Genomic DNA, 55,653 nt, shown 5'->3' with positions numbered 1-55,653 from the left:
CGGCGTCGGTCATGGGGGTCTTGCCCAGCGGCTTGATCGCGTTCACCGCGGTTGCGATCTGCGCGGCGGTGCCGGGCGCGGGGGCGACGACCGTTTCGATGTCGGTGCATTCGCCGCGTTCGCGGTGGCCGTACACCGTCAGGCCAAGCCCTTGTTCTGCCGGGAAATCGGACAGAAGGTTACCCACGACATCTTGCGCAATGGTGATCTTGGCCACGCCATCCACCTGACCCCACATGGAGCCGGACCCATCCATCACAAGAACCGTGTTCGGCTGGTCCTGCGCGCTGGTCATCGTGGCAAAAGCGGTCAGGGAAAGCGCAAGCACTCGTCGCATCTGTTCATCCTTAAATCTTGTCGTTGAATGGAAGAAAGAAAACCACGTTGCCGACGCGCTGCCCAGCATTTCGTGACACAGGAGCAAAGAAATTTTCTGCTTGGTAATGATCCCGTTATTGCCTATTTGTTGCGCAACTGAGACAAAAAAGAGCAATAGCGCTGCGCTGCTGCACAGAAGCTGCGCAAACAACACGGTTGGCATTCCGTTTACGCCAGTGGTGACGCAGCGTGGCGCGGACGAAATGAGGATACTCACATGCTGAAAAAGACTCTCGTGGCTGTTGCCGCAACACTGGGCCTGACAGGGGCTGCCTTTGCTCAAGCGGATTTTCCGTTCGCGCTCGACTGGAAATTCGAAGGACCGGCGGCACCGTATTTCGTGGCCATCGACAAGGGCCATTTCGAAGAGGCCGGCCTGTCTGTTGAAATCTCGGCGGGGCAAGGCTCGCTCGACGCGATCCCGAAAGTCGCCACGGGCGCATTTCCGGTGGGCTTTGCCGACATCAACTCGCTGATCAAGTTTCTCGATCAGAACCCCGGCGCGCCTGTGACCGCCGTCATGATGATCTATGACAAGCCGCCCTTTGCCATCATCGGTCGCAAGTCGCTTGGCGTCGAAGTGCCCAAGGATCTCGAAGGTCGCGTGCTGGGCGCACCGCCCCCCGATGGCGCATGGGCGCAGTTCCCAGCCTTTGCCATTGCCAATGATCTGGATGTCTCTGCCATCACGGTCGAACCGGTCGGTTTCCCGACCCGTGAACCGATGCTCGCCGAAGGCAATGTGGCTGCCATCACCGGGTTTTCGTTTTCCTCCTATCTGAACCTTGTTCGCCTTGGTGTGCCAGAGGAGGACATTTCCACCATCCTGATGGCGGATTACGGGTTGGAGCTTTACGGCAACGCGATCATTGCAAACACCAATTTCGCTGCCGACAATCCCGAGCTGATCACGGGCTTTCTTGCTGCGATTGCCGCTGGCTGGAAAGACGCGATTGCCGATCCGGACATGGCCATCGCCAGCCTGATCGAACGGAACCCGGCAGCGGACGCAGAGCTTGAAAAGCGCCGTCTGGAGCTTTCGATAGAGGCCAATGTCGCCACCGATTTTGCCCTTGCGAACGGCATGGGCGGGATTGATGACGCCCGCATGGCCAAGGCGCTGGAGCAGATCGCCCAGACCTACGAGTTCCAGAACGAACCGGATGTGAGCCTCTATTTCACCGACGCCTACCTGCCCGACGCAAGCCTGCGTATGTTGAAATAACTCACCCAACGGGCCGGTCGTGATCACCATGGTCGGCCCTTGAATACGGACGGTGTGCGTGTCGGACAATCTTATCGAAATCAAGGGCGTGCGACACGCCTACCAAACCAAGTCCGGGCCTTTGCCTGTGCTGGACGGGCTGGAACTAAGTGTTCCCGAGGGAGGCTTCGCGGCGGTCGTCGGGCCATCGGGCTGCGGCAAGTCAACGTTGACGCGGCTGATCGCTGGGCTGATGAAGCCCGATCACGGCGAGGTCTGGCTGCATGGCGAGTTGGTCAAGGGGCCGAAATCGACCGTGGGCATGGCTTTCCAGAACCCGGTTCTGCTCGAATGGCGGACCATCCTGCAAAACGTCATGCTGCCGCTCGAGATCGTGCCGACCAAGTTGTCGAAACGCGAAAAGGAAGACCGGGCGCGCAGGCTTCTTGCGCTGGTCGGTCTGGAAGGGTTCGAGGACAAGCGCCCCAGCGAGCTGTCCGGCGGAATGCGCCAGCGCGCGTCGCTGTGCCGGTCGATTGTCCACAAACCCGAAGTGCTGATCCTTGACGAGCCGTTTGGCGCGCTGGACGCGTTCACCCGCGAAGACCTTTGGCAGACCATGCACAAGGTCAAGGCCGAGGAGCCGTTTACCGGCGTGTTGATCACCCATGACCTGCGGGAGTCGATCTTCCTTGCGGATCAGGTCGTCGTTCTGTCGGGCCGACCTGCAAAGACGCAATACGTGATGGATGTGCACCTGACGGGTCAGCGCGACATCGAAAACCTGTATACGCCCGAGTCCGCAGAGGCGCTGAACATCCTGCGCCGCCAGATCCAGATCGCGCAGGGACGCACAGACGAACACGAGGACGGCCGATGAACCTGCGCAACATCCTTGTCCCGGTTGCCGCGATCCTGGTGTTCGGCATTCTTTGGGAGCTGCTTGTCTGGGCCAACGACTGGCCGAACTACGTGATGGCATCGCCTTCGGACCTGCCGCCCGCCTATACCCAGTATTGGGAGCTGTTCATCGTGATGGGCTGGCAGACCCTGTGGCGCACGGTGGTCGGGTTGGTGCTGGCGATTGCCTTTGGCGTGTTCCTTGGCATGATCATGGGCTTTTCGCGGCTGATGCGCGATGCGCTTTATCCGCTGCTGGTGGGGTTCAACGCGATCCCAAAGGCCACGGTCGTGCCCATCGTGGCGCTGCTTTTCGTGGGCGACCACAACTTCAACACCATCCTCATCGCCTTCATGATCTCGTTTTTCCCGATTGCCGTTTCCGTGTCGATCGGGCTCAGCACGCTCGAGCCGGAATACCGTGATATCCTGCGCTCGCTCGGCGCGTCGCGGACAACGATCTTCTGGAAGATCGCGCTGCCCAAGACCTTGCCCGAATTCTTCGGGGCGCTGAAGGTCGCGGTCACGCTTGCTTTCATCGGCACCAACCTGATGGAAATCGTGTCGCCACATGGGCGGGGGCTGGGGGCGCTGTTCGATTCCGGCAAGACGAATTCGGATTACCCGTTGATGTTCGCGGTCCTGATCGCGCTCGCCCTGATGGGGATCGTGCTTTATTACGTCGTGGTCGCTCTGGAAAAGATCTTTGCGGGCTGGGCGGAACGGTCGCCGGGCTACTGAATACAAGCCCCATTGACCCCCTGATTTCGTGAAAAATTTACAATTGAGCGTGTTGACTCACGCTTTCGCGATGCCTAGTTATCCGCCGTTAGCACTCGTCTACGGAGAGTGACAACAGTCCTTCGGAAACGAGGGGCTTTTAGTGGAAACTTTGAGCAAGGAGACTCGAAGATGGCATTTAAACCGCTTCATGACCGCGTGCTGGTCCGTCGCACAGAAGGTGACGAAAAAACTGCTGGTGGCCTGATCATCCCAGATAGCGCCAAAGAAAAGCCGGCAGAAGGCGTGGTTGTTGCGTGTGGCGATGGCGCGCGCAAGGACAGTGGCGAGCTGATCGAGATGGCTGTTGCAGCCGGCGACAAGGTCCTCTTCGGCAAGTGGTCGGGCACAGAAGTGACGGTCAATGGCGAAGAACTCCTCATTATGAAGGAGTCTGACATCCTCGGCATCATCACGGACGACGCAGCCGCAAAAGCTGCCTGAACGCCCGTCTTGGTTCCAAACCAGAAACTCTGACTAATTAGTGGAGACTACGAGATGTCTGCAAAAGACGTAAAATTTAGCACGGATGCCCGTAATCGCATCCTCAAGGGTGTCAACATCCTCGCCGACGCGGTGAAGGTGACACTCGGCCCCAAGGGCCGCAACGTGGTTCTGGACAAGTCGTTCGGTTCGCCGCGGATCACCAAGGATGGTGTGTCTGTCGCGAAAGAGATCGAACTGGAAGACAAGTTCGAGAACATGGGCGCGCAGATGGTGAAGGAAGTCGCTTCCCGCACCAACGACGAGGCCGGTGACGGTACGACTACCGCAACCGTGCTTGCGCAGGCCATCGTGAAAGAAGGCATGAAGTCGGTCGCAGCGGGCATGAACCCGATGGACCTGAAGCGCGGCATCGACCTCGCGACGTCCAAGGTTGTCGAGGCTATCAAGGCAGCGTCCCGCCCGGTCGAAGACAGTGCCGAAGTGGCACAGGTCGGCACGATTTCCGCCAATGGCGAAGCCGAGATTGGCCGTCAGATCGCCGACGCGATGCAGAAGGTCGGCAACGAAGGTGTCATCACCGTCGAAGAGAACAAAGGCCTCGAGACCGAGACAGATGTCGTCGAAGGCATGCAGTTCGACCGTGGCTACCTGAGCCCCTATTTCGTGACCAACGCAGACAAGATGACCGCAGAGCTTGATGACTGCATGATCCTGCTGCACGAAAAGAAACTGTCCTCGCTGCAGCCGATGGTTCCGCTGCTCGAGCAGGTGATCCAGTCGCAGAAGCCGCTGCTGATCATCTCGGAAGACGTCGAAGGCGAAGCGCTGGCGACCCTCGTGGTCAACAAGCTGCGCGGCGGTCTCAAGATCGCAGCGGTCAAGGCACCGGGCTTTGGCGATCGTCGCAAGGCGATGCTGCAGGACATCGCGATCCTGACCGGCGGTCAGGTCATCAGCGAAGACCTCGGCATGAAGCTCGAGAACGTGACCATGGACATGCTTGGTTCGGCCAAGAAAATCCAGATCAACAAGGACACAACCACCATCGTCGATGGCGCAGGTGAGAAGTCCGAGATCGAAGCGCGCGTGGCCCAGATCCGCAACCAGATCGAAGAGACCACCTCTGACTACGATCGTGAAAAGCTGCAGGAGCGTGTTGCGAAACTCGCAGGTGGCGTTGCAGTCATCCGCGTTGGCGGCATGACCGAAACTGAAGTCAAAGAGCGCAAGGACCGCGTTGACGATGCTCTGAACGCGACACGCGCGGCCGTTCAGGAAGGTATCGTTGTCGGTGGTGGTGTGGCACTTGTTCAGGCTGCCAAGACACTGGCCGGCCTTGAAGGTGCCAACAGCGACCAGAACGCCGGTATCGCCATTGTCCGCAAGGCACTGGAAGCACCGCTGCGCCAGATCGCCGAGAACGCAGGCGTCGACGGTTCCGTCGTTGCAGGCAAGATCCGCGAAAGCAATGATCTGAAGTTCGGCTATAATGCGCAGACCGACGAATATGGCGACATGTTCAAGTTCGGTGTGATCGACCCGGCCAAGGTTGTCCGCACCGCGTTGGAAGACGCGTCCTCGATCGCAGGCCTGCTGATCACCACCGAAGCGATGGTGGCCGACAAGCCGCAGAAAGAAGGCTCCGGCGGCGGCGGCATGCCCGACATGGGCGGCATGGGCGGCATGATGTAATCACCGGATGTCCTTCGGGATGTCTGGCGGTGAAAGCTGCAAGATCTAGAGCAAAGGCGCCCTCGGGCGCCTTTGTTTGTTTTCGGGGATTGTCCCCAGCTCGGTCTTGAACGGTGCCAGAGATTCTTCATGCGAAGAATCTTGGGCCCGGGCCCCCAAACACGGGCGCTCCCTCAAGCGAAAATGGTGTCTGGTCTCTGTCACCGTGACGCGGTAGCCACGCACATGCATATCCTTGTGTTGACCATCCTCACCCTGATCGCGTTCGCCTCGAACTCGATTCTGAACCGTGTGGCGCTCGCACATGCCGATATCGACCCGGTCGCCTTTGGCGTTGTCCGTCTCTGCGCCGGAGCGGTGATGCTGGCGGGCCTCGTGCTCTTGCGGGATCGCAGGCTTGCACTGGGTGGGGACGGGCGGGCCGTCGGCGTGTTGTCTCTTTTTGTCTATATTTTCGGGTTCTCCCTGGCCTATCAAAGCCTTGATGCCGGATTGGGCGCATTGATCCTGTTCGGCCTTGTGCAGATCACGATGTTTGCCGGTGCCCTGATCGGCGGCGAGCGGCCGTCCGCACGGCGCTGGGCAGGCGCAGGCGTCGCCTTTGGAGGGTTGGTCTGGCTGCTTTGGCCGGGGCACGCGGCTGCACCCAGCCTGTGGCATGCAAGCCTGATGGCGGTTGCCGGTATCGCTTGGGGGATATATTCGCTCAACGGGCGCCGCACATCGGATGCGCTGGGATCGACGGCAGCAAATTTCTGCATCTCCGCGGGCTTGGCCCTTGCCGGAGCCCTTGTGGCGGTGGTGTTTTTTGACGGCATTCACCTGTCCTCGGCAAGCCCGTTCGGCCTGTCCATGGCGATCCTTGCGGGTGCCGTGACCTCGGGCATCGGCTATTCCATGTGGTACACCGTTCTGCCGCATCTGCGGGGCAGCACGGCGGCGATCACCCAGCTGACCGTCCCGGTCATTGCAATCGCCGGGGGCGCGGTGCTGTTGTCGGAAACCGTGACCAGCCGCCTGATCGTGGCGGCACTACTGGTTCTGGGAGGTGTGCTTCTGGCCGTCACGTCGCGGCGCTAGGCTCTTTATCATCTCGGCCGCAACGCGTATCTGACGGGCATGCTCCGTACCCTTGTCCTCTCCATCGCAACCGTCCTCACCCTTGCGGCTGCCAGTCCCGTACGCGCGGATTGTATCGTGTTGCTGCACGGTCTGGCTCGCACCGAGACCTCGTTCGGGTTGATGCAATCCGTGCTCGAAGCCAAGGGCTACACGGTCACTGCCCCGGGCTATCCGTCGACCACCGCCCGCATCCAGACCTTGGTCAAGGAGACACTGCCAGAAGCCGTTGCCGACTGCGGCGACGAACGTGTGCACTTCGTCACCCATTCGATGGGGGGTCTTCTCCTGCGCTTCTGGCTCAAGGACCATCGCCCTGCGAATCTGGGTCGTGTGGTCATGCTGGCTCCGCCCAATCAGGGCAGCGAATTGGTGGATCAACTTGGGGGGCTGGAGCTCTTCGAGTGGTGGAACGGACCGGCTGGGCAACAGCTGGGCACGTCGCCGAACGACCTGCCGAAATCGCTACCGCCGGTGGATTTCGAACTGGGGGTGATCGCCGGAAACCGGTCGCTCAACCCGTTCTTTTCGAACCTCATTCCGGGGCCGGATGATGGCAAGGTGTCGGTCGAGTCGACCAAGGTTGCCGGTATGCGCGCACATCTGACGATGCCCGTGTCCCATACCTTTATCCTGCAGGCGCCGTCAGTCATCGCGCAGGTCGATCTTTTCCTGCGCACCGGTCGGTTTGATCCCGAACTGGACTGGACCAAGGCGATCAATTCCAGGGAACTGGTCTGCATGTTCGGAAGGTGTCCGAAGGTGTCTAATGAGCCTTGAATGTACGCTTGTCGGCGCGAAAACCCTTGGGCCTGACGGGTGGAGCGATGCGCCCGTGTGGCTCGCGGATGGCCTGTTGGTGTCTGAAAAAGCCGGGCGTGCGGTCGATCTGTCGGGCTACCTCGTCCTGCCTGGGATCGTCGATCCACATGGCGACGGCTTCGAGAGGCACATGGCCCCGCGCCGTGGTGCGCTGCGCGAGGCGGAACATGGCGTCGTTGCCACCGCGTCAGAGCTTGCAGCAAATGGCATCACGACTGCCGTGCTTGCACAATTCTTTTCCTGGGAAGGCGGAATGCGCGGCCCCGATTTCGCCGAGCATGTATTCGACAGCGTGTCTGCGGTGCGCAACTCGGTAGCGGTGGACCTCCAGCTGCAACTGCGGCTTGAAACGCATCTGCTGGACGATTTCGCCCGAGCAGAAGCCGCCATCGACCGCTACGGCATCGGCTATGTCGTCTTCAATGACCATCTCCCGCACCAGCGGCTGTCCGAAGGGCGCAAGCCGCCCCGATTGACCGGACAGGCGCTGAAAAGCGGCCGCAATCCCGAGGCTCATCTGGCCCTGATGCAAGACCTGCACGCGCGGTCCTCTGAAGTGCCTGCGGCGCTGGATGCGTTGGCGGCACGGTTGAAAGCCAAGGGCGTTGTGCTGGGCAGTCACGATGACAGCACGACCGAGGATCGCACCGTTTGGGCGCAGCGCGGCGCATCGGTCAGCGAATTTCCCGAAACCCTCGAGGCGGCGCAAGCGGCGCGCGATGATGGCGGGCATATCGTTCTCGGCGCGCCCAATGTCGTGCGGGGAGCCAGCCATGCAGGCAACATCGCCGCTGCGGATCTGATCGGGCAGGGGCTGTGCGATGCGCTGGCGTCCGACTATCACTACCCGTCGCCGCTCCGTGCTGCCTTTCGGCTCGAGGAGTTGGGGTTGTGCGATCTGGCCACCGCGTGGTCGCTTCTGTCCGCCGGACCTGCGCGTCTGCTGGGGCTTGTCGATCGCGGTTCGCTTGAACCGGGCAAACGGGCCGACCTGATCGTGGTCGATCCGCACACGCGGCGGGTCGAAGCAACGATTGCAGGCGGTCGCATGGCGCATCTGACCGGCACGGTGGCCGAGCGGTTCATGCGCTGAGGAACATGCTCAGCCGCGCTTGACGTGGTTCACATGGCCCATCTTGCGCCCCGGTTTCGTGTCTGCCTTGCCGTAAAGGTGCAGCGCACAATCCGGCCTCTTTGCCAGTTCGGGTACACGGTTCACGTCGTCGCCGATCAGGTTTTCCATCACCACATCCGCATGGCGCTGCCCGTCGCCCAGGGGCCAGCCGGTGATCGCGCGGATATGCTGCTCGAACTGATCGACGGTGCAGCCATTCTGTGTCCAGTGCCCCGAATTGTGCACGCGCGGCGCGATTTCGTTCACGATCAGGCCGTTTGGCGTCACGAAAAGCTCGACGCCCATCACACCCACGTAATTCAGCGCGTTGGCGATCTTGGCCGCCAGAAGCACGGCATCGGTGCGCTGGCTGGCTGTCAGGCGGGCGGGAACCGTGGTTGTCCGCAGGATGCCGTCGCTGTGCACGTTTTCGCCGGGATCAAAGGCCGCAACCGCACCATCAAGGCTGCGCGCGGCGATCACCGAGACCTCGTGCGAGAAGTCGATGAAGCCTTCAAGGATCGCGGGCCCCCCCTTCATGTCGTCCAGCGCCTGCGCGGCATCGTCGGGCGACATGATCCGCGCCTGTCCCTTGCCGTCATAGCCGAACCGCCGGGTTTTCAGGATCGCCGGTGTTCCGATCTTGCCAAGTGCCGCGTGCAGGCTGGCCGCGTCCGTGATGTCGGCAAAGGGCGCGGTGCGCAGGCCAAGGTCCTGCAGGAATGTCTTTTCGGTCAGACGGTCCTGACTGACACGCAACGCCTCGCGCCCCGGATGGATGGGGGCAAGATCCTGCAAGAGATCAAGCGCGGCAGTCGGGATGTTTTCGAACTCGTAGGTGATGATGTCCACGCACCCACCGAAGGCGCGCAACGCGGCCTCGTCCTCATAGGCGGCGGTCGTCACCTGATCGGCCACCTGACCCGCCGGAGGATTGGCGCCGGGCTCATAGATGTGGCAGCGAAAGCCAAGACGGCTGGCCGCGACCGACAGCATTCGGCCCAGTTGCCCACCGCCGATGATGCCGATGGTCGATCCGATGGGAAGCGCAAGTGACATGGGTCTTATCCGTCGTCTGAAGGTGCGTCAGGGATGGAGGCGGAGAGATCGGCGCGCCACTGGTCAAGGCGGGCTGCCAGCCCCGCATCCTGCAAGGCAAGGATACCCGCAGCCATCAGCCCGGCATTGGCGGCACCCGCCGCCCCGATGGCCATGGTCGCCACGGGAAATCCGCGCGGCATCTGAAGGATGGAATAGAGGCTGTCGACACCCGAAAGGGCTTTGGTCTGCACCGGAACACCGATCACCGGCACACGCGTTTTCGACGCCATCATCCCCGGCAGATGCGCAGCACCTCCAGCACCCGCGATGATCACCTGCAAGCCACGGTCCACCGCCGTCTTGCCATAGTCCCAAAGCCGATCCGGCGTGCGATGCGCCGACACGATCTTGGCCTCATATGGCACGTCCAGCGCGTCGAGCATGTCGGCGGCGTCCTTCATCGTCGGCCAGTCGGACTGGCTGCCCATGATGATGCCTACTTTGATCGGTTCTGACATGACCGTGATGCCTCTTCAGGTGATCGAAGCGCGCACTATAGCCAGATCGGATCCGGGGGCAACTCGGAGCGGTGCTCAGGCGATGATATCCGGCAACAAACGGTCTTCGATCTGTGCGATCTTGTCCTTGAGCATCAGCTTTTTCTTCTTCAGCCGCTGCAAGGTCAGCTGATCCGCCGTCCCTGTCTGCTGCAACGCGCGAATGGCATCGTCCAGATCGCGGTGCTCCCGCCGAAACACCTCGAGTTCGACCCTCAGGACATCGTCTGTTTTCATTGACAGATCTGTGGGAGCATTCATGACGCTGCTTGGTCCTCGAAAGTGACTGAGAGCAAGAGGATAGCCGTTAAATGCGATTCCGCATAGCCCTTGCGTCTTGTCGGCTGCGTCCCCATATTTCCTACAGGCTGGTCGCCATAACGGGGCCGCGCCAACACAGTCGCTTATGCAAAAGGACGTGTCGATGACGAAATTGACCTTGGGGTCCTATCCCCATCTGCTGGGCTTCGAACAGCTTGAGCGCCTGCTGGAACGCACAGCGAAATCCGGCAACGAGGGATACCCCCCCTTCAATATCGAACAAACGTCGGAGGGGGCATACCGCATCACGCTGGCCGTTGCGGGTTTTCGGGAACAAGATCTGGCTATAACCGTTGAGGACAGACAGCTTGTCATCCGAGGTCGACAACAGGATGACAGCGCCGACCGGGTTTTCCTGCATCGCGGGATCGCCGCACGCCAGTTCCAGCGCAGCTTCGTGCTCGCCGATGGTGTCGAGGTGGGCGAGGCGATTATGGAGAACGGGTTGCTGCACGTCGATCTGACCTTGTTGCGTCCCGAGACCGTGGTTCAGACAATCCAGATCAAGAAGGGGTAGACCATGAATACGCCGTTCGATTTCAAAGATGCAGACCAGTCCAACCTTGTTTACGTGCGCCCGGTGGAAGTTGCCGATTTGCCAGACGAAGTGCGCGACGAGGTTGGAGATACGAAAACCATCTACGCCGTCCACCGCGCGGACGGAGAGCGTCTTGCGCTGGTCAAGGACCGTAATCTTGCGTTCATGCTGGCGCGGCAAAACGACTTCGCGCCCGTCACGGTACACTGACGGGGCGCGTGTCGCACCAGTGCCCGAACGTGGGCCAGGCAATATCAAAAGGCCGGGCGAAAGCTCGGCCTTTAAGTTTACTGCCCGGCGATCAACCCAAGGCTTTCAAGCTTCAGGATCACCTGATGCGCGCAGTTGTCGACTTCGACATTCTCGGTCTCGACGCGCAGTTCGGGATGTTCCGGTACATCGTAAGGATCTGAAATCCCGGTGAATTCCTTGATCTTGCCTTCGCGCGCCAGCTTGTAGAGCCCCTTGCGGTCACGGCGTTCGCATTCCTCGAGGCTGGTGGCCACGTGGACTTCGATGAACGCGCCGAACTGTTCGATCTCTTCGCGCACCGCGCGGCGGGTGGTGGCGTAGGGTGCAATCGGGGCACAGATGGCGATGCCCCCGTTCTTGGTGATCTCGGACGCGACATAGCCAATGCGGCGGATGTTCAGATCGCGGTGTTCCTTGCTGAAACCAAGCTCCGACGACAGGTTCTTGCGGACGATGTCGCCATCCAGAAGCGTCACCGGACGGCCCCCCATCTCCATCAGCTTGACCATCAGAGCGTTGGCGATGGTGGATTTCCCCGAACCCGAAAACCCGGTGAAGAAAACGGTAAAGCCCTGCTGCGACCGCGGCGGGCGCGTCTTGCGCAGCTCGGTGACAACTTCGGGAAAGCTGAACCACTCCGGAATATCCAGACCTTCGGCCAGACGGCGGCGCAGTTCGGTGCCCGAAATATTGAGAATGGTCACGTCGTCCTTGTCGGCGATCTCGTCCATCGGTTCGTATTGCGCGCGTTCCTGCACATAGACCATGTGTTTGAAATCGACCATTTCGATGCCGATCTCGGCCTCGTGCTCGCGGAAGAGATCCTGCGCATCATAGGGCCCGTAGAAATCCTCGCCCGCCGAATTCTTGCCCGGTCCCGCGTGATCGCGGCCAACGATGAAATGGGTGCAGCCGTGGTTCTTGCGGATCAGCCCGTGCCAGACCGCCTCTCGGGGGCCGGCCATGCGCATCGCAAGGTTCAGAAGGCTCATCGTCGTGGTGGCCTGCGGGTACTTGTCCAGCACCGCCTCGTAGCAGCGCACGCGTGTGAAATGGTCCACGTCACCCGGTTTGGTCATGCCGACAACCGGATGGATCAGCAGGTTCGCCTGCGCTTCCTTGGCGGCACGGAAGGTCAGTTCCTGATGCGCGCGGTGCAGCGGGTTGCGGGTCTGGAAGGCCACAACCTTGCGCCAGCCCAGCTTGCGGAACAGCGCCCGCAACTCGTTCGGCGTGTCGCGGCGACCACGGAAATCGTAATGTACGGGCTGCTGAATGCCTGTCACGGGACCACCCAGATACACCTTGCCCGCCGTATTGTGCAGGTAGTTCACAGCCGGATGCGCGTCGTCATCTGCGCCGAACACCTGTGCCGCCTCATGCGCCTTGTTCGGAACCCAGCGGTCGGTCACGGTCATTGTGCCAAGGATCACGCCCTCCTGATCGCGCAGGGCGATGTCCTGACCGATCTCGAGCTTTTCGGCAAACGCCTCGGACACGTCCAGCGTGATCGGCATGGGCCACAAGGTCCCGTCCGCGAGGCGCATGGTGTCGACGACGCTGGTGTAATCTTCCTCGCTCAGGAACCCTTTGAGCGGGCTGAACCCACCATTCATCAGGAGTTCCAGATCGCAGATCTGGCGCGGCGTCAGGTCGTGGCTGACAAGATCGCCGGCCTCCTGCTTGAGCTTCTGCGCACTGTCATAGGAGACAAACAATTCGGAAATGGGGGCAAGGTTCTGGGGATACATAAGGCTGCTCACTGTCCAATTTTGCGCGGTGGTTACGCCCGGTCGGGATGGAAAGTCCAGCAATGCGCTGCCCAATTCGACAAAATCAGGAAATTGTGCGGAATTTACGCCAGTTTGATAGCAGCCGTGCCGGAAGGCCCGGATTTGATGGAACGCTATCTTTCCTGTTTTCTTGTCCGTCAGTTGATCCGGGTCAATGCCCCGGGTCTGGACGCACTTTAAAAGGAGCATGCGCGCGAACATGACCTAACCAGAGGACGATCCGTACAATGCCCAATCCGAGACACACTGCCACCCTCGCCATTTCGCTGCTGGCGATTGCGCAAGGTGCCGCCGCATCCAGCGAGCTCCGCGAAACTGCGCTGGACATCTTTTCGCCTCTCCCATCGACGATGCCATCGCTCAACGACAACCGGATCACACCGGAAAAGATCGACCTCGGTAAGGCGCTTTTCTTTGATCCGCGCATGTCGGCGTCGGGTGTGTTTTCCTGCAACTCGTGTCACAACCTTGCCACTGGCGGCGACGACAACATGCCGGTGTCGATCGGTCATGGCTGGCAAAAAGGTCCGCGCAACTCTCCGACCGTTCTGAACGCGGTCTTCAACGAAGCGCAATTCTGGGATGGCCGTGCGCCCGACCTTGCCGAACAGGCCAAGGGCCCGGTCCAGGCAGGTGTCGAAATGGCGAACACGCCGGCCAACGTGCTTTTGACGCTGAATTCCATGCCGCAATACGTGGAGTGGTTCCAAGCGTCTTTCCCGGAAGAAGACGATCCCGTCAGCTTTGACAACTTCGCCAAGGCGATCGAAGCCTATGAGGCGACCCTGATCACACCATCCCCCTTCGATGCGTGGCTCAATGGCGATGACGGCGCGATGACCGAACAGGAGGTGCGTGGGTTGCAGACCTTCGTCGATGCGGGCTGTGCATCCTGCCATTCGGGCATCAACCTCGGTGGCAACGGGTATTATCCCTTTGGTCTTGTCGAACGTCCGGGCGCCGACATCCTGCCCGAAGGCGACAAGGGCAGGTACATGGTGACCGAGACCGTGGACGACGAATACGTCTTCCGGGCGGCACCGTTGCGCAACATCGCGTTGACCGCCCCTTACTTCCACTCTGGCGTGGTCTGGGACCTGCGCACCGCGGTGGAGATCATGGCAAGCTCGCAATTGGGGGCCGATCTGAGCGAAGACGAAGTCACCGACATCACCGCCTTTCTGGGCGCGTTGACTGGCGAGATGCCCGAAGTGGTCTACCCGATCCTGCCGGTGGAAACCGCCGACACGCCAAAGCCGACCGGCGAGGTGCGCTGAACCGGAAAAGGCCGGTCGTGTTCGCCCGACCTTTGCTGAATCAGACGGGCAGGGGAAACTCTGCCCGTTTCAGTGAGCGCCTTCCTTGACCGGCGCGCCGTAGCCCAAGGGTTCGGTCATGTCCTTGCCGGAATCGTCGCCCTGTTCCGCCAGGAAACGTTCGGCTTCCAAGGCCGCCATGCAGCCCATGCCCGCCGAGGTGACTGCCTGACGGTATTTGTGGTCGGTCAGGTCCCCTGCCGCGAACACACCGGGGATCGAGGTTTCAGTGCTGTCGGGCTTGGTCACGACATAGCCGCCCATATGGGTTTCAAGCGTATCCTTGACCAATTCGTTCGCCGGGGCGTGGCCGATGGCAATGAACACACCCTTGCAGGGGATCTCGGTGATCTCGCCGGTATCGACATGCTTGACGCGCACGCCTTCGACCCCTTTGGGCATGTCGGTGCCGAAAACCTCGTCAAGTTGATGATGCCACAGCGTTTCGATCTTCGGGTTCTTGAACAGCCGATTCTGGAGGATCTTCTCGGCGCGCAATTCGTCGCGACGGTGGATCAGTGTCACCTTGGACGCAAAATTTGTCAGGAACAGCGCCTCTTCCACAGCCGTGTTGCCGCCCCCGAAGACGACAATTTCCTGACCGCGATAGAAGAACCCGTCACAGGTGGCACAGGCCGACACGCCAAAGCCCTTGAACGCATCTTCCGACGGCAAGCCAAGCCACTTTGCGCGGGCGCCTGTCGCAAGGATCAGCGCATCGGCTGTATAAACCGTGCCGCTGTCGGATTGCGCGGTGAAGGGGCGCTTGGACAGGTCGAGCGAGGTGATGAGGTCGCCGATGATCTCCGTACCCATGGCGCGGGCATGAGCCTCCATGCGCACCATCAGGTCCGGTCCCTGAACCTCGGTGTCGCCGGGCCAGTTCTCGACCTCGGTTGTGGTGGTCAACTGGCCACCCGGTTCCATGCCCTGAACAAGGATGGGGTCCAGCATGGCGCGGCTTGCATAGACGCCGGCGGTATATCCCGCAGGGCCGGAGCCGATGATCAAAACCTTCGTGTGACGTGTGTTGGACATGGGGGCAGCCTCGCATCAAAGCAGTAGGTGACTCTTCTTCGTGCTGGATATAAGCCTCCAGGTCACGGTTCGCAAATCAATGAGGGGTGACAGCCCATCGCATCGGACCGCATATCGAATGTTTAAGATTGTTGCGCAGCGTTGAAACAATATTGCGCACCACTTGCGAGTGCTATAATAATACTGAAAAAGCAGGGGTGCTCAGAATGCCGTCACATCGGTTGGATCCTATAGATCGCAAGATATTGGCCGAACTGCAGGCAGATGGTCGGATGACCAATGTGGAACTCGCGCGCCGGGTCGGAATTTCCGCACCGCCCTGTCTGCGCCGTGTCCGAACTCTCGAGGAACAGGGCTTTATTCGCGGCTACCATGCCGAGGTCGATCCCCGCGAACTGGGCTTCGAAGTGCAGGTCTTCGCGATGGTCGGTCTGCAAACCCAGGCCGAAGCCGATCTGCGCGCCTTCGAGGATCGCTGCCGCAGCTGGCCGCTGGTGCGCGAATGCCACATGCTCAACGGTGAGGTCGATTTCATCCTGAAATGCGTGGCACCCGACCTGAGCACTTTCCAGAGCTTCTTGACCGGTGATCTGCTGACCTCGCCCAATGTGGGCAGCGTCAAGACATCCCTCGTGATCCGTGGCGCCAAGGACGAACCCGGCGTGCCTTTTGACGTTCTCGAAGCGCGGTTGGGCGAAAAGGCCTGACAAACCGCGCCGCTAACTCAAGCGACGCGCAGGGTTTCGATGACACTCCGCGTCGTGCGCGGGAAAGCCAGATCTCCGAACGCTTCCAGATCCTCGAGATGCGGGAACATCGATTGCAACATCGCGCGCACCGATGTGCCGATTTCCGCCGCTGAAATGCGGCCCGGATGGTAGCTTTCCAATTCGTGCCCGTTGGCGCGAATGATGCCGTGACGGCGCAGCGCGACATGATACAGCTGCACCGGACCTGGCGGGGTGATCTTCAAAACCCGGTCACCATCGACATAATCGCTGGCCGGGGCCAGAACCGCATCGCAGTTCAAAAGATCGCTAAAGCGATCCTGACGGATCACCATGCGGGCGGCAGGACCAAGCAGAAGATCGCTCTGGTCCATGCCAACCCCCGGCAAACGGAGCAAATGTGTGAGAGAGGTCGTCTCGCCGCCGAAATCCGGCAGGTAGGGCGTGCTGCCGATCCACACCACAGGCTGTGGGCCGCGATGGGTTTCGACCAGATCACCGGGGATCAGGTCTTCCACGGCAATCGGACCCATCACTGTGGAAATGAGCGTCCCGCGCGCAAAGGCCGACGCACAGGCTTCGAACGTGGAAGAGGCGGGAACGGTGAAACTGGAGTCGGATACGGTCTGGTCCGGAAGGAGTGCGGCAGCCTCGATGGTGCGGGTGAGAGGAAGGTCGCGTCGAGGCTGCCCGTCGAACGTGGCAACTCTATCGGTGGAAATGGCATAGGCGTTGAAGTCAGTCACCGCGATGCGATCGGTCGAGGTCTGAGCCATGTGATACCTTTTACGTCAGGTCACATCCGCGTTGGCCCCCACCAACAACACCAGAAGGACGGTGCAATTTCATCAGGGGAAAGATGGCTCAATCAGGGTTGATTCGTCAAAAAACAACGAAAATTGGCCGCGAAATCGCGGCCAATTCGCTGACAAGTGGGGGATTGTCGTGGTGTCTGGAACCGTATCGCCACAATTGGGGAGGATTGAGGCAGTCGGGCCGTGTTCCGATGTCGTGATCAGGCGTGCTTGCGCGCCGGTTGATTGGCCGCTTCGGCCTTGATGCGGTCGAACATCGCCTTGCGGGCCGCACCACGCTGGAACGGCAGGACCGGCAGCTCCTCTTTCGAGGTTGCGACGACAGAGGCGATGAATTTCGAAGTGCGCGACATTGGACTGCTCCGGTGGTGTTCCGTTGTTTCTTGATCCCAAATAACCCGCGCAATTGGGCGCGTTTGTGACCAAACGTGGACAATCCCGGTGTATTCCTGTGATTGATTGGGGCACCGCGCCAATGGCGCTGCGGATGCTAAAGCCGGATCACTGAGATCAGACGTCCGTAATCGGCCTCTCGGGCATGGGTCGCGCGACGGTAGGAATAAAAGCGGTCTGCGTCGGAATAGGTGCAATGCCGTGTCCATTCCGCGTTCACGCCTGCGCTGCGCAGCTTGAACAGCCCGAAACCCGGCAGGTCAAAATGAAACTTGTCGTCCGTACCGTTGACGAAGAACCGCGCGTATTGCGCATCTTCGGCCAGGAACGTGTCAAGGAATTCCGGCCCGACCTCGTAGGCGCGCTGGCTGATGCTGGGTCCGATCACGGCGGTGATTGTTTCGCGTGTCGCACCAAGCGCGACCATCGCCTCCACCGTCGCCTCGAGAACCCCGTCCAGCGCCCCGCGCCATCCGGCATGGGCCGCCCCGATCACCCCGGCATCAGGGTCCGCGAACAGCACCGGTTGGCAATCCGCCGTCAGCACCCCAAGGGCCACCCCCGGCGTTCGCGTCACCATCGCATCCGCTTGTGGTTTCGGCGCATCCAGAGGCCCGTCGACCTGTTCGACCCTTGCAGAGTGAACCTGATGCACACTCACCAACCGGTCGCTCGGAACCTGCATCGCATCGGCGACACGGCTGCGGTTGATGGCCACGATCTCGGACTGGTCGGATGACCCCGCGCCGCAGTTCAGCCCTGCAAACACGCCGGACGACGCTCCACCGCGGCGGGTGAAGAACCCGTGGCGCAAGGGGCCGAGGCTGTCTGACGTAATGATTTCCAGCGTCATGGATCCAGTCCGGGCGGCGGCGACTCGGTGGCGGGGTAGAGCCCCAGCACTTTGAACAAGGAACCCATTTCGTCGGGGTGGGTCAACCGCCGATGTGCAGCGACATGCGCGGCCAGCGCGTCACCCGTCAAACCCTTGGCAAGGCTCTGGGCGCGAGGCGTGATGCCCAAACGCTCGAGGAACGTGCCCTGATCGGTCAGCTGACTTGCGGCACATCCGGCGATCAGTGCGGCGCGGGCCAGCGCCTCGAAATCCACATGCGCGGTCAGATCGGCCCGGCCCGGCTCGGCAAACGGGTCAGTCGGGCGATGGCCGCGCACCGCCTGGAACGTGTCGCCCTTTGAATGCCAGCCGCCGTAGTCGATGATCAACGCCATCCCGCACTGGTTCGCGATCCGGGCTGCGATGGCATCGATCACCGCACTTCCCTGCGCACAGGTCTCGACCAGCGCACCCGGCTCGGTATCCTCCAGACGGCTGTTCAGCGCCTCGATGGGGGCTGCATCGCTCAGCCCGCGTTGCAGGTTACCTTCCGCCGACAGCCCCACCATGACCTCGCGCCAGCCTTTGGCGTCACGCTGGAACTGGCGGATCGGAAGGGCGTCGAAAAATTCGTTGGCGATCACGTAGACGGGCATGTCCTCGGGCAAGGTGTCCGCCGTGTCATGCCATATGGGCCGATGCGCGGGCAGGGCAGCGGCTTGCAGGTCGCGCATCCGCGCGGACGCTTCGACAAGGTGCAGATCTGCCGCCGCGTGAAAACCCGGCACCTGCAGTGTCGCGCGCATCACATCCGCGATCAACGTGCCGCGCCCCGGCCCAAGCTCGACCAGCGCAAAGCGGTCCGGCGCGCCCTGATCCAGCCAGGTCTGCGCAAGGCACAGCCCGACCAGTTCGCCGAACATCTGGCTGATCTCGGGCGCGGTCGTGAAATCCCCGTCCACCCCCAGCGCATCCTGCGTCGTGTAATAGCCATGCTCCGGGTGCAGCAGGCAGGCCGCCATGTACTGCGCGAGACTCAAAGGCCCGGTCACCCTGATTTGCTTGCGAAGAAGGTCGGCGAGGGCAGTCATGCGCGTCTTGCTGTCATCCACAGGTACAGCCCGATGGCGATCATCGGCACCGACAGGATTTGCCCCATGGTCAGCCCGTATCCGCCGATATGCCACGCAAGCCCCAGCGGATTGCCCTCCGAGATGAACTGCGCATCGGGCTGGCGGACAAATTCCACAACGAACCGGCCCACTCCGTACCCACTGATGAACACTCCGGCGATCTGCCCCGGTGCCTTGAGCGCACCGCGCCGGAAGGCCAGCCACAGGAGCACGGCACCCAGCAGCAGCCCTTCAAGCAGCGCCTCGTAAAGCTGCGAGGGATGGCGCGCGCAGACCTCGCCAAGCGCCTGGCCGCAAGCCTGTGCCGCCTGACCCGGAAACTGCACACCCCAGGGCAGGTCGGTCGGACGGCCCCAAAGCTCTGCATTGATGAAATTCGACACCCGTCCCAGCAACAATCCCGGCGGCGTGGCCAGCGCCATCATGTCCGCGGTTGGCCGCAACGGAAGACCCTCACGGTGGCAATAGATCAGGGCGGCAACGATCACCCCGATCAGACCGCCGTGAAACGCCATCCCGCCCTGCCAGATCGCAAGGATTTGCGCAGGATTGGCGAGGTAGTAGCTTGGCTGGTAAAACAGGACGAACCCGATCCGCCCGCCCAGAATGACCCCGAGGATCACCCAGGTCAGCAGCTCTTCCACCTGTTCGGGGCGCATCGGCGGTGTGGTCTGGGCCCAAAGCGCGGGCCGTTTCACCGCCGCAACGGCGATCCGCCATCCGATCAGGATGCCCGCGATATAGGCAAGCGCGTACCAACGCAGCGCGAACTCGATCCCGAAAAGCGAGATCGAAAACAGCTCTGGCGAGACATTCGGAAAGGGTAAGCCGGTCGACATGCGCGCAGATGTTCACCGCTCTGCGGCGAAGTCAACCTTGTGCCGCGCAGGTCTGCGGCCCATATAATGAACAAGCAAACGCCGGAGGCAGACATGCAAACCCGTAACAAGGTATTCGAAGACATTTCACAACTCATGACCAACGCCATGGGCGTGGCACAGGGCGCGAAAGAAGAGGCCGAGACCGCGATGAAATCGCTGATGGATCGCTGGCTGGCGGATCGTGATTTCGTCACGCGCGAAGAATTCGACGCCGTACGCGCCATGGCGATGAAAGCCCGCGAAGAAAACGAAACGCTCAAGGCGCGCCTCGACGCGCTGGAAGCTGCCCGGAAGTAACACCACCTTGTTTCGGGGCCGGGGCGACGCCTTGGCCTCGTCTCCGGTCTTCGGACCATACCCCATCGGCCCGCATCCCGCGAAATTGCCGCTCTCCCGATCATGCGTGACACAAAGCCACCGGCACTGCCGACGTGGCTTTCATGCATGCATAAAAAATGAACATGGGATCTGAGGCAACAGTGTGTCCATTAAGCCGCATTCGTGATGCCGTCGCGTCCCGGTTTCGCCGCGTGCCAACATCAAAGGGGCTTTCTTGTGGATTTATCCACAAGTTGTGGATACTATTCGCACTCAACACATCTGGTAGACTTCTCCACAACTTATTGAGACCGTCACGGAAAATTCGCTTTACGCGAAGGCGTCCTGCATGCAGCATATGTTGTAGGGGGACGGTGGCATAACGCAGCCCCTAGAGCAGGCACCGAAAGGTTGGGGAACACCCGCCTTTCCGCACAGGCAACAGGAGGCGGCATTATGGCCCTGTCCGAGCAGTATCTTGAAGACGACATCCACCCGATCGATATCGTCGAGACCATCGCAAACCATCACGAGTGGGATTTCGACCGGATCGCGGATGACCAGATTGCAATGGCGGTCGAAGGTCAGTGGCGCACCTATTCGATCACTCTGGCCTGGTCCGCGTATGATGAAACCCTGCGTCTGATCTGCACCTTTGACATGGAACCGCCTGCGGACCGCATCCCGGCGCTGCATGAAATCCTGAACTCGGTCAATGACCAGTGCTGGGCCGGGGCCTTTACCTATTGGGCCGATGCCAAACTGATGGTCTACCGCTACGGGCTTGTTCTGGCCGGGGGCAATGTCGCCAGCGCCGAACAGATCGACACGATGATCAGCTGTGCCGTGATGAGCGCCGAGCGCTATTACCCGGCGTTTCAACTGGTTGTCTGGGGCAATCGCGAGGCCAAGGACGCTCTTGAGGTCGCCATTGCAGAGGCCTACGGCCGCGCGTAACACTGGCCCCTGACGTTAACGTTGGGGGACATCATGCAGAATTCCGATATCGCCAGACGCGGCCTTGTGCTGTTGGGCTGTGGCAAGATGGGCTCGGCCATGCTCGAAGGCTGGCTGGCCGGAGGCTTGCCCACCACCTCTGTATGGGTGACTGACCCGAACCCGTCCGACTGGGTGCGCGCGCAAGGCGTTCACCTGAACGAAGACCTTCCCGACAGCCCGGCCATCGTGCTGGTTGCCGTCAAGCCACAGATGATGCGCGATGCGCTGCCCACGCTGAAGCTTTTGGGCAACGGTGACACGACGTTCCTGTCGGTGGCCGCAGGCATCACCATCACCACGTTCGAGCAGATGCTGGGCGACTCCACCCCGGTGATCCGGTCCATTCCCAACACGCCTGCCGCCGTGAAACAGGGCATCACCGCCATCATCGGCAATGCACACGTGACCGAGCACCAGATGCAGATGGCCGAAACCCTGCTGTCCGCCATCGGTCAGACCGTGCGGCTCGAGACCGAGGACCAGATGGACGCGGTCACCGGCCTCAGCGGCTCTGGCCCGGCTTATGTGTTCCATATGATCGAATGTCTTGCCCGCGCGGGCGAGGCGCAGGGGCTTGATTGCGAACTGGCCATGACCTTGGCCAAGGCAACCGTGGCCGGGTCGGGCGCGCTGGCCATGCAGGCCGACGAGACCCCCAGCCAGTTGCGCGTCAACGTGACCAGCCCGAACGGGACCACTCAGGCGGGGCTGAACGTGCTGATGGACGAAGACACCGGCCTGCCGCCGCTGATCGCCAAGACGATCGACGCGGCGACCAAGCGATCCAAGGAACTGGCCAATGGCTGAGATCACGTTCGACGATTTCATGAAGGTCGATATCCGCGTCGGCACGGTCATTCAGGCCGAACCCTTCCCCGAGGCGCGCAAGCCCGCGATCAAGCTGTGGGTCGATTACGGTGACGAGATCGGGGTCAAGAAATCCTCGGCCCAGATCGCCGTGCATTACGACCCGGAAACGCTGGTCGGCAAAAAGGTCATGGGTGTCGTGAATTTCCCACCGCGCCAGATCGGACCGTTCATGTCCGAAGCGCTGGTGCTTGGCTTCTACGACGCGGACGGGGCCATCGTCCTTGCCGTCCCGGACAAAGACACCCCGAACGGAGCGCGCCTGTGCTGAAACTGCTGATCACCCGCAAACTGCCCGATCCCGTTCTGTCCAAGGCGCGCGAGGTCTTCGACGTCACCGTGCGCGACAACACCGCACCCCTGTCCCGTGACGAACGTGTCCAGAGCCTGAGCGGCTACGATGTCGTCCTGCCCACACTTGGCGACGCCTACAGCGCGGATGTGTTCGATGCGGTGCCAGAGCCCCGGACACAGCTGCTCGCGAATTTCGGTGTCGGCTACAACCATATCGACGCCAAGGCGGCCAAGGCTGCGGGCATCGCGGTCACCAACACGCCCGGTGCCGTCACCGATGCGACTGCCGATGTCGCGATGACGCTGATGCTCATGACCTGCCGCCGCGCTGGTGAGGGCGAACGCATGCTGCGCGCAGGTCAGTGGGAGGGCTGGCACCCGACGCAGCTTCTTGGGCTGCACATGTCCGGCAAGACGCTGGGCGTGGTCGGCATGGGCCGCATCGGTCAGGCCATCGCGCAGCGGGCGCATTTCGGCTTTGGCATGGCGATCAAGTTCTACAACCGCTCACCGAAAGAGGTGCCGTTTCCGGCTGATCAGATCGCAGACCTGGCAGTCCTTGCGGCAGCGGTTGACGTACTGGTTGTCGCCGTTCCCGGTGGGTCCGAGACGCACCATCTGATTGACACCCATATCCTGAACGCGATGCAGCCCCACGCGCATCTGGTGAACATCGCGCGCGGGGATGTGGTGAAAGAGGATGATCTGATCGCCGCCTTGGCAGAGGGTCGGATCGCCGGCGTCGGACTTGATGTCTACGAATTCGAACCCAAGGTGCCGCAGGCATTGATCGACATGGAAAACGTGACACTCCTGCCTCACCTCGGCACGGCAGCGCTTGAGGTGCGTGTATCAATGGGCCTCATGGCGGTGGACAATGCGATTGCCTTTGCCAAGGGCCAACCGCTGCCGAACCCGGTCTAGATTTCCTTGGCGTTGCGTTTGGGGATCGGTCCCTTGTCCATCGGCTTCTGGTCGGGGGACCATTCGGGGTCACGCGTCTTGATGAGCCGCGATACGTAGTAGGCGCTGGGCCACGCCATCGCGAAACCGATGATCGCAGAGCCACCGATGGCCCACCAATTGTAGTAGCCCAGTGAAAACGCGGCGATCACCAGTGCCCCGGTGATCAGGGCACCGCTGAGCAGCGAAAGTATGATTGACAGACGGTCCATGGAGTATCTCCTTTGGGTCTCAACGCGCTGTTTCGGAACCGGGTTCCGAAGTCGCGCAGCGTCGCACTTGACCTGCCGTGCCGGGTGCAGTCTGGTCCGCGCAGACGCAAGGAAGCCCACCATGATCCAACCCGCCATCACCGGAAGCGGTGTCTTCACGCCCGAAAGCACCATCACCAACGCCGAACTGGTGGTGGCCTTCAACGCCTATGCCGACCGCGTGAACGCCGAAAACGCGGCAGCGATTGCCGCTGGCACAGCCGATCCGGTGCCCCATTCCAGTGCCGATTTCATCCTCTCGGCTTCGGGCATCGAACAGCGCCATGTGATGGACAAGACCGGCGTACTGGACCCCGCGCGCATGTTCCCAAACCTGCCCGCACGCGACGATGACAGCCCGTCGATCATGGCCGAGATGGCGGTGGACGCGATCGCCAAGGCGCTGGCGCAGGCCGGGCGCGATGCATCCCAAGTCGATCTGGTGATCTGTGCCGCGTCCAACCACGAACGCGCCTATCCGGCGATTGCAGTGGAAATCCAGAAACTGATCGGCGCGGGCGGCTTTGCCTTTGACATGAACGTCGCCTGTTCGTCGGCCACCTTCGGCATCCAGGCGGCGGCTGACATGGTGCGGTCCGGATCGGTCACCTGCGCCATCGTGGTCAGCCCCGAAATTTGCTCGGCACACCTGGAATGGCGCGACCGCGACTGTCACTTCATCTTCGGTGATGTGGCGACGGCTGTGGTCATCGAACCCGAGGCCCGCGCCAAAGGCGCGCATTTCACCATTCACGGCACCCGCTGCGCCACCGAGTTCTCGAACAACATCCGCAACAACAACGGCTTCCTGCGCCGCACCCGCGACCAGATGGAAGACCGGCGCGACATGCAGTTCATGCAGAATGGCCGCAAGGTCTTCAAGGAAGTGTTGCCGATGGTCTCGGCGCATATCCTCGGCCATCTCGAGGACACAGGATGGCAGAACGACAGCCTCCGGCGCCTGTGGCTCCATCAGGCCAACAAGACGATGAATGATTTCATCGGCAAGAAGGTTCTGGGCCGCACGCCCGATGACGGTGAGCAGCCGAACATCCTGCAGGATTACGCCAACACGTCCTCGGCGGGGTCCATCATCGCCTTTTCGAAATACTCCGATGATCTGCAACCCGGCGACCGGGGCGTGATCTGCTCGTTCGGGGCGGGCTATTCGGTCGGGTCGGTGCTGGTGGAACGCGCGTAGGAGCCGCACCACCCGGACATCAAAAGGGGGACACATGGCCCCCCTCGTGATCTTGATTGGTGCCGGACAGTATCAGTCCCAGAAACCTTCATCGACAGATTCCCGCTCTTCCAGCTCTTCTTCACTGTACTTTGTCAGGAACGCGTAGCTTCGGTCGTCAACAGCCACGAGGTTTACATCGGACACCGGGATCATCACGTGCTTGTCCGCGATGTCGAGAAAGCCTCCGATCTCGGCTACGATACCAATCATCTGGCCGTTCTTGTTCAAGATGATATCTTCGATCTCGCCGATGTCGTTCCAGTTGCTGCCGACTTCGGTATGGAGCGTATCCATCGACCAGCCTTCGTCACTGGCTGCGTTCATCGTGTAGATATCGCCGCCGGTGATGTCGCGGGTGCGGATCAGGTCGTCGCGGTTTTCCAGTGAAATCGTGGTCGACGCCGAATCGCTGTCCATGTTTCCGGACGTGTGGCTCTCGGCCCACGCGCCGGTGGCTCCGATGGTCAATGCGAGTGCGCTTGCAATGAGCTTTGTCATGGCATCCTCCTAATTGCGTTGCTTCTTCCAACACAACCAAGCCCACCACACCTTGTTCCATCGAATTTTTTCGGCTGTTTGCGGAACTTTTGCGACTCAGGCCGCACCCGTGTCCTGCCGCCAATGCTTGCGACACAGGCTGACATAGGTCTCGTTCCCGCCGATCTGCACCTGTGCGCCTTCGGTCAGAACACGGCCCTGGTCGTCCATGCGCACCACCATCGTGGCCTTGCGCCCGCAATGGCAGATCGTGCGCACCTCGCGCAGGGAATCCGCCAGCGCCAACAGCGTGGCAGAGCCGGGAAACAGCAGTCCCTGGAAATCCACCCGCAACCCGTAGGCCATCACCGGCACGCCCAGATCATCGGCCACTCGGGCAAGCTGCCAGACCTGATCGGGCGTCAGGAACTGCGCCTCGTCTATAAAGATGCAGGCCAGCGGCGTCTTGCCAAGAACGCCGTCGATCCGCGCGAACAGATCGTCGAGGGGCGAAAACGTTTCCGCCTCGCGCGAGAATCCGATCCGCGATCCGATCTTGCCCTTGCCCGACCGGTCATCGAAGGCCGCCGTCATCAGGTAGACCGACATGCCGCGCTCTTCGTAATTATGCGCAGCCTGAAGCAGCAGGGTCGATTTGCCCGCGTTCATGGTGGAGTAGTTGAAATAGAGCTTCGCCATGTCCCGCCATCTGCCCCAACCGGACCCGTCGTGCAAGAGAGCCTGTTCAGGATGCGCCCCCGTCGGTCCCGTGAGCGGTGTTCGGCCAGAGTGTCGGCATCGCGTCTGGGCGACCCGACGGCGCATCCTGAGACCGGGACAGCGATAGGGAATGACTGTGCCCGGTGTGCCGTGATGTCCGACAAATTCGGCTCTGAGCCACCTGTCGCATTGCATCGCGCGACAAGTCAGGGGAAAGAGATCGAAATGTTCCCACCGAAAAGGTGGAAAATAAGGGGTTCGCCATGCCGACATTCGGCCCGTATCTGAAAAAGCACACCGAGATCTTGGTCAAGGATGTGGGGATAGAGAAAGCCTGCAAGCTGACGGGCAAGTCCAAGGCGACCCTGGGCCGCTACTATGCCGATCATGACGAACACGCCGATCGCTTTATCCCGGTCGATGCGGTGGCGATCCTCGAACAGGAAGCAAGCTATCCGCATGTCACTTCGGCGCTTGCAGAGTTGAACGGGATCACGCTGTCCTTCGACCAACGGCGCGACAATACACCCGGCAAGGGCGGCGTGAATTCCGATGTCGTCGCCCTCAGCCAGCGCTTTGCGATGCTGATGTCCGAGTATCACCAATCCATCGCGGATGGTGTCATCAGCGCCAACGAAGCGCGGCGCCTGTTGCGCGAAACGCTGGCGCTGCAACAGGTCCTGGTCGACATGAAACTGCATTTGGAAGATGAAACAGTTTGAAGGCGTCATCTCTGATCGCGGCTCCAAATACGCGGTCAGCGGCGGGTCTGTCACCAGCCGCGCAGATGTGGATGCGTTTCTCAAGAACCTGAAGCGCGCCAAGAAATATGCCAAGGCCACGCACAACACCTGGGCCGTGGTGTTTTCCGACGGAGCCCCCCTCAAGAACGACGACGGAGAAGGCGGGGCAGGGCAGATCATCCTGCAGATGCTCGAACGCGAAGGTCTGACCGATCACGTGATCGTCGTCACCCGCTGGTATGGGGGCAAACATCTGGGCGGTGACCGGTTTCGTCACGTGCAGGACTGCGTACGCCACTACCTCGACAACAGCTAGCGGCAGCGCCGGATCACCCCGACTGGCGGGCCGCGTTTGCCTTGCGCCGCAGGTGCCAGCGGTAGATCAGAGGCGCCAGCACATGGTCATAGCCGAATGCCGCTATCTGCTTGATCCCCGGTACAGCAACGATCCGCGCCAGCCACCGATAGCGTGGCATCTCGCGCCACAGCTCGATAAACGCGTCGATGCCATCGTAAAGTTGACCATCTCGCAGAACATAGAGCCGCCGCGCCGCGGTGTCTTCGTCGATGCCCCACGCCGCCCGGTCCGGCCCGTTCAGATCATCGAACTGGATCGGCAGGCCGTTGCGCTTGGCATAGTCGGCATAATGGTTGATCTCGAACGAACAGACCGGGCACTGGTCGTTGTAAAGAACGCGGATATCGGGTGTCTCTGTCATACCCTGGACCTATGCCGCAGGCGCGAATAGGCAAGCCTGTTCCTAGAGGTGCCCCCACAGGTCGTATTCGCCCGCTTCGTCCACCTCGACCGACACGATGTCGCCAACGGACAGTGCATCCGTGCCGTCGTCGATGAACAGGTTGCCATCGATCTCGGGTGCATCCGCCTTGGTGCGGCAGGTGGCGATCCCGTCCTCGTCGATATCATCGATGATGACATCCATCCGCGTACCGACCTTTGCCGCCAGCTTGGCCTCGGAAATCGCCTGCGCCTTTTCCATGAAGCGGTCCCAGCGGTCCTGCTTGACCTCGTCGGGCACGTGATCCGGCAGCGCGTTCGACCGCGCACCGGCGACGTTCTCGTACTGGAAACACCCGACTCGGTCGAGCTGCGCCTCGTCCATCCAGTCCAGAAGCGTCTGGAACTCCGCCTCGGTCTCGCCGGGATAACCGACGATAAAGGTCGACCGCAGCGTGATGTCGGGGCAGATGTCGCGCCACGCCGCGATCTCGTCCAGTGTCCGTGCCGCAGCCGCAGGGCGCGCCATGCGCTTGAGCGTGTCGGGATGCGCGTGCTGAAACGGAATATCGAGATAAGGCAGAACCAGCCCCTCGGCCATCATCGGCACCAGCTCGCGCACATGCGGGTAGGGGTAGACGTAATGCATCCGCACCCATGCGCCCAAGGCCCCAAGATCGCGCGCCAGCGGCAGGATCGGGAACTTGTCGTCCCGGTCCTTCCAGTCGGTGCCATAGGCCGAGGTGTCCTGCGAAATCACCAGCAATTCGCGCACGCCGTGTTCAACCAGCTTTTCCGCCTCGCGCAGCACCGCCTTGGCCGGGCGCGAGGTCAGCAGACCGCGCATGTCGGGGATGATGCAGAACTTGCACTTGTGATTGCAGCCCTCGGAAATCTTGAGATAGCTGTAATGCCGTGGCGTCAGGCTCACACCCGACGCGGGCAAAAGGTCGATGAACGGATCGGGGTCGGGCGGCACGGCGGCATGCACGGCATCGAGAACCTGTTCGTATTGATGCGGGCCGGTGACAGCCAGCACACGGGGATGCGCCCCGGTGATGTAGTCAGGCTCCGCTCCCAGGCAGCCGGTGACGATCACCCGGCCATTCTCGGCCAAGGCCTCGCCGATCGCGCTCAGGCTTTCGGCCTTGGCGCTGTCGAGAAAGCCGCAGGTGTTCACGATCACCGCATCCGCCCCCGCGTAATCCGGACTGATGCCATAGCCCTCGGCGCGCAACCGCGTCAAAATCCGTTCACTGTCCACCAGTGCCTTGGGACAGCCAAGCGAGACCATGCCGATGGTCGGCTGACCGGATCGGGGCGCAACGGAGAATCGCGCAGCAGGCGCAAGGTCGGGGCGAAGGGAGGGCGGGTTCTGGGTCATCCGCGGCATATAATGCTTTGCATCTCGCGGGGGAAGGGCAGATCATCCTCGTCTCCCCGATGCGACCGGACAGGCCTCCAAAATGATTCTGCATTGCGTCTTTTGCACCTTCCGGGCGGACACCGACACAGACGCACGAAAGGCGATCCTGTCTGACCTCACGCGCTTCGGCCTCTCACTGGAGGGCGTTCTGGGCTTCGATCATGGGGAAAACGCCGATTACGAGGGCAAGTCGCCTCAGATCACGGACGGCTTCGTCATCCGCTTCCGCGACCGGCAAGCGCTTGCCACCTATGCCGAACACCCAACCCATAAAGCACTGGGCGCGCGGCTGTGCAATCTGTGTGAAGGCGGCGCGGATGGAATCCTGGTGGTCGATCTCGTATGCGCCAAGTGACGCCATGTTGTGAAGGTTCAAAGCCATGCAGATCACACAGGATCAAGGGGGGCGGCAGGACCAGATCGCCCAATTCTTCAAGGACACCTTCACCGCGTCCGAAGGTGCCAACGAAGGTACGTTGATCCATGCGCTGGCCTGCGACCTGCTTGCCACGACACCGGCGGATGATCTGCGCGTCTTTACGGCTGACGACACTTGCACGCTCTGCGGCTGCGCGATCTTCACAAGGCTGCGCTTTGCCGATGACCCGCGTCTTGTTTTCCTGCTGTCGCCCATGGCGGTCGCAACCGAACATCAGGGCAAAGGCGTTGGTCAAGCACTGCTGAGCCATGCCTTGAACGCGCTGCGCGCCGAGGGCGTGGAGGTGGCCGTGACCTATGGCGATCCGAATTTCTACAATCGCGTCGGGTTTGCGCCGGTCACGACAGAGATGTTGCCCCCGCCGCAGCTTCTGAAAATGCCCCATGGCTGGATTGCGCAATCGCTGACCGACGCAGCACTGTCACCGCTTGCCGGACCGTCCACCTGTGCGCCCGCTTTGAACCATCCGGAGTTCTGGTAACCGCGCCGAAAACGAAAAAGGGGCGGTCAAGCCGCCTCCGTATTTCGGAATAACCAGACGCCTCAGCGACGACGGTCGCGCCGCGAGCTCATCGGCTGGAACGCAACGCCGACATGTGCCTCGCAATAGGGCTTGCCCTGTTGCACCGGCAGGCCGCAGAACCAGAAATTCGGAGTCGCGGGGTCGCCCACCGGCCATTTGCAGGTCTTTTCGGTCAGTTCCATCAAGGACAGTTTCTTGGCCTTCTTTTCGATGGCGTTCACCTTGGCAAGCGCCTCCGGGCTGATCTCGTTGGCGGATGGCTGCGGCGGCAGAGGTTGACCGGCGGGAATGATCTGCCGGCGCGGGCTGGCCGGCGGTGTGGCTGATTTCGTTTCCATCACGACCTCGGGCTGTGCGGGTTTGGCGGGCGCGGCAGCTGCCGCCGCGGGCTTTGGCGCCGCCTTGGGTTTCGGCGCTTCGGCCTTGGGGGCGGGTTTCGGTTCGGCCTTGGCAGGACCGGCGGCCCCGGCACGGTTCGACAGGCCCAGACGGTGCACCTTTCCGATCACGGCATTGCGCGTCACGCCGCCAAGCTCCTTGGCGATCTGGCTGGCCGACTGACCTTCGCCCCACATCTTCTTCAACAGCTCAACGCGTTCATCGGTCCAGGACATCGTGCCCTCCATCAAAAAAAAGCGGCCGTTTGCGTTGGCCGCCCGAAATCTCTAAGTCGCTCCCTATTCTAATCATGCGCGGGCGAGTTACAACCCGCGCCGACAGGCAAGAGGGCAGCAATGCAGCAAACCGGACAGATGATGGCCAATGAACGCCGCTTCGGGAGGGTGAACTGGCTTGGGCTCTATACGCTCGGCCAACGCGAGACCCTGCGGTTCCTCAACGTATGGACCCAGACGCTTCTGGCGCCTTTGGTCACAGCGGGGCTTTTCATGCTGATCTTCACCATCGCCATCGGTCCCCGCCGGGGCGAGGTGATGGGAGTGGACTTCACCACCTTCATCGCGCCGGGCATCCTGATGATGACGGTGATCCAGAACGCCTTTGCCAACACCTCGTCCTCGATCGTGGTGTCAAAAGTGCAGGGCAACATCGTCGACACGCTGATGCCGCCGCTCTCGGCCGGTGAACTGGTGCTGGGGTATCTGGCGGGTGGTGTGGCGCGCGGGCTGCTGGTGGCTATCGCCATTGCCGTGGCGCTGTGGGTGTTCCTGGGAATCGTGCCGCACCATCCGCTGACCGCGCTGTATTTCGTCATCGTCGGTGCGGCGCTTTTGTCCGGCATCGGCATGGTCGCAGGCATCTATGCAGAGAAGTTCGACCAGATGGCCGCGATCACCAACTTCATCGTCACGCCGCTCGCCTTCCTGTCGGGCACGTTCTACTCGGTCGATGCGCTGCCGCCGCTGCTCAACGACATCACCCATGCCAACCCGATCTTCTACCTGATCGACGGGGTGCGCTGGGGCATGATCGGGGTGTCCGACAGCAGCCCGCTCCTGGGCGCGGTCGTGGCGCTTGTCAGCACCGTGGCGATCAATCTGCTGGCGTGGTCATTTTTCCGACGGGGCTACCGACTGAAGGCCTGATGCGGCCTTCGCGCCACATCAACAGGCCCGCACCGCACAGGATGATCAGCGTCCCGATGACCGACACCGCATCGGGGCGCACGCCGAAGATGGCGAAATCGTAGATCGCCGCAAAGACCAGAGTGGCGTAAAAGAATGGCCCCACGAACCCTGCATCGGCACGGGCGATGGCGTTGATGAAGCAGGTCTGCGCCGACGCCATCAACAGCCCGATCCCGGCCAGCGCCACCCATTGCGCGGGCGTCGGTGCGATCCAGACCCAGACCGCTGCGGCAGATGCGATGCAGACCCCAATCACGTTGTTGATCAGCAGGATCTGCATCGGCCCCTCGCGCCCGGTCAGCCGCTTCATCACGATCAACTCAAACCCCAGCGCCACGGCAGCCCCTAGCGCCAGCAATGCGGCGGGCTGAAACGCGTCCGGCGTCGGGCGGAGCAGGATCATCGCACCGGCAAGCGCAATCGCCGCCGCCGTCAGGCGCACCGGGCCGATCCGTTCGCCGAGGAATGGAATGGCCAGCAGCATCCCGATCACCGGGTTTAAAAGGCTGATCGCGGTCGCGTCCGACAGCGGGATGAACGCCGCTGCTGCGAACATCAGCGTCACACCGCCCCAGCCAAAGACGACGCGCAGCGTATGGGTGGGCCAGGCGACATGAGTGAACCGCAGCCGCAGAACGACCGCCGCAACCGAGAACGCCGCCAACGCAAAGATGAACCGCCCCTGGCTGATCTGAAGCGGGTTCAGCGCAGGCCCAAGCACATCCGTCCCGAGCATCTTGGCCAGCAAGGTGGTGCCGGCCAGAAAGGCCGAGGCCAGCAGCGTCAGAAGTGCTGCAAGAAAGGGATTGTTGGCTTTGGGCACGAACATGGCTCAGCCTTGATGTGCTTTGCCGCCAAAGGCAATCACTGGCTGCGTGTCGGTACAATCTGCTGCACGGTGCCCACCAGGATCAGGTACACCGACGTGGCGACCAGACCCCAAAGCGCCCAGCTTTCGGGATGAAAATCGACCCAGGCCGCCCAGCCTGCAAAGAACGTCCAGGCGAGTGCCACTGGCAGCGACACGCTGCGCCAGCGTTCCGTCCGCACCGGGTGGATGAACTTCAACGGCAGGAACATCGCCACCGCCAACAGCGCGACCAGTGCCAGCGACACCCAGAAATTCGGCTCGATGGCAAACAGCACCAGCACCACCATGTTCCAGCAACTGGGAAACCCGTGAAATGAATTGTCCGAGGTCTTCATCCGGCTGTCAGCGAAATACATGGCCGAGGCAAAGGTGATCACGATGATCGCAAACCACCCCATCCAGCCGGGCAGAAGGCCAGACTGAAACAGCGCGAAGGCCGGAATGAACACATAGGTCAGGTAGTCGATGATGAGATCGAGCAACACCCCGTCAAAGCGCGGCGCATAGGTTTTCACATCGTATTTGCGGGCCAGAGGGCCATCTATACCGTCCACGGCAAAGGCCACGACCAGCCACAGGAACATGATCGACCACTTTTCCTGCGCCGCCGCCAGCAGGGCCAGCATGGCAAAGACGGCTCCGGTGGCGGTCAGAAGATGGACGCACAGCGCGCGGGATTGATCGGTCATCGGGTGGTTTTGGCGCAATTCGGGAGCCGGTGCAACGGATCGCGCGCAATCACACGACAAGCTGATGTCCGGCGCGCCCGGTGATGGTCGCGGTCACGATCTGCCCCACGGGCTGAGGGCTTGAAAACCGCACTTCGGTGAACTGCTCGGTACGGCCCATGTCTTCGGCTTCCATCAGCACGCTGTGGCTGCGCCCCTGCTGATCTTGCAGGTGGCGGGCCACGGCCACGTCACCGGCCGCCCGCAACCGCGCCGCCCGGTCCTTGATCGCGCGACCGTCCACCTGCGGCATCCGCGCGGCGGGTGTGCCCTCGCGCGGTGAATAGGGGAAAACATGCAGCCAAGTGAGGCTGCATTCGTCCACCAGTTTGAGCGAATTCTCGAAATGCGCCTCGGTCTCGGTCGGGAATCCCGCGATGATGTCCGCGCCAAAGGTCATGTCCGGGCGCAATTTGCGCGCCGCTTCGGCAAAGCGGATCGCATCGTCGCGCAGGTGCCGCCGCTTCATCCGCTTGAGGATCAGGTCGTCTCCATGCTGAAGGCTCAGATGCAGATGCGGCATCAGGCGCGGTTCGGTCGCGATGGCCTGCATCAGGTTCTCGTCCACCTCGATGCTGTCGATCGAGCTGATCCGCAGGCGCGGCAGGTCCGGCACCAGCTTGAGGATGCGCGTGACCAGATCGCCCAGCTTCGGCTGCGCAGGCAGGTCCGCACCCCAGGAGGTCAGATCGACCCCGGTCAGCACCACCTCGTTGAAGCCGGTATCCACCAGCCGCTTGATCTGATCCACGATCACACCCGCAGGCACCGACCGCGAATTCCCGCGTCCGTAGGGGATGATGCAGAAGGTGCATCGGTGATCGCAGCCGTTCTGCACCTGCACATAGGCGCGGCTGCGCGTGCCGAACCCGTCGATCAGGTGCTGCGCGGTTTCCGTCACCGACATGATGTCGTTGACCTGAAGCGCCTCGGTTTCCCCGATGAAATCCGCCGCCAGCCCTTTCCAGGTGTCCGGCGTCATCTTCTCGGTATTGCCGATCACTGCGTCGACCTCGGCCATACGGGCAAAGGTCTCGGGTTCGGTCTGTGCCGCACATCCCGTCACGATCAGCCTGGCATCCGGGTTTTCCCGCCGCAGCTTGCGGATTTCCTGCCGCGCCTTGCGCACCGCCTCGGCGGTTACGGCGCAGGTGTTCACAACCACGGCATTCTCAAGCCCTGCCTGAGCGGCAAGGTCCTTCATCGCCTCGGTCTCGTAGGCATTGAGCCTGCAGCCCAGCGTGGTGAACTTGGGCGCGCTCATCGAACCGCCTCCAACCAGTCGGAGGAGAAGGTTCCCGAGAACACATGCGCCGTCGGTCCGGTCATCCAGACGCCGTCCTCGCGCCAGTCGATCTCGATCCGCCCGCCATCAAGGTCGATGCTGACGCGACGCCCCGTCAGGCCGCGCCGCGCGGCAGCTACAGCCGTGGCACAGGACGACGACCCGGAGGCCAGCGTCACGCCGACACCGCGTTCCCACACCCGCATCCGCAGATGGTCGGGACCGATCACGCTGGCAAACTGCACATTGGTGCGCTGCGGGTACAGCGGATGATGCTCGATCTCCGCCCCCCGTGCTTCAAGGTCCACCGATTCGGAATCCTCCACGAAAAACGTGCAATGCGGGTTGCCCATGCCGGTTGCGGTCGGGCCGCCGTCGATGGGCAATTCCAGCGTGTCCATCTCGGAGGCCAGCGGCACCTCATCCCAGCGCAATTGCGGCTGCCCCATGTTGACCGAGGTGAGACCATCCCCCGCGTCGCGCGCCATCAAACGCCCGCGCTCGGTGACCAGCACCACTTCGGACAGCCCTGCTTCATCCATCAGATGCCGCGCGATGCACCGGGTGGCATTGCCACAGGCGCCAGCGGTCGACCCATCGGAGTTGTAAAAGACCAGCCGCGCATCAGCACCGTCCGGCCCGGGCTCGATCAGGGCAAGCTGGTCGAACCCCACACCGCGATGCCGGTCGCCGATCGCCTGCGCCAACGCAGCGGTCATGTCCACGGGGCGCACACGCGCATCCAGCACGACAAAATCATTGCCGAGCCCGTGCATCTTCATGAAGGCGATATCGCGTGTGGCGTGGGTCATCATGGCCGCGCATATACGCCTGTCGCACCGCTCTTTCCAGCCCGCCATCCGACCACTGCTGCGGCATTCTGAAAGATAGCTTGGAATTGTGCCGTTTTGGGGGTTGACCGCACTCCGCCCTCTTTCTAGACACCGCGCCAGTGGGCCGTTAGCTCAGTTGGTAGAGCAACTGACTTTTAATCAGTGGGTCGCAGGTTCGAATCCTGCACGGCTCACCACTGACCTCCAACATCGGGATCGTCACAGCGCAGCGTCAATTGGCGGGAATGCGCCTTTTTTGCTGGCTGCGTCTTGCAGGACCAATACTCTATCTTACCTTTTTGCGAGTGATTTGCATTTTCAAAACGATACAGACATACTCATGCAGGAGGTGAAACGGATGAAAACGGGTATTCTGGCGCTGATGTCGGCCGCGTTTCTGGTCGCAGGGGCGAACACGGCTGTGGCGCAGGACAAGATGAAGGTGGTCACCACCTTTACCGTTCTGGCGGATATGGCGTCGAACGTGGCAGGCGACGCCGCCGAGGTGGTGTCGATCACCAAACCGGGTGCGGAAATCCACGGCTATGAACCCACACCGCAGGATATCGTGCGCGCCCATGATGCGGACCTGATCCTGTGGAACGGGCTCAACCTCGAACTGTGGTTCGAACAATTCGTCGCCAATCTCGACGAGGTGCCCTCGGTGACGCTCAGTGACGGTATCGACCCGATTTCGATCTCGGCTGGCAGCTACGAAGGCAAACCCAACCCGCACGCCTGGATGGGGCTTGAGAACGCTCTGATTTACATCGACAACATTGCGGCTGCCTTTTCGGAACACGACCCGGACAATGCGGCGATATACGCCGCAAATGCCGATCGCTACAAAGACGCGTTGCGCGCCACCATCGACCCGCTGCGCGCCGCTGTCGCTGCGATCCCTGAAGACCAGCGCTGGCTTGTGACCTGCGAAGGCGCGTTCAGCTATCTGGCCCGCGACATGGGTCTCAAGGAGCTCTACCTCTGGCCGATGAACGCCGATCAGACAGGAACACCCCAGCAGGTGCGCGCAGTCATCGACGGTGTTCGCGAACACGATATCCCGGTCGTGTTCTGCGAAAGCACCGTCAACACCGCCCCGGCGGAACAGGTCGCGCGCGAAACGGGTGTCACCTATGGCGGTGTGCTCTATGTCGATTCGTTGAGCGAGGCAGGCGGGCCGGTTCCGACCTATCTCGACCTGCTGACCGTCACCACCCGAACCGTGGCGGACGGATTGACCTCTGCCACCAACTAGGCAGGGTAGTGGAACACGTCCTTGCCCGTGGCCGGTCCTGCGGGCAAGACCATGTCAGGCCACCGGCCTGAAACAACAAGGACGCATCATGCTCGATGAGCAAAGCCGTACCAAACCCGACACCCCCGCTGCCACCAAGGGCGGCGGCCTGTCCGCGCAGGATGTGACGGTCACCTATCGCAACGGTCATACCGCGCTCTGGAACGCCAGCTTCGAGATCCCGCGCGGCACCGTGACCGCGCTTGTGGGGATCAACGGCGCGGGGAAATCAACGCTGTTCAAGGCGATCATGGGCTTTGTCCCTGCGTCTCAGGGAGAGATCCGCATCCTCGGCATGAGCGTGAAAGACGCGCTCGCCCGGAACCTCGTCGCCTATGTGCCGCAAGCCGAGGAGGTGGACTGGGCGTTCCCCGTGCTGGTCGAAGACGTTGTGATGATGGGCCGCTACGGCAAGATGGGTTTCCTGCGCCGACCCAAGGCGGCCGATCACGCGGCGGTCGATCTGGCACTGGCCCGCGTGAACATGACCCAGTTCCGCCACCGCCAGATCGGAGAGCTGTCCGGCGGCCAGCGCAAGCGCGTGTTCCTTGCCCGTGCGCTCGCACAGGACGGGCAGGTGATCCTGCTGGACGAGCCGTTCACCGGCGTCGATGTCAAGACCGAGGACCAGATCGTATCGCTGCTGCGTGACCTGCGCGATGAAGGGCGGGTCATGCTGGTCTCCACCCACAACCTCGGGTCGGTCACCGAATTCTGCGACCGTACGGTTCTGGTCAAGGGCACCGTGCTGGCCCACGGTCCGACAGAGACCACCTTCACCCGTGAAAACCTCGAAAAGGCGTTCGGCGGCGTGCTGCGGCATTTCACGCTGGGCGGCGACACGCTGCACGACGATGAAGACGCGCGCGAGGTGACGATCTTCACCGATGACGAACGCCCCTTCGTCCAATACGGCGACAAGACGCAACGCACGGATCCGGGCACATGACGGCCTACCTGCTGGAACCCTTCACCTACAATTACATGGTCAACGCCATGTGGGTCTCGGCGCTGGTCGGCGCGGTCTGTGCGTTCCTGTCATCCTATCTCATGCTCAAGGGATGGTCCCTGATCGGGGACGCGCTGGCCCATTCGGTCGTGCCGGGGGTTGCCGGTGCCTATATCCTCGGCCTGCCTTTCGCGCTGGGCGCGTTCATCGCGGGAGGGCTTGCGGCTGGGTCGATGCTGTTTCTGTCCGAACGGTCGGGGCTGAAGCCTGACGTGATCATCGGCCTGATCTTCACGTCCTTCTTCGGGCTTGGCCTCTTCATGGTGTCGATCAACCCGATGTCGGTGTCGATCCAGACCATCACAATGGGCAACATATTGGCCATCACACCCGAGGACACGCTGCAACTGGCGATCATCGGCTTTGTGTCGCTGGCGGTGCTGCTGGCCAAGTGGAAAGACCTGATGGTCACCTTCTTTGACGAAAACCACGCCCGCACCATCGGCTTGCGCCCGCAACTGCTCAAGGCGGTGTTCTTCGTGCTGCTCTCGGCCTCGGTCGTGGCGGCGATGCAGACCGTGGGGGCGTTTCTCGTGATCGCCATGGTGGTGACACCGGGGGCCACCGCCTACCTGCTCTGCGACCGCTTCCCGCGGCTGATCATCACCTCGGTTGTGATCGGGATGGTGACCAGTTTCACCGGAGCCTATGCCAGTTATTTCCTCGACGGTGCGACCGGCGGGATCATCGTCTGCCTGCAAACGGTGATCTTTCTTGTCGCATTCGTGTTCGCCCCCCGCCACGGCATTCTGGCCGCGCGGCGCAAGGCAAACGCGGCGCTGCGCGATGGGCCAAAAGACAGCCTCGTGCGGGCCGATCCTGCAAAAGGCGGTGCATGATGGAGCTTGAAGCCCTGCTTTTGCCCTTCCGCTTTGCATTCATGCAAAACGCCTTCCTCATCTCGATGATGGTCGCGGTGCCGACCGCGCTCCTGTCATGCTTCCTCGTCCTCAAGGGCTGGGCGCTGATGGGGGATGCGGTCAGCCACGCGGTGCTGCCGGGGATCGTGCTGGCCTATATCCTTGGCATCCCGCTGATCATCGGCGCCTTTGCTGCCGGAATGACCTGCGCGCTGGCCACGGGGTACCTGTCCAGCAACAGCCGGGTGAAAGAGGACACGGTGATGGGTGTCGTATTCTCGGGCATGTTCGGTCTTGGCATCGTGCTTTATGTCTCGGTCGAGACAAACGCGCATCTGGATCACATCCTCTTCGGCAACATGCTGGGGGTGGAGCCGCACGAGCTTTGGACCGCAGGCATCATCTCGGCGCTGGTCGCCGGGGTGCTGGTACTCAAGTGGAGGGACTGGCTGCTGCACAGCTTTGATCCCGCGCAGGCGCAGGCCTCGGGGCTGTGGGTCAACGCGCTGCATTACGGGCTGCTGACGGCGCTGTCACTGACCATCGTGGCCACCCTGTCGGCGGTGGGTCTGATCCTTGCCATCGGACTGCTGATCGCGCCGGGGGCGATCGCGTTCCTGTTGGTGCGGCAGTTCCGGACGATGCTCTGGGTGGCGGTGATCCTCAACATGGGCGCGATGCTGCTGGGCACGTATCTCAGCTTCTTCCTCGACAGCGCGCCCGCGCCGACGATCATCCTGATCCTGACGGCGCTGTTTATCGTCGCGTTTGCGCGTCGTCAGGTCTTGACCCGCCGCGCGTCCCGTTTGCGGGTCCGGCACGGCTAGGGCAGCCGCTCAGGTCATCACATCCGGCGAGGACCGCCCGGTGCGCTCGGTCAATCCGCTGATCTGCGCGGTGGCCACAGCAATGTCGTGCAGCGCCGCCTGTGTCTCGATGTTCAGATCGCCACCCGGTGCCTCGTAGCGCTCGAGATAGACCCGAAGCGTCGCGCCTTCGGTCCCGGTGCCCGACAAGCGCAACACAGCGCGCCCGCCGCCGTCAAAGTTGATGCGAAGGCCCTGGTTGTGGCTCACCGATCCGTCAACCGGGTCGTGATAGGTGAAGGAATCCGCCGACGTGACCGCACAGGCGCCAAAGGATTGCCCGGCCAGATCGCCCAGTTTCGCCGTCAACTCCGCCATCAGCGCATGCGCCGCCGCAGAATCCACCGCCTCGTAATCGTGCCGCGAATAATAATTGCGCCCGTAGGTCTGCCAATGGTCCTGAAGGATGTCCTTCACCGACAGCTTGCGCACCGCCAGGATGTTCAACCAAAGCAACACCGCCCAAAGCCCGTCCTTTTCGCGCACATGGTCGCTGCCCGTGCCTGCGCTTTCCTCGCCGCAGAGCGTCACGCGCCCCGCATCCAGCAGGTTGCCGAAGAACTTCCATCCCGTTGGTGTCTCGAAACACTCCACCCCGTAAGCCTCGGCCACGCGGTCACATGCTCCGCTGGTCGGCATGGAGCGCGCCACACCCGCAATGCCGCGCGCGTAGCCCGGGGCCAGATGCGCGTTGGCCGCCAGCACCGCCAGTGAATCCGAGGGTGTGACGTAAACACCCCGGCCTAGGATCATGTTGCGGTCCCCGTCACCGTCTGACGCAGCCGCGAAATCCGGCCCGTCATCGGACATCACCAGATCGACCAGAGGCTTGGCCCAGATCGGATTGGGGTCTGGGTGACCCTTGCCGAAATCCACCAGCGGCACGCCGTTCATCACGGTGCCCGCAGGCGCGCCCAGACTGTCTTCGAGGATCATCCTCGCATAGGGTCCGGTGACCGCATGCATCGCGTCGAATGTCATCGTGAACCCGCTGGCGAACAAGGCCCGCAACGCGTTGAAGTCGAACAGGTCTTCCATCAGCGCGGCGTAATCGGTCACCGGGTCCACCACCTCGACCACCATGTCGCCCAGCGGGGTCACACCGATCCGGTCAAGGTCGATATCGCCGGTGTCCAGCGTCCTGTAGCTGTGGATCGTCTGGGTCTGCGCAAAGATCGCGTCGGTGATCGTCTCGGGCGCGGGACCGCCATTCGCGATGTTGTATTTCAGTCCGAAATCCTCGTCGACACCGCCGGGATTGTGGCTGGCCGACAGGATCAGCCCGCCATCCGCGCCCCGCAGCCGGATCAGGTGCGACGCGGCCGGGGTCGACAGCAGCCCACCCTGACCGACAATCGCCAGCGCAGCGCCATTGGCCGCAGCCATGCGCAGGATGGTCTGGATCGCCTCAGCGTTGAAGAACCGCCCGTCGCCGCCGATCACCAGCGCCTTGCCCTCGACCCCGTCAATGCCGTTGAAGATCGACTGCACGAAGCATTCAAGATAGCCCGGCTGCATGAACACGCGGGTCTTCTTGCGCAGGCCCGACGTGCCGGGTTTCTGTCCGTCGAACGGGGTGCAGCTTTGGGTCAGGATCGTCATGCCGATGCCTCCTCGGAATGGTCGGTGCTGTTTGGGCGCGCGCCGTGACCGCGCTTCGTGGTCATCACGTCCGCAATATGTCGCAGAACCGGGCTCTGTGCCATCTCTTCGACCGGCACGTTCAGGCGGCGCCGCCAGTTCGGGTGCTCGTTGATGGTGCCGGGCAGGTTCTGCGCCTCCAGTTCGGTGAACACATCGTCCAACTGCACCGACACCAGCGCTGCCGGAGACCCTGCCAACCTGCCATGGACAGCCTCGGCCACCTCGGGGATGCGGGCTGTTGCGGGAATGTCGCATATCTCCCGCAGGCTGGTCCGCTGCCTCGCGCGGTGGCTGTGCCGCGCGGCACGGTCGCCGGAGTTCACCCAGCCGACCCGGTGCCACCATTCGATATCGGTGCCATGCCAGAACCCGTTCAGCGTGGGTGTGTCATGTGTGCCGAAACAGGCAAGGCTGTAGGGTGGCAAGGTGTCGGCGGGCAGGATTTCACCCGTGCCCGTGGTCTCGAATTGCCAGACCGCATAGCTGTAAAGCCCGGACGTGTTCATCGCCTCGCGAAACCCGTCAGGCACCAGCCCAAGGTCTTCGCCCACCACCAGACAGCCCGCGCGATGCGCCTCGATGGTGATGATTGCCAGCAACGCCTCAAGTGGTTGCGTGACATATCCACCCGGACTGCCATCGTCGGGCAGCCAGTAGCTGCGCAAGAGACCCAATGCGTGGTCAATCCGCAACACGCCGCATTTCGCCATCAACCGCCGCAGCATCGACCGCAGCGGGGCATAGCGCGCCTGCGCCAATGGTCCGGGCGCATGGGCGGCCAGCGCCCAGGATTGCCCCTCGGGGCTCAGGTGATCGGGGGGCGCGCCTATGGTGACGCCCCGCGCGATGGTGTCCGCGTTCATCCAGACCTCGGCCCCGTCCGGGCGCGGACCGACCGCAAGGTCAAGGTAGAGGCCAAGGTCCATGCCTGCCCGTGTCGCCGCGCCCTGCGCCGCGTCGATCTGGGTTTCCGACTGATATTGCAGCCAGAGGTGGAACTCCGCCCGTTTGCCCGCCGCCTTGTGCGCCGCCGCTCCGGGGGTTTGCAGCGCTGCGGGCCATGTGCGGAAATCATGGCCATGGATCTCGCTGATCGCCTCGAATTCAGCAAACTGCCGCGTGTCGTCGGAACAGGTGGCGCACCATGCCGCAAAGGCCGCGATGTCGCGCTGCACGTACTGCGCCTCAAGGGCTGCGCGATGCGTCTGGCGGAAGGCGGCATAGTCGATCAGGTCACCGTCGGGCGTCGGTCCAAGCCCGCCTTCGACCGCGATATGGTCGATGTTGAACATGCCCCGATGCGAGGGCGAATAGGGGCTGATGATGTCCTGCATCGCCCATCCAAGCGCGTGTAGCGGATTGACCCCGAGAAACTGCGCACCCGCGCGGCCGAACGTGGCGGCAACCGCGCCCAGATCGGCGTAATTGCCCAAGCCGCCGTTGTTCGCTGACCGCAACCCGTAAAGCGCGCCTGTTGTGCCCCAGCAAGTGTCGGTCCCGGATTTCGACGCCAGATCCGGCGCGCGATGCGGGCGGACCATGACAAAGCTCTGACCGGGATGCGCCCCTGTGCGGTGCAGATCGAAATACCCGACGTCCAAGGGCGGCAGGTCGATCCTGTCGGTGGCCCGGCCTTCGGCGACAACCGCACCACCCTCGTTCAGCAGAGCCCAATCACACCCGCCAGAGACCGGCACCGCGATGGCGTCACCGGCAAAGGCGATCACTTCAGAGGGCGCGTACACGGTCGCAGGATTGTCGACATCCGTTCCGAGCGCCCGCAGCAGCGCGCGCAGCGTCTCGGGGCTGGCCTCGTGCTTCGTGCCATGCAGGTCGAAGAACTCGAGGTAGATACCCTGCGCCCGTGCCAATGCGCGCAGGCTGTCATCGGTGTGGCTCATCCGGTTGACCCGACCCGCAGGACAAAGGCGCTGACCGATTGCGCAGGCACGCGGATGCGCGCGCCGTCGACGGGCGTCGGGTGTTGCGCAGCCTCGGCGGTGTCGATCTCGCGCACCCAGACATCGTGGATTGTGGGCGGCAGCAGCAGGTCGAGGTCGTGATTGCCGCGATTGAAGGCCAAAAGCACCTCGTCCCGTGTCGCCTTGCCCGCCACGCTCTCGGCATTGCCACGCAGGTGCAGGCAGAGGCTCGACAGGCTGTCATTGCTCCAGTTCAGCGGCGTGCCATCAAAGCCGCGCCATTCCACGTCCTTGCGGTGGTCGGTCGGGCGCGTGGCGCCGTGCAGGAAATCCATCTGCCGCAGGATCGGCGTGTCCCGCCGGAATTGCGACAGCGCGGTGGTAAAGGCGATCTGGTCGGGATCGAGCGACGCCCAGTCGATCCATGTGGTGGCATTGTCCTGACAATAGGCGTTGTTGTTGCCGCGCTGGCTGTGCCCGCCTTCGTCGCCTGCAAGCAGCATCGGCGTGCCCTGCGACAGGAACACGGTGGCCAGCATGTTGCGCTGACGCCGCGCGCGCATGTCGCGGCGCGCGGGATCGTCGCTTGGCCCCTCGGTGCCCAGATTGTCGCTGAAATTGACCTTGTGCCCGTCGCGGTTGCCCTCGCCATTGGCCATGTTGTGACGGTGTTCGTATTGCGTCGTGTCGGCCAGGGTGAAGCCGTCATGGGACGCTGCGTAATTGACCGAGGACCAGACCCGCCGTCCGCGTTTGTCGAACAGGTAAGCGGTGCCCAACAACGCCGATCCCAGCTCCTGTGCACCGTGCGTGTCGCCGCGCCAGAACTTGCGTACCGTGTCGCGGTAGCGGTCGTTCCATTCCGCGAACTTGGCCGGGAACCCGCCCAACTGGTAGCCACCGGGGCCGATATCCCACGGCTCCGCGATCAGCTTGACCCCCGCCAGCACCGGATCCTGCCGCAGCGCCGTCATGAACCGCCCGGTCCGGTCGAACCCGGCAGGTTCGCGGCAGAGCGTGGCGGCCAGATCAAACCGGAACCCATCGACCCCCATCGCCTGCACCCAGAAGCGCAGGCTGTCGAGGATCAGGCGAATGACGAACGGATGTGTCGTGTCGAGCGTGTTGCCACAGCCCGTGTCGTTCACATAATAGCGCGGCTGGTCGGCCTGCAGCCGGTAATAGCTGGCATTGTCCAGACCCCGGAACGACAGGGTTGGTCCAAGGTGATCGCCCTCGGCGGAATGGTTGTAGACCACATCCAGAATGACCTCGATGCCGGCGGCGTGAAAGCGATCGACCATCGCGCGAAAGCCGCGCACACCGGCGGGGCCGAAATAGCGTGGCTCGGGGGCAAGGAACCCGATGGTGTTGTAGCCCCAGTAATTCACCAGACCCCGCGCCGTGAGCGCACCTTCGGACCGGATCGCCTGCACCGGCAGCAGTTCAACTGCCGTCACGCCGAGTTTGGTCAGGTGGTCCAGCATGGCGGGCGTGGCCAGCCCCTCATAGGTGCCGCGCAGGTCTTCGGGTACGTCAGGGTGACGCTGCGTCAGGCCTTTGACATGCGCTTCGTAGATCAGCGTGTCGTGCCAGCCGCGCTCCAGCGGCTGCGCATCGAGCGGGAACAGCGCCGGGTCCGACACGACCGACTTGGCCACGAAAGGCGCGCTGTCGCGGCTGTCAAAGGACAGGTCCGCCTCAGGGGCGGAATTCAGATAGCCGAAGGTGGCGGTGTGATCGGTGAAACTGCCGTGAAATTCGCGCGTATAGGGGTCGATCAACAGCTTGTTTCGGTTGAAGCGATGCCCGGCCTCGGGCGTGTAGGGACCCGACGCACGGTAGCCATACAGCGTGCCGGGTTGCACGCCCGGCAAATAGCCATGCCACACCGCGCCAGTGCGTTCGGGCAGCGACAGGCGCATCTCCTCGCGCGTGCCGTCCGGCGAAAACAGGCACAGGAACACCTGTTCGGCATGTTCCGAGAAGACCGCGAAATTGGTCCCGCCGCCGTCGAAATGCGCCCCCAACCGCGACGGGGAGCCGGGCTCAAGCTGTGTGGAAACGGTGGCGTGATAGGTCATCAGGCAAGATCGGCATAAAGGTCACGATAGGCTTTGGCAGAGCTGTCCCAGCTCACCGGATGACGCATAGCCGCCCGCTGCATGGATTGCCACAGTTTCGGGTCGGCATAGGCCGCGATCACGCGGTCGATCACCTGCTCCAGACCCGGTGTCGTCACATCGGTGAAGACAAAGCCGGTGGCCGCCTTGGCGATCAGCGCGGCGACATTGGCGTCGATCACCGTGTCGGCCAGCCCGCCGGTGCGGGCAACGACGGGCAGGGTGCCATAGCGCAGGCCGTAAAGCTGGGTCAGGCCGCAAGGCTCGAACCGCGACGGGATCAGGATGGCGTCGCTTCCGGCCTGAAACAGATGCGACAGCCGCTCGTCATAGCCGATATGGGTGGCCACCTGACCGGGATGGGCCTGTGCAGCATCGCGGAATCCCTGTTCCAGCTCGGGCTGCCCGCTGCCCAGCACCGCCAATTGCGCGCCGTGCTCCACCAGATGTGGCACCGCGCCCAGAACCGCGTCGAGCCCCTTCTGGCTGGTCAGGCGGCTGACCACGCAGAAAAGCGGACCCGCGCTGCCGGTCTCCAGACCCAACTGTTCACTCAGCGCGATACGGTTCGCCGCCTTGCGCTTCAGGCTCTTTGCGTCATAGGGCTCGGCCAGCGTGATGTCTTCCGCAGGGTTCCAGGCGTCGGTGTCGATTCCGTTCAACACGCCGCTCAGCACGGGGGCACGGGCCTGCAGCACGCCCTCAAGCCCCATGCCGAACTCGGGCGTCAGGATTTCGCGCGCATAGGTCGGGCTGACCGTGGTGATCCGGTCCGAGAATATCAGCCCGCCCTTGAGAAAGCTCAGATCGCCGTGAAACTCCAGCCCCTCGGGATGAAACCAGTCGGTCTTGAGGTGCAGCCTGTCCAGAACCTGTGGGCCGAAGCGCCCCTGAAAGGCGATGTTGTGGATGGTGATGATGGATCGCGGCGTGTCTCGCCCTGCCATGCGCAGGTAGACAGGTGACAGCGCCGCCTGCCAGTCATGCGCGTGCAGCACGTCCGGCTGGTATTTCTCGATCGCCCCCATCGCGATGCGCGCCCCCGCCATCGACAGGGCGCCGAAGCGCAGGTGGTTGTCGGGCCAGTCGGTGCCGCTCTCGTCGACATAAAGCCCGCCGGGACGGTCGAACAGCTGCGGCGCGTCCAGAAGCAGCAGGGTCATACCTTGTGCCGTGACCTTGACGATGCGACCGGGTCCGCCCGGCAGATCGTCGAACCGGGTAACCTCGGTCCCTTCGGGCAGCAGCGGAAAAAGCGGCGGATAAGCGGGCAACACCACCTGTGCGTCCACATCCACCCGCGCCAATGCAGCGGGCAAAGCGCCCACCACATCCGCGAGGCCCCCCGTTTTCACGAAGGGCGCACATTCCGAGGCGACCATCAGGACCTTCATGTCACCTCCCCAGCTTGTCGATCATGGCTTGCGTGATCAGGCAGATGCCGCTCTCGGTGCGGCGGAACCTCTTGGCGTCTTCCTTGGGATCTTCGCCCACGATCAGACCCGGCGGGATCTTCACCCCCCGGTCCAGCACCACGTTCTTGAGATAGGCGCGGCGGCCCACTTCGGCATAGGGCAGGGCCACCGCCCCTTCGAGTTGGGAAAACGAATGCGTCTTGACCCCGGTGAAGAGCAGGCAGCGATAGAGTGACGAGCCCGAGATGATGCAGCCCCCCGATACCATCGACGACACCGCCTGTCCGCGACGACCTTCCTCGTTGTGGATGAATTTCGCGGGCGGTGTGAGTTCCGAATAGGTCCAGATCGGCCAGTCGGTCGCGTAGATGTCGAGCGCCGGTTCGAAATCGGTCAGGTCGATATTGGCCTGCCAATAGGCGTCGATGGTGCCCACGTCGCGCCAGTAGGGCTCGGTCTCGAGCCCCGACATGACGCAGGACCGGCTGAACGGATGCGCGCGAGCACCGCCCTCCGCCACGATGGCAGGGATGATATCCTTGCCGAAATCGTTTTCCGACGCCGGGTTCTCGGCGTCCTTTTCGAGGATCTCATAGAGGTATTCCGCCTCGAACACGTAAATCCCCATGCTGGCGAGCGACTTGGTCTCATCGCCGGGCATCGCGGGGGGATCGGCGGGTTTTTCGACGAAATCGAGGATCTTGTCGCTGTCGTCCACATGCATCACGCCAAAGCCCTTGGCCTCTTCGCGTGGCACGGCGATGCAGCCCACCGTGACCTTGGCGCCGGACCGGACATGGTCCTCGATCATCAGGGAATAGTCCTGCTTGTAGATGTGATCGCCCGCAAGGATCAGCACGTATTTCGGACCGTATCCGCGAATGACCGAGATGTTCTGGGTCACGGCATCTGCGGTGCCCTTGTACCAGTTGTCCTCGTTGACCTGCTGCGAGGCGGGCAGGATATCGAGCGACTCGTTGCGTTCGGCGCGAAAGAAGCTCCAGCCGCGCTGCATGTGACGGATCAGGCTGTGCGCCTTGTACTGTGTGGCCACGCCGATGCGCCGGATGCCGGAATTGACGGCATTGGACAGGGCAAAGTCGATGATCCGGGTCTTGCCGCCGAAATAAACGGCGGGTTTTGCGCGGATGTCGGTCATTTCCTTGAGGCGGCTCCCCCGACCGCCTGCAAGAATGAACGCCATGGATTGCTGCGCCAGGCTGAACCTGTCTTCCCTCATGTCTTTCCTCCCCCTGTGTGTCATGTCCCTGTTCAGTCAGTCGCGAGTTGAAAGAACACGGTCGCCAGTGGCGGCACGGTGATCTCGATGGACCAGGCACAGCCATGCATCGAGATGTCCTGCGCCTCTGCGCCTTGCGCGTTGCCCGTGTCGGTCCCTCCGTAAAGCGCTGCATCCGAATTGAGCCGTTCGGCCCAGTGCCCCTTGTGCGGCACACCGATGCGGTAATTGGTGCGCGGCACGGGGGTGAAGTTCGCCACCACCAGAACGGGGGCATCGCCTTCGGTCCCGTAGCGCATCCACGAAAACACCGAATCCGCCGCATTGCCGCCGTCGATCCAGCGAAACCCGTCCTCGCTGCTGTCCTTGCGATAAAGCGCAGGTGTCGCGCGGTAGAGCGTGTTCAGATCGCGCACCAGCCGTTGCATCCCCTGATGCGGGGGATGGTCCAGCAGGTGCCAATCCAGACTGGTTTCGTTGTTCCATTCCTGCGCTTGCGCAAACTCGCAGCCCATGAACAACAGCTTCTTGCCGGGATGGCCCCACATGAACCCGTAATAGGCCCGCAGGTTGGCAAAGCGCTGCCAGTCGTCGCCCGGCATCTTGCCCAGCATCGACCCTTTGCCATGCACCACCTCGTCATGGCTGATCGGCAGGATGAAGTTTTCCGAGAACGCGTAGTGCAGCCCGAAGGTCATCTTGTCGTGATGGTATTTCCGGTTGATCGGGTCTTCGGCCATGTAGCGCAGGGTGTCGTTCATCCACCCCATGTTCCACTTGAAGCCGAACCCAAGCCCGCCCGTGCTGGTCGGCGCGCTGACGCCCGGAAAGGCGGTGCTTTCCTCGGCTGCGGTCAGGATGCTGTCATCGGCGGCATAGACCAGTTCGTTCATGCGTTGCAGGAATGCGATGGCTTCAAGGTTCTCGCGCCCTCCCTGGCTGTTGGGCACCCATTCGCCCTCTTTGCGGGAATAATCGCGGTAGAGCATAGAGGCCACGGCATCCACGCGCAGCCCGTCGATATGGTATTCCTCGAACCAGAATTTCGCGTTTGCAATCAGGAAGTTCTGCACTTCCGTGCGGCCGTAGTTGTAGACCAGCGTGTTCCAGTCGGGATGGAACCCTTCCTTGGGGTCGGCATGCTCGTAGAGCGGAGAGCCATCGAACCGGCCCAAGCCGTGCGCATCCGACGGGAAATGCCCCGGCACCCAGTCGATTATCAGACCAAGGCCCGCCGCGTGGCAGGCATCGACAAAGGCGCGAAACTCCTGTGGCGTGCCAAAGCGCGAGGTGGGCGCAAACAGGCCCACGGGCTGATAGCCCCACGACCCGCCGAACGGGTATTCCGACACCGGCGTCAACTCGATATGGGTGAACCCCATGTCGCGGGCGTAGTCCACCAGCATCGACGCATGTTCAAGATAGGTCAGCGATCGGTTGCCCTCTTCGGGCACGCGCCGCCAGCTTTCCAGATGCACCTCGTAGATCGAGATCGGCTGGTCGAACGTCTGCTTGGCACCGCGCTGTTGCAGCCACCCGGCATCGGCCCAGTCATAGCCGCGCAGGTCACGCACCACAGAGGCGGTCGCAGGCGGCAGTTCCGCGCCAAAGCCCACCGGATCAGCCTTGAGCGGCAGCACATTGCCTGCACCGTCGATCAGTTCGTACTTGTAGACCGTGCCGTCCCCAAGGCCGGGCAGGAAAATCTCGTGCACCCCGGTGGCACCGCGCCTGCGCATCACGTGGCGGCGACCGTCCCAGCCGTTGAAATCGCCCACGACAGATACGCGCAGCGCATTGGGTGCCCAGACAGCGAAATGGGTGCCCTCGGTGCCCTCATGTGTGCAGACATGCGCACCAAGGGCATCCCAAAGCTGGTTATGTGTGCCTTCGCCCAGAAGATATTCGTCCAGATCGCCCAGTTTCGGGCCGAACGCATAAGCGTCCTGTTCGTCCCAGACATCGGCGCCCCGTGTCATCCTCAGCAGGTAGGGGAATCGCTTTTTCCGGCGCGGGATGACCCCGGCGAAGAGCCCGTCGCCTACGGGATCAAGCGTCACCAAAGTCCGCTCAGTCTTGGCGTCGATCACCTCCACGCCGTCCGCTTCGGGACGCATCGCCCGCAGCACCAGTGCGCCATCCACCTCGTGCAGGCCCAGCACTGCAAACGGATCGCCATGCCGCCCCTGTGCGATGGTCTGCGCTGTACTCGCGTCGATCAGGGGCGTCACATCCGTCATGCCGAGAGCACGCTCTTCGCGCCCCAGATGTCATGTGCATATCCCTTGATCGTGCGATCCGAGGAGAACCACCCCATGCTGGCGGTGTTGACAAGCGCCATCGCCGCCCAGTTCTCCGGGGTCTGGTAGACCATGTCGGCGCGACGCTGCGTGTCGAAATAGCTGTCGAAATCACAGGTCACAAGGAAATAATCGTGATCATAAAGCATCCCCACAAGCCCATGATAGCGGCTTGGGTCCTGCGGTGCAAAACGTCCTTCGGCAATCTGGCCCAGAACCCGTTGCAGACGCGGGCTGGCCTCGATCGCGGCGCGGGAATAGCCGTGATGCGTGCGGCGCTCCATCACCTCCTGCGCGGTCAGGCCGAAGAGGAAAAAGTTCTCGGTCCCGACATGATCGCGGATTTCCACGTTCGCACCGTCCAGCGTGCCGATGGTCAGCGCGCCGTTCAGGGCGAATTTCATGTTGCCGGTGCCCGAGGCCTCTTTGCCCGCGGTCGAGATCTGTTCCGACAGGTCCGCCGCAGGGATCAGCCGTTCGGCCATGGTGACGTTGTAATTCGGCGGGTAGACGATCTTGAGCCTGTCGCCCGTGACCGGATCGGCATTGATCACCTGCGCCACGTCGTTGATCAGGCGGATGATGTCCTTGGCCACGAAGTAGCCTGGAGCCGCCTTGCCACCGAAGATCTTGATGCGCGGGGTCCAATCTGCGTTCGGATTGTCGCGCATCTCGTTCCACAGCGCGACGGTTTCGAGCAGGTTCATCAACTGGCGCTTGTATTCGTGGATGCGCTTGATCTGCACGTCGAACATCGCGTCGGGGTCGAGCGCGACGCCCATTGTCTGACCGATCCAGTTCGACAGGTTGACCTTGTTCTCGCGCTTGGACGCCATGAACGCGTCGATGAAGGCCGCATCGTCACGCTTGTCCTTGAGCGCGGTCAATTGTTCCAGATCGGTGACCCAGCCTTCGCCGATCGCGTCGGTGATCAGGTGGCGCAGCGACGGGTTGCAGCCATAGAGCCAGCGGCGCGGTGTGATGCCGTTGGTCTGGTTGATGATCCGGTCCGGGTGAATGCGGTGCAGATCGGCAAAGACCGTCTGTTTCACCAGTTCGGTGTGCAGTGCCGACACTCCGTTGACCTTGTGGGCCATGATGAAGGCCAATTCCCCCATGCGCACATCGCCATGATCCAGAATGCGCGGGCTGTCTGGAAACTCGGTCTGGTGCGCGTGCTCGATGGCGCGGATGATCTCGAGGTGACGCGGCAGGGTGCGGCCCATCAGGTGCTCGCTCCAGCGCTCCAGCGCCTCGGGCAGCAGCGTGTGGTTGGTGTAGGCCAGGCAGCGACGGGTCAGCGGGATCGCCTCGTCCATTGGCAGGCCGTGCTCATCCACCAGAATGCGCACCAGTTCCGGACCGGCGATGGCCGGGTGCGTGTCGTTCAGCTGGATCGCCACATAGTCGGGCAGATCGCGGATGTCGTCGTGATCGGCCAGATAGCGGCGCAGCAGGTCCATGATCGACGCGGCGGTAAAGAAATATTCCTGCTTGAGGCGCAGTTCCTTGCCGCTTTCGGTGGTGTCGTCGGGATACAGCACCCGGCTGATCGTGCGCGCCAGCGCCTCGGACCGACCTGCGGCAAGGTAATCGCCCCGGTTGAAGCTTTCGAGATCGAAATCCTTGGACGGCTCCGCCGACCACAGCCGCAGCGTGTTGCCCCAGTCGCCGTTCCAGCCCACCACGGGCGTGTCATGCGCGGTGGCCATGACCACCTCGCCGGGGTGCCAACGTGCGCTGCCGTCGCGGTGTTCGACATGACCGCCAAAGCCGATGCGATACCGCGCCTCCGGGCGCTCGAATTCCCACGCATGGCGCTGGGTCAGCCATGTTTCCGGCTTTTCGACCTGCTGCCCCTGCGCAAAGCTCTGCTCGAACAGCCCGTGCTCATAGCGGATGCCGTAGCCGAAGGCGGGAATGCCCAGCGTGGCCAGCGAATCCATGAAGCACGCAGCCAGCCGCCCCAGCCCGCCATTGCCCAACGCGGCGTCGGGTTCGTCATGCACGATGGTATCGTAATCCTGCCCCAGTTCGGCGATCGCGGTCTTGACCGTGTCCTCCATGCGCAGGTTCGCGATCATGTCCTCGATCAGCCGCCCGATCAGGAACTCCATCGACAGGTAATAGACCCTCTTGGGTGAAGCGGCATAGGTTTCCCGGGTCGACCTGAACCACGTTTCGACCATCTGATCCCGCAGGACCAGGGACAGCGCGATGCGCCAGTCATAGGTCGAGGCGTTCTCGGCGTCCTTGCCCAGAGAGTATTTCAGACGGTTCAGAATATCGGTTTTCATGGTCATCCAGGGGTGTTCCAAAATCGTGCACAAGTTTTCGGTAGCGCTAACATGATCTCTTGATAGTGCATTCCTCGAAAAACACCATTGCACATATTGCAGGTGTGTTTGCCGTTTTCTGCAGGAATTGACCCCGTGGCAACAGCCCCGCTTGGTGTCGCCTCATTTCGGTGCAGATCGGTTGGCAGGCAGGCGCGGTCAGAGCGCGGATTTCTGCATCCCGTGGGCGTCGAAATTGTCGGGCGACAGCCACCGCACGAACCGCTGCTTCAGCGCGGGCCACTCACCGTCGAGGATCGAGAACCACGCAGTGTCGCGGTTTCGGCCCTTGTAGTGGGTCGCCTGCCGGAACGTGCCTTCATAGGTGAAGCCCAGCCGCAGCGCTGCCTTGCGCGACGGCGCGTTCAGCGCATCGCATTTCCATTCATAGCGTCGATAGCCCAGGTCCTCAAAGGCGCGCTGCATCATCAGGAACTGAAACTCGGTCGCAGCACGGGTGCGTTGCAGAGCTGGAGACAGGGTGATGAACCCGACCTCGATGCTGGCACTGGCAGGTGTGATCCGCAGGTAGCTGGCATGACCCAGCGCGCGCCCGTTCACGAGGATGGCGTGCATCAGCGGATCATCCCATGTGACGGCTTGATCGACCCATGCGCGGAAATCGGCGGGATCGTGGTAGGGGCCGTTGGGAAGATACGTCCAGATGTGATCCTCGTGATCCGCGCGGAACGCCGAATACAGATCATCCGCATGGTCCGGCGATAACGGCACCACGGAACAATAACGCCCCACCATGTCGGTGCGCGGGGGCACCGGGCGGGGTGATGTATCGGCAAGGGGCAAACCGATGGGTTGGCCCAGCGCATTCAAGCGCTGGCCCGTGATCAGGGGATCACTCACGCAAATTCGCGGCCCAGGGCTTCGTCGACCGAGGCGATGATCTGGTCGATGTCGTCCTTGGTGGCGATCAGTGCGGGGCTGAAGCAGAGCGTGTTGTTGTAGCCCGGCAACGAGCGGTTGGTGGCCCCGATGATGATACCCTGCTGCATGCAGTCGGCCACCACCTTCTGGACCCGCTTTTCCGCCATCGGCTTGCGGGTTTCGCGGTCCTCGACCAGTTCGGCGCCCAGGAACAGGCCCTTGCCGCGCACATTGCCGATGACCGCATGCTTGTCTGCCAAAGCGTGAAGCTGGTCGAGCATGTAGTGGCCGATTTCGGTCGTGTTCTCGAGCAGGCCTTCGTCTTCGATGATCCGCATGTTTTCCAGCGCCGCTGCCGGGCCGGCCGTACAGCCACCAAAGGTCGAGATGTCGCGGAAATAGTTCATCGGATCATCCGCATTGTCCTTGAACATCGAGAACACGTCCTCGGTGGTCACAAGGCAGGCAATCGCGGCATAGCCAGAGGCGACACCCTTGGCCATCGTCACCATGTCAGGCTGCACGCCGTAATGCTGATAGCCGAACCAAGTGCCGGTGCGGCCCACGCCGCAGACCACTTCGTCGATATGCAGCAGGATGTCGTACTTGCGGCAAATCTCCTGCACGCGGTCCCAGTAGCCCTGCGGCGGGGTGATCACGCCACCACCTGCAGTCACCGGCTCGAGGCACAGGCCGCCGACGGTGTCCGGGCCTTCGCGCAGGATCACCTGTTCGATCTGGTCCGCGGCCCATTCGCCGTAATTCTCGGTCGGTGCGCCCTGATCGCCCGCGCGGTACTCAAGGCAATGCGGCACACGCACGAAACCGGGCGTGAACGGCCCGTACTGCGCGTTGCGCTCGTCCTGACCGCCCGCCGACAGGCAGCCGATGGTCGTGCCGTGGTAATCGCGGTCGCGGTAAAGGATCTTGTGCTTGGTGCCGCCATAGCGCTTGTGCGCGATCTGGCGGATCATCTTGAAGGCTTTCTCGTTCGCCTCGGACCCGGAGTTCGTATAGTAGACGCGGGTCATGCCCGGCATCTTCGAGATCAGCTTTTCCGAAAACAGTGCACCGGGGATCGACCCGGCGGACCCGGCAAAGTAGTTCAGCTTGATCAGCTGGTCATAGACCGCCTTGGCGATGCTTTCACGGCCGTAGCCCACGTTCACAGTCCAGACACCGCCCGACACGGCATCAAGGTGCTCCTTGCCCTTCTGGTCCCAGACCCGCATGCCCTTGCCCTCGACGATGATCCGGGGATCGTTGGTCTCGAACGGCTTGTGCTGGATCAGGTGGTGCCAGACATGGGCGCGATCGGCTTCGACCACGTGGCTCAGGTCGTTCTTGGTCAATGTACCGTCCATGGTCGTCACCTCCGTTTGAGAATCACAATGGGCCGGATGCGAATGTCGCTCTGGCAGGTCCATTCTGATCGGAACAGAAATCCGGCGTTAGGGCCAGACCGTTTGCACAGATAGGTCCAAATCCGCTGGGCCGTCATGGCAGCCTGCCATATCTTTCAGCGTCTTACGACCCGTCCGTGGCGGGTGCGTCTGCCGGAGCCTCTGCGGGCGCATCCACCGAAGCGCCGTTGATCAGGCTCATGAGCGTTGCGATCTGCGTATCGAGCCATGCCCGACCCTGGTCGACCATCGCCACGTAGCTGTCCAGCGGCACCTTCACCTGCGGCACGGACTCGGACAATTGCGGCGCGTAGATGTAAAGTGCGGCTGCCACGGCAAAAAGCAGGATCGTGTAGATGAAACCGCGCCGAAACCCGCCGGTCGGTTCGTCATCGTCTTCAAGATCGGCCTGCACGCTGCGCATTTCGCGCCGTTCGTTCGACGCGCGGAGGGTCTGGTTGATTTCTTCCACGTCGGGCAGCATGTCGCGCCGCGATTTCGGACGCTGCGTCACGGCAGCGCTGGCTGCGGCAGCCGCGGCGGCCTCGGTGTCTTCGCCGCGCAGCTTGCGCATGCGCTCCTGCGCCTGACGCGCGCGCTTGGCGGCTTCGTCTTCGGGTTCCTGAAGGCCAAGATCGGGCTGTTCCTCGATCCCGCCTGCATTGGCACGGCGGGCGCGGGCCTCGATATCGGCCTCCTCGCGCAGGATGTCGGCAATCGAGGGATCAAGCTCGCGGCGCTTGGGTGAGTTTGGCGGGGTGGAACTGCCGGGAGTGGCGTCCTGGTTGATCGACGGGCGATCGGCAATGTCGGCGTCCACCTCCGGATGCCAGACCGCATCCTTGGGGGCCTTTGCCTCGGCTTCGATCGCTTCGGGAGAGGCGCTGAGGTCAGGGGCCTGGAACCAGGTGTTGCCGCAATTGGAGCACTGCACATCCCGGCCATCCTCGGGGA

General features: G+C 62.3%; 58 protein-coding genes and 1 tRNA gene (2 of these 59 running past the window's edge). 28 read left to right on the top strand and 31 right to left on the bottom strand.

What is annotated here, in order from left to right; translation table 11 throughout:
- Positions 1-337, bottom strand: partial view of a vWA domain-containing protein gene (locus IEV82_RS00865; RefSeq protein WP_188480057.1) — the 5' portion only. Its footprint begins 1,892 nt before the window's first position; the window shows 337 of its 2,229 coding nt (coding positions 1-337); it begins with the start codon at positions 335-337; its stop codon lies off the left edge, out of view.
- A 258-nt stretch (positions 338-595) separates the two neighbouring features.
- Here IEV82_RS00865 and IEV82_RS00860 point away from each other — a divergent pair, with 258 nt between their 5' ends.
- The 8 genes from IEV82_RS00860 to IEV82_RS00825 all read left to right on the top strand — a co-directional run bounded on the left by IEV82_RS00860 (position 596) and on the right by IEV82_RS00825 (position 8,435).
- A complete protein-coding gene (locus IEV82_RS00860) occupies positions 596-1,603 on the top strand; it encodes an ABC transporter substrate-binding protein (RefSeq protein WP_188480056.1) in 1,008 nt (335 codons plus the stop codon).
- Between the two features lie 58 nt (positions 1,604-1,661).
- Positions 1,662-2,462 carry an ABC transporter ATP-binding protein gene (locus tag IEV82_RS00855; protein WP_188480055.1) on the top strand — a complete coding sequence of 267 codons (801 nt, stop codon included), beginning with the start codon at positions 1,662-1,664 and terminating at the stop codon, positions 2,460-2,462.
- Entirely contained in the window at positions 2,459-3,223 is a 765-nt protein-coding gene (locus IEV82_RS00850; protein WP_188480054.1) for an ABC transporter permease, read from the top strand. The genes IEV82_RS00855 and IEV82_RS00850 overlap by 4 nt, the downstream gene beginning before the upstream one ends.
- Positions 3,224-3,394: 171 nt before the next feature.
- Positions 3,395-3,706 (top strand): co-chaperone GroES, encoded by a 312-nt coding sequence (locus IEV82_RS00845; RefSeq protein WP_188480053.1) that lies wholly within the window; start codon positions 3,395-3,397, stop codon positions 3,704-3,706.
- Between the two features lie 54 nt (positions 3,707-3,760).
- Positions 3,761-5,401 (top strand): chaperonin GroEL, encoded by a 1,641-nt coding sequence (gene groL, locus IEV82_RS00840; protein ID WP_188480052.1) that lies wholly within the window; start codon positions 3,761-3,763, stop codon positions 5,399-5,401.
- Positions 5,402-5,626: 225 nt separating this feature from the next.
- Positions 5,627-6,481, top strand: a complete 855-nt coding sequence (locus IEV82_RS00835) for a DMT family transporter (protein WP_188480051.1) — start codon at positions 5,627-5,629, stop codon at positions 6,479-6,481.
- A 39-nt stretch (positions 6,482-6,520) separates the two neighbouring features.
- Complete coding sequence (locus tag IEV82_RS00830; RefSeq protein ID WP_188480050.1) at positions 6,521-7,300, top strand: esterase/lipase family protein; 780 nt, start codon at positions 6,521-6,523, stop codon at positions 7,298-7,300.
- A complete protein-coding gene (locus IEV82_RS00825) occupies positions 7,290-8,435 on the top strand; it encodes an alpha-D-ribose 1-methylphosphonate 5-triphosphate diphosphatase (protein WP_188480049.1) in 1,146 nt (381 codons plus the stop codon). The genes IEV82_RS00830 and IEV82_RS00825 overlap by 11 nt, the downstream gene beginning before the upstream one ends.
- A 9-nt stretch (positions 8,436-8,444) precedes the next feature.
- On the opposite strand, the gene IEV82_RS00820 is transcribed toward IEV82_RS00825, so the two are convergent.
- The 3 genes from IEV82_RS00820 to IEV82_RS00810 form a co-directional block, all read right to left on the bottom strand.
- Positions 8,445-9,515 (bottom strand): 5-(carboxyamino)imidazole ribonucleotide synthase, encoded by a 1,071-nt coding sequence (locus tag IEV82_RS00820; RefSeq protein ID WP_188480048.1) that lies wholly within the window; start codon positions 9,513-9,515, stop codon positions 8,445-8,447.
- 5 nt (positions 9,516-9,520) lie between these two features.
- A complete protein-coding gene (gene purE, locus IEV82_RS00815) occupies positions 9,521-10,015 on the bottom strand; it encodes a 5-(carboxyamino)imidazole ribonucleotide mutase (RefSeq protein ID WP_188480047.1) in 495 nt (164 codons plus the stop codon).
- A gap of 75 nt (positions 10,016-10,090) precedes the next feature.
- Entirely contained in the window at positions 10,091-10,315 is a 225-nt protein-coding gene (locus tag IEV82_RS00810; protein WP_188480046.1) for a YdcH family protein, read from the bottom strand.
- Positions 10,316-10,478: 163 nt separating this feature from the next.
- On the opposite strand from IEV82_RS00810, the gene IEV82_RS00805 reads away from it, so the two are divergent.
- Complete coding sequence (locus IEV82_RS00805; protein WP_188480045.1) at positions 10,479-10,892, top strand: Hsp20 family protein; 414 nt, start codon at positions 10,479-10,481, stop codon at positions 10,890-10,892.
- A gap of 3 nt (positions 10,893-10,895) precedes the next feature.
- Positions 10,896-11,123, top strand: a complete 228-nt coding sequence (locus tag IEV82_RS00800) for a DUF1150 family protein (protein WP_188480044.1) — start codon at positions 10,896-10,898, stop codon at positions 11,121-11,123.
- Positions 11,124-11,200: 77 nt separating this feature from the next.
- Here IEV82_RS00800 and IEV82_RS00795 read toward each other — a convergent pair whose 3' ends face one another.
- Positions 11,201-12,916, bottom strand: a complete 1,716-nt coding sequence (locus IEV82_RS00795; protein WP_188480043.1) for a bifunctional sulfate adenylyltransferase/adenylylsulfate kinase — start codon at positions 12,914-12,916, stop codon at positions 11,201-11,203.
- Positions 12,917-13,185: 269 nt separating this feature from the next.
- On the opposite strand from IEV82_RS00795, the gene IEV82_RS00790 reads away from it, so the two are divergent.
- Complete coding sequence (locus IEV82_RS00790; protein WP_188480042.1) at positions 13,186-14,235, top strand: cytochrome-c peroxidase; 1,050 nt, start codon at positions 13,186-13,188, stop codon at positions 14,233-14,235.
- A 69-nt stretch (positions 14,236-14,304) separates the two neighbouring features.
- On the opposite strand, the gene trxB is transcribed toward IEV82_RS00790, so the two are convergent.
- Complete coding sequence (gene trxB / locus IEV82_RS00785; RefSeq protein ID WP_188480041.1) at positions 14,305-15,312, bottom strand: thioredoxin-disulfide reductase; 1,008 nt, start codon at positions 15,310-15,312, stop codon at positions 14,305-14,307.
- 206 nt (positions 15,313-15,518) lie between these two features.
- Here trxB and IEV82_RS00780 point away from each other — a divergent pair, with 206 nt between their 5' ends.
- A complete protein-coding gene (locus IEV82_RS00780; RefSeq protein ID WP_188480040.1) occupies positions 15,519-16,019 on the top strand; it encodes an Lrp/AsnC family transcriptional regulator in 501 nt (166 codons plus the stop codon).
- A gap of 17 nt (positions 16,020-16,036) precedes the next feature.
- Here IEV82_RS00780 and IEV82_RS00775 read toward each other — a convergent pair whose 3' ends face one another.
- The 5 genes from IEV82_RS00775 to lgt form a co-directional block, all read right to left on the bottom strand.
- Positions 16,037-16,816 (bottom strand): Hint domain-containing protein, encoded by a 780-nt coding sequence (locus tag IEV82_RS00775; RefSeq protein WP_188480039.1) that lies wholly within the window; start codon positions 16,814-16,816, stop codon positions 16,037-16,039.
- Positions 16,817-17,055: 239 nt separating this feature from the next.
- A complete protein-coding gene (locus tag IEV82_RS00770; protein WP_188480038.1) occupies positions 17,056-17,208 on the bottom strand; it encodes a hypothetical protein in 153 nt (50 codons plus the stop codon).
- 137 nt (positions 17,209-17,345) lie between these two features.
- Entirely contained in the window at positions 17,346-18,101 is a 756-nt protein-coding gene (gene pgeF, locus IEV82_RS00765) for a peptidoglycan editing factor PgeF (protein WP_188480037.1), read from the bottom strand.
- Entirely contained in the window at positions 18,098-19,174 is a 1,077-nt protein-coding gene (locus tag IEV82_RS00760; protein ID WP_188480036.1) for a class I SAM-dependent methyltransferase, read from the bottom strand. Before IEV82_RS00760 ends, pgeF begins: the two co-directional genes overlap by 4 nt.
- Entirely contained in the window at positions 19,171-20,055 is an 885-nt protein-coding gene (gene lgt, locus IEV82_RS00755; protein ID WP_188480035.1) for a prolipoprotein diacylglyceryl transferase, read from the bottom strand. The genes IEV82_RS00760 and lgt overlap by 4 nt, the downstream gene beginning before the upstream one ends.
- A gap of 93 nt (positions 20,056-20,148) precedes the next feature.
- On the opposite strand from lgt, the gene IEV82_RS00750 reads away from it, so the two are divergent.
- The 5 genes from IEV82_RS00750 to IEV82_RS00730 all read left to right on the top strand — a co-directional run bounded on the left by IEV82_RS00750 (position 20,149) and on the right by IEV82_RS00730 (position 23,499).
- On the top strand, positions 20,149-20,394 hold the full coding sequence (locus IEV82_RS00750) for an accessory factor UbiK family protein (RefSeq protein WP_188480034.1): 246 nt from the start codon (positions 20,149-20,151) through the stop codon (positions 20,392-20,394).
- Positions 20,395-20,871: 477 nt separating this feature from the next.
- A complete protein-coding gene (locus IEV82_RS00745; protein ID WP_188480033.1) occupies positions 20,872-21,372 on the top strand; it encodes a type III secretion system chaperone family protein in 501 nt (166 codons plus the stop codon).
- Positions 21,373-21,405: 33 nt separating this feature from the next.
- Entirely contained in the window at positions 21,406-22,221 is an 816-nt protein-coding gene (proC, locus tag IEV82_RS00740) for a pyrroline-5-carboxylate reductase (protein WP_188480032.1), read from the top strand.
- Positions 22,214-22,552 (top strand): tRNA-binding protein, encoded by a 339-nt coding sequence (locus IEV82_RS00735; RefSeq protein WP_188480031.1) that lies wholly within the window; start codon positions 22,214-22,216, stop codon positions 22,550-22,552. The genes proC and IEV82_RS00735 overlap by 8 nt, the downstream gene beginning before the upstream one ends.
- Positions 22,549-23,499: a 2-hydroxyacid dehydrogenase gene (locus tag IEV82_RS00730; protein WP_188480773.1), complete on the top strand. Its 951-nt coding sequence runs from the start codon at positions 22,549-22,551 to the stop codon at positions 23,497-23,499. Before IEV82_RS00735 ends, IEV82_RS00730 begins: the two co-directional genes overlap by 4 nt.
- Here the strand turns inward: IEV82_RS00730 and IEV82_RS00725 are convergent.
- On the bottom strand, positions 23,496-23,750 hold the full coding sequence (locus IEV82_RS00725; RefSeq protein ID WP_188480030.1) for a hypothetical protein: 255 nt from the start codon (positions 23,748-23,750) through the stop codon (positions 23,496-23,498). The two genes, IEV82_RS00730 and IEV82_RS00725, sit on opposite strands and share 4 nt — an antisense overlap.
- 121 nt (positions 23,751-23,871) lie before the next feature.
- Between IEV82_RS00725 and IEV82_RS00720 the strand changes: the two genes are divergently transcribed.
- Positions 23,872-24,990, top strand: coding sequence for a beta-ketoacyl-ACP synthase III (locus IEV82_RS00720; protein ID WP_188480029.1), 1,119 nt, complete (start codon positions 23,872-23,874; stop codon positions 24,988-24,990).
- A gap of 72 nt (positions 24,991-25,062) precedes the next feature.
- Here IEV82_RS00720 and IEV82_RS00715 read toward each other — a convergent pair whose 3' ends face one another.
- The gene (locus IEV82_RS00715; RefSeq protein WP_188480028.1) at positions 25,063-25,530 is read right to left on the bottom strand and encodes a PRC-barrel domain-containing protein; all 468 of its coding nucleotides are present in this window, start codon (positions 25,528-25,530) and stop codon (positions 25,063-25,065) included.
- A 96-nt stretch (positions 25,531-25,626) separates the two neighbouring features.
- A complete protein-coding gene (locus IEV82_RS00710) occupies positions 25,627-26,208 on the bottom strand; it encodes a thymidine kinase (protein ID WP_188480027.1) in 582 nt (193 codons plus the stop codon).
- Positions 26,209-26,492: 284 nt separating this feature from the next.
- Between IEV82_RS00710 and IEV82_RS00705 the strand changes: the two genes are divergently transcribed.
- Positions 26,493-26,951, top strand: coding sequence for a hypothetical protein (locus IEV82_RS00705; protein WP_188480026.1), 459 nt, complete (start codon positions 26,493-26,495; stop codon positions 26,949-26,951).
- Entirely contained in the window at positions 26,938-27,288 is a 351-nt protein-coding gene (locus IEV82_RS00700) for a YigZ family protein (RefSeq protein WP_188480025.1), read from the top strand. Before IEV82_RS00705 ends, IEV82_RS00700 begins: the two co-directional genes overlap by 14 nt.
- A 13-nt stretch (positions 27,289-27,301) precedes the next feature.
- Here IEV82_RS00700 and IEV82_RS00695 read toward each other — a convergent pair whose 3' ends face one another.
- Positions 27,302-27,691: a thiol-disulfide oxidoreductase DCC family protein gene (locus IEV82_RS00695; RefSeq protein ID WP_188480024.1), complete on the bottom strand. Its 390-nt coding sequence runs from the start codon at positions 27,689-27,691 to the stop codon at positions 27,302-27,304.
- Positions 27,692-27,733: 42 nt separating this feature from the next.
- The gene (gene rimO, locus IEV82_RS00690; RefSeq protein WP_188480023.1) at positions 27,734-29,104 is read right to left on the bottom strand and encodes a 30S ribosomal protein S12 methylthiotransferase RimO; all 1,371 of its coding nucleotides are present in this window, start codon (positions 29,102-29,104) and stop codon (positions 27,734-27,736) included.
- Between the two features lie 73 nt (positions 29,105-29,177).
- On the opposite strand from rimO, the gene IEV82_RS00685 reads away from it, so the two are divergent.
- Positions 29,178-29,492 (top strand): Dabb family protein, encoded by a 315-nt coding sequence (locus IEV82_RS00685; protein ID WP_188480022.1) that lies wholly within the window; start codon positions 29,178-29,180, stop codon positions 29,490-29,492.
- A gap of 25 nt (positions 29,493-29,517) precedes the next feature.
- On the top strand, positions 29,518-30,057 hold the full coding sequence (locus tag IEV82_RS00680; protein ID WP_188480021.1) for a GNAT family N-acetyltransferase: 540 nt from the start codon (positions 29,518-29,520) through the stop codon (positions 30,055-30,057).
- A 62-nt stretch (positions 30,058-30,119) separates the two neighbouring features.
- Here IEV82_RS00680 and IEV82_RS00675 read toward each other — a convergent pair whose 3' ends face one another.
- Positions 30,120-30,713: a GcrA family cell cycle regulator gene (locus IEV82_RS00675; protein WP_188480020.1), complete on the bottom strand. Its 594-nt coding sequence runs from the start codon at positions 30,711-30,713 to the stop codon at positions 30,120-30,122.
- A gap of 120 nt (positions 30,714-30,833) precedes the next feature.
- On the opposite strand from IEV82_RS00675, the gene IEV82_RS00670 reads away from it, so the two are divergent.
- Positions 30,834-31,643, top strand: coding sequence for an ABC transporter permease (locus IEV82_RS00670; RefSeq protein ID WP_188480019.1), 810 nt, complete (start codon positions 30,834-30,836; stop codon positions 31,641-31,643).
- On the opposite strand, the gene IEV82_RS00665 is transcribed toward IEV82_RS00670, so the two are convergent.
- From IEV82_RS00665 to dapF, 4 genes are read right to left on the bottom strand one after another with little or no spacing between them, the layout of a single operon-like run.
- Positions 31,591-32,514: a DMT family transporter gene (locus tag IEV82_RS00665; RefSeq protein WP_188480018.1), complete on the bottom strand. Its 924-nt coding sequence runs from the start codon at positions 32,512-32,514 to the stop codon at positions 31,591-31,593. The genes IEV82_RS00670 and IEV82_RS00665 overlap by 53 nt on opposite strands.
- Positions 32,515-32,549: 35 nt before the next feature.
- Complete coding sequence (locus IEV82_RS00660) at positions 32,550-33,245, bottom strand: CDP-alcohol phosphatidyltransferase family protein (RefSeq protein WP_188480017.1); 696 nt, start codon at positions 33,243-33,245, stop codon at positions 32,550-32,552.
- 49 nt (positions 33,246-33,294) lie between these two features.
- Positions 33,295-34,548, bottom strand: a complete 1,254-nt coding sequence (gene mtaB / locus IEV82_RS00655; RefSeq protein ID WP_188480016.1) for a tRNA (N(6)-L-threonylcarbamoyladenosine(37)-C(2))-methylthiotransferase MtaB — start codon at positions 34,546-34,548, stop codon at positions 33,295-33,297.
- Positions 34,545-35,384, bottom strand: a complete 840-nt coding sequence (gene dapF, locus IEV82_RS00650) for a diaminopimelate epimerase (protein WP_188480015.1) — start codon at positions 35,382-35,384, stop codon at positions 34,545-34,547. Before dapF ends, mtaB begins: the two co-directional genes overlap by 4 nt.
- Positions 35,385-35,523: 139 nt before the next feature.
- On the opposite strand from dapF, the gene IEV82_RS00645 reads away from it, so the two are divergent.
- From IEV82_RS00645 to IEV82_RS00625, 5 genes are all read left to right on the top strand, one after another.
- A tRNA-Lys gene (locus IEV82_RS00645) sits at positions 35,524-35,599 on the top strand.
- A 161-nt stretch (positions 35,600-35,760) separates the two neighbouring features.
- Positions 35,761-36,660 carry a metal ABC transporter substrate-binding protein gene (locus IEV82_RS00640; RefSeq protein WP_188480014.1) on the top strand — a complete coding sequence of 300 codons (900 nt, stop codon included), beginning with the start codon at positions 35,761-35,763 and terminating at the stop codon, positions 36,658-36,660.
- An 88-nt stretch (positions 36,661-36,748) separates the two neighbouring features.
- Positions 36,749-37,648, top strand: coding sequence for a manganese/iron ABC transporter ATP-binding protein (locus IEV82_RS00635; RefSeq protein WP_188480013.1), 900 nt, complete (start codon positions 36,749-36,751; stop codon positions 37,646-37,648).
- Entirely contained in the window at positions 37,645-38,547 is a 903-nt protein-coding gene (locus tag IEV82_RS00630; protein WP_188480012.1) for a metal ABC transporter permease, read from the top strand. The genes IEV82_RS00635 and IEV82_RS00630 overlap by 4 nt, the downstream gene beginning before the upstream one ends.
- Complete coding sequence (locus tag IEV82_RS00625) at positions 38,547-39,395, top strand: metal ABC transporter permease (protein ID WP_188480772.1); 849 nt, start codon at positions 38,547-38,549, stop codon at positions 39,393-39,395. Before IEV82_RS00630 ends, IEV82_RS00625 begins: the two co-directional genes overlap by 1 nt.
- Positions 39,396-39,404: 9 nt before the next feature.
- Here the strand turns inward: IEV82_RS00625 and IEV82_RS00620 are convergent, their stop codons facing one another.
- The 10 genes from IEV82_RS00620 to IEV82_RS00575 form a co-directional block, all read right to left on the bottom strand.
- The gene (locus IEV82_RS00620; RefSeq protein WP_188480011.1) at positions 39,405-41,036 is read right to left on the bottom strand and encodes an alpha-D-glucose phosphate-specific phosphoglucomutase; all 1,632 of its coding nucleotides are present in this window, start codon (positions 41,034-41,036) and stop codon (positions 39,405-39,407) included.
- Positions 41,033-42,979, bottom strand: coding sequence for a 4-alpha-glucanotransferase (locus tag IEV82_RS00615; RefSeq protein WP_188480010.1), 1,947 nt, complete (start codon positions 42,977-42,979; stop codon positions 41,033-41,035). Before IEV82_RS00615 ends, IEV82_RS00620 begins: the two co-directional genes overlap by 4 nt.
- Positions 42,976-45,084, bottom strand: a complete 2,109-nt coding sequence (gene glgX, locus IEV82_RS00610) for a glycogen debranching protein GlgX (protein ID WP_188480009.1) — start codon at positions 45,082-45,084, stop codon at positions 42,976-42,978. The genes IEV82_RS00615 and glgX overlap by 4 nt, the downstream gene beginning before the upstream one ends.
- Positions 45,084-46,517, bottom strand: a complete 1,434-nt coding sequence (gene glgA, locus IEV82_RS00605) for a glycogen synthase GlgA (protein ID WP_188480008.1) — start codon at positions 46,515-46,517, stop codon at positions 45,084-45,086. Before glgA ends, glgX begins: the two co-directional genes overlap by 1 nt.
- 1 nt (position 46,518) lies before the next feature.
- Positions 46,519-47,778 (bottom strand): glucose-1-phosphate adenylyltransferase, encoded by a 1,260-nt coding sequence (gene glgC, locus IEV82_RS00600; RefSeq protein ID WP_188480007.1) that lies wholly within the window; start codon positions 47,776-47,778, stop codon positions 46,519-46,521.
- Positions 47,779-47,810: 32 nt separating this feature from the next.
- Positions 47,811-50,018 (bottom strand): 1,4-alpha-glucan branching protein GlgB, encoded by a 2,208-nt coding sequence (glgB, locus tag IEV82_RS00595; RefSeq protein ID WP_188480006.1) that lies wholly within the window; start codon positions 50,016-50,018, stop codon positions 47,811-47,813.
- Positions 50,015-52,375: a glycogen/starch/alpha-glucan phosphorylase gene (locus tag IEV82_RS00590; protein ID WP_188480771.1), complete on the bottom strand. Its 2,361-nt coding sequence runs from the start codon at positions 52,373-52,375 to the stop codon at positions 50,015-50,017. Before IEV82_RS00590 ends, glgB begins: the two co-directional genes overlap by 4 nt.
- A gap of 198 nt (positions 52,376-52,573) precedes the next feature.
- Positions 52,574-53,275, bottom strand: a complete 702-nt coding sequence (locus IEV82_RS00585) for a GNAT family N-acetyltransferase (protein ID WP_229747625.1) — start codon at positions 53,273-53,275, stop codon at positions 52,574-52,576.
- Positions 53,272-54,660, bottom strand: coding sequence for an aminotransferase family protein (locus tag IEV82_RS00580; RefSeq protein WP_188480005.1), 1,389 nt, complete (start codon positions 54,658-54,660; stop codon positions 53,272-53,274). Before IEV82_RS00580 ends, IEV82_RS00585 begins: the two co-directional genes overlap by 4 nt.
- Positions 54,661-54,823: 163 nt before the next feature.
- Positions 54,824-55,653, bottom strand: partial view of a zinc-ribbon domain-containing protein gene (locus tag IEV82_RS00575; RefSeq protein WP_188480004.1) — the 3' portion only. 55 nt of this gene lie beyond the right edge of the window; only the last 830 of its 885 coding nucleotides appear in the window; the start codon falls outside the window, past its right edge; it ends in the stop codon at positions 54,824-54,826.

It is taken from the genome of Marivita lacus, from assembly GCF_014637725.1.
In the GTDB taxonomy this organism is placed as follows: domain Bacteria; phylum Pseudomonadota; class Alphaproteobacteria; order Rhodobacterales; family Rhodobacteraceae; genus Marivita; species Marivita lacus.
Note: the sequence above shows the minus strand (reverse complement) of the source record. Positions and strands in the feature narration are given on the sequence as shown.

Bases quoted from the DNA above. Each gene is read 5' to 3' on its own strand.
- lgt (WP_188480035.1), bottom strand. From the start codon at position 20,055: ATGTCGACCGGCTTACCCTTTCCGAATGTCTCGCCAGAGCTGTTTTCG.
- IEV82_RS00630 (WP_188480012.1), top strand. From the start codon at position 37,645: ATGACGGCCTACCTGCTGGAACCCTTCACCTACAATTACATGGTCAAC.
- IEV82_RS00715 (WP_188480028.1), bottom strand. From the start codon at position 25,530: ATGACAAAGCTCATTGCAAGCGCACTCGCATTGACCATCGGAGCCACC.
- IEV82_RS00735 (WP_188480031.1), top strand. From the start codon at position 22,214: ATGGCTGAGATCACGTTCGACGATTTCATGAAGGTCGATATCCGCGTC.
- IEV82_RS00590 (WP_188480771.1), bottom strand. From the start codon at position 52,375: ATGAAAACCGATATTCTGAACCGTCTGAAATACTCTCTGGGCAAGGAC.
- IEV82_RS00710 (WP_188480027.1), bottom strand. From the start codon at position 26,208: ATGGCGAAGCTCTATTTCAACTACTCCACCATGAACGCGGGCAAATCG.
- glgC (WP_188480007.1), bottom strand. From the start codon at position 47,778: ATGAGGGAAGACAGGTTCAGCCTGGCGCAGCAATCCATGGCGTTCATT.
- proC (WP_188480032.1), top strand. From the start codon at position 21,406: ATGCAGAATTCCGATATCGCCAGACGCGGCCTTGTGCTGTTGGGCTGT.
- IEV82_RS00665 (WP_188480018.1), bottom strand. From the start codon at position 32,514: ATGTTCGTGCCCAAAGCCAACAATCCCTTTCTTGCAGCACTTCTGACG.
- IEV82_RS00775 (WP_188480039.1), bottom strand. From the start codon at position 16,816: ATGGCTCAGACCTCGACCGATCGCATCGCGGTGACTGACTTCAACGCC.
- rimO (WP_188480023.1), bottom strand. From the start codon at position 29,104: ATGCCGCGGATGACCCAGAACCCGCCCTCCCTTCGCCCCGACCTTGCG.
- IEV82_RS00850 (WP_188480054.1), top strand. From the start codon at position 2,459: ATGAACCTGCGCAACATCCTTGTCCCGGTTGCCGCGATCCTGGTGTTC.
- mtaB (WP_188480016.1), bottom strand. From the start codon at position 34,548: ATGAGCGCGCCCAAGTTCACCACGCTGGGCTGCAGGCTCAATGCCTAC.
- IEV82_RS00725 (WP_188480030.1), bottom strand. From the start codon at position 23,750: ATGGACCGTCTGTCAATCATACTTTCGCTGCTCAGCGGTGCCCTGATC.
- IEV82_RS00620 (WP_188480011.1), bottom strand. From the start codon at position 41,036: ATGACGATCCTGACCCAAAGCTGCACCCCGTTCGACGGACAGAAACCC.
- IEV82_RS00700 (WP_188480025.1), top strand. From the start codon at position 26,938: ATGAAACAGTTTGAAGGCGTCATCTCTGATCGCGGCTCCAAATACGCG.
- IEV82_RS00625 (WP_188480772.1), top strand. From the start codon at position 38,547: ATGGAGCTTGAAGCCCTGCTTTTGCCCTTCCGCTTTGCATTCATGCAA.
- trxB (WP_188480041.1), bottom strand. From the start codon at position 15,312: ATGTCCAACACACGTCACACGAAGGTTTTGATCATCGGCTCCGGCCCT.
- glgA (WP_188480008.1), bottom strand. From the start codon at position 46,517: ATGAAGGTCCTGATGGTCGCCTCGGAATGTGCGCCCTTCGTGAAAACG.
- IEV82_RS00660 (WP_188480017.1), bottom strand. From the start codon at position 33,245: ATGACCGATCAATCCCGCGCGCTGTGCGTCCATCTTCTGACCGCCACC.
- IEV82_RS00680 (WP_188480021.1), top strand. From the start codon at position 29,518: ATGCAGATCACACAGGATCAAGGGGGGCGGCAGGACCAGATCGCCCAA.
- IEV82_RS00580 (WP_188480005.1), bottom strand. From the start codon at position 54,660: ATGGACGGTACATTGACCAAGAACGACCTGAGCCACGTGGTCGAAGCC.
- IEV82_RS00845 (WP_188480053.1), top strand. From the start codon at position 3,395: ATGGCATTTAAACCGCTTCATGACCGCGTGCTGGTCCGTCGCACAGAA.
- IEV82_RS00745 (WP_188480033.1), top strand. From the start codon at position 20,872: ATGGCCCTGTCCGAGCAGTATCTTGAAGACGACATCCACCCGATCGAT.
- IEV82_RS00800 (WP_188480044.1), top strand. From the start codon at position 10,896: ATGAATACGCCGTTCGATTTCAAAGATGCAGACCAGTCCAACCTTGTT.
- groL (WP_188480052.1), top strand. From the start codon at position 3,761: ATGTCTGCAAAAGACGTAAAATTTAGCACGGATGCCCGTAATCGCATC.
- purE (WP_188480047.1), bottom strand. From the start codon at position 10,015: ATGTCAGAACCGATCAAAGTAGGCATCATCATGGGCAGCCAGTCCGAC.
- IEV82_RS00810 (WP_188480046.1), bottom strand. From the start codon at position 10,315: ATGAATGCTCCCACAGATCTGTCAATGAAAACAGACGATGTCCTGAGG.
- IEV82_RS00685 (WP_188480022.1), top strand. From the start codon at position 29,178: ATGATTCTGCATTGCGTCTTTTGCACCTTCCGGGCGGACACCGACACA.
- IEV82_RS00795 (WP_188480043.1), bottom strand. From the start codon at position 12,916: ATGTATCCCCAGAACCTTGCCCCCATTTCCGAATTGTTTGTCTCCTAT.
- IEV82_RS00830 (WP_188480050.1), top strand. From the start codon at position 6,521: ATGCTCCGTACCCTTGTCCTCTCCATCGCAACCGTCCTCACCCTTGCG.
- IEV82_RS00705 (WP_188480026.1), top strand. From the start codon at position 26,493: ATGCCGACATTCGGCCCGTATCTGAAAAAGCACACCGAGATCTTGGTC.
- IEV82_RS00675 (WP_188480020.1), bottom strand. From the start codon at position 30,713: ATGTCCTGGACCGATGAACGCGTTGAGCTGTTGAAGAAGATGTGGGGC.
- IEV82_RS00835 (WP_188480051.1), top strand. From the start codon at position 5,627: ATGCATATCCTTGTGTTGACCATCCTCACCCTGATCGCGTTCGCCTCG.
- IEV82_RS00635 (WP_188480013.1), top strand. From the start codon at position 36,749: ATGCTCGATGAGCAAAGCCGTACCAAACCCGACACCCCCGCTGCCACC.
- IEV82_RS00770 (WP_188480038.1), bottom strand. From the start codon at position 17,208: ATGTCGCGCACTTCGAAATTCATCGCCTCTGTCGTCGCAACCTCGAAA.
- glgB (WP_188480006.1), bottom strand. From the start codon at position 50,018: ATGACGGATGTGACGCCCCTGATCGACGCGAGTACAGCGCAGACCATC.
- glgX (WP_188480009.1), bottom strand. From the start codon at position 45,084: ATGACCTATCACGCCACCGTTTCCACACAGCTTGAGCCCGGCTCCCCG.
- IEV82_RS00720 (WP_188480029.1), top strand. From the start codon at position 23,872: ATGATCCAACCCGCCATCACCGGAAGCGGTGTCTTCACGCCCGAAAGC.
- IEV82_RS00760 (WP_188480036.1), bottom strand. From the start codon at position 19,174: ATGACTGCCCTCGCCGACCTTCTTCGCAAGCAAATCAGGGTGACCGGG.
- IEV82_RS00860 (WP_188480056.1), top strand. From the start codon at position 596: ATGCTGAAAAAGACTCTCGTGGCTGTTGCCGCAACACTGGGCCTGACA.
- IEV82_RS00790 (WP_188480042.1), top strand. From the start codon at position 13,186: ATGCCCAATCCGAGACACACTGCCACCCTCGCCATTTCGCTGCTGGCG.
- IEV82_RS00615 (WP_188480010.1), bottom strand. From the start codon at position 42,979: ATGAGCCACACCGATGACAGCCTGCGCGCATTGGCACGGGCGCAGGGT.
- IEV82_RS00695 (WP_188480024.1), bottom strand. From the start codon at position 27,691: ATGACAGAGACACCCGATATCCGCGTTCTTTACAACGACCAGTGCCCG.
- IEV82_RS00670 (WP_188480019.1), top strand. From the start codon at position 30,834: ATGCAGCAAACCGGACAGATGATGGCCAATGAACGCCGCTTCGGGAGG.
- dapF (WP_188480015.1), bottom strand. From the start codon at position 35,384: ATGATGACCCACGCCACACGCGATATCGCCTTCATGAAGATGCACGGG.
- pgeF (WP_188480037.1), bottom strand. From the start codon at position 18,101: ATGACGCTGGAAATCATTACGTCAGACAGCCTCGGCCCCTTGCGCCAC.
- IEV82_RS00805 (WP_188480045.1), top strand. From the start codon at position 10,479: ATGACGAAATTGACCTTGGGGTCCTATCCCCATCTGCTGGGCTTCGAA.
- IEV82_RS00640 (WP_188480014.1), top strand. From the start codon at position 35,761: ATGAAAACGGGTATTCTGGCGCTGATGTCGGCCGCGTTTCTGGTCGCA.
- IEV82_RS00825 (WP_188480049.1), top strand. From the start codon at position 7,290: ATGAGCCTTGAATGTACGCTTGTCGGCGCGAAAACCCTTGGGCCTGAC.
- IEV82_RS00820 (WP_188480048.1), bottom strand. From the start codon at position 9,515: ATGTCACTTGCGCTTCCCATCGGATCGACCATCGGCATCATCGGCGGT.
- IEV82_RS00780 (WP_188480040.1), top strand. From the start codon at position 15,519: ATGCCGTCACATCGGTTGGATCCTATAGATCGCAAGATATTGGCCGAA.
- IEV82_RS00750 (WP_188480034.1), top strand. From the start codon at position 20,149: ATGCAAACCCGTAACAAGGTATTCGAAGACATTTCACAACTCATGACC.